Here is a 57,055-nt window from a genome sequence, read left to right as displayed (position 1 = left end):
CAGGCTTATCGGCTACAGTCTCGATGGCATTGTATATCCCAAAAGCAGCCACTGCAGGAGCAGTAGTGTATAAGATAGCAATAAACACTAAGGCATAACCGGCAGAAAGTCGCGCATCCTTCACACGAGGAACGGTGAAAAACCGCACAATCACATGTGGCAAACCAGCAGTCCCCACCATCAAAGCCAAGGTAATCGCAAAGATATCCGCCATACCTTTTCGACCTGAGGTGTACTCAGCAAAGCCCATCTCTCCCAAGACCCCATCTAACCTATCCAAAAGATAAGATCCATCAGCTACGGTGCCTCCGAGTCCCATTTGCGGAACAGGGTTGCCTGTCAACTGCATAGAAACGAAAATTGCCGGCACCATAAACGCAAAAATTAACACACAATATTGGGCTACTTGAGTATAGGTAATCCCTTTCATCCCACCCAATACTGCATAAAAGAAGACTATACACATTCCGATAATCACCCCAGTATTGATATCTACTTCTAAGTATCTAGAAAATACGATACCTACTCCTCGCATCTGACCAGCCACATAGGTGAAGGAGATAAAGAGTGCACAAATCACCGCGACGACTCTGGCCTTATTGGAATAATACCTGTCTCCCACAAAATCGGGAACAGTAAATTTCCCAAACTTTCTGAGATATGGAGCCAGCAATAAGGCCAAAAGGACATAACCTCCTGTCCAGCCCATGAGATAAACCGATCCATCATAGCCTGAGAAAGCAATGATCCCGGCCATAGAGATAAATGACGCTGCAGACATCCAATCCGCCGCAGTGGCCATACCATTAGCAAGAGGAGAAACTCCACCTCCCGCAGTATAAAATTCTTTGGTAGAACCTGCTCTCGTGTAGATCGCGATTCCGATGTAGAGGGCAAAGGACAAGCCCACTAGTATATAGGTCCAAGTTAAAATATCCATTGATTTTTGGGTTTAGAGGGCTTATTCTTCGTTTACATCAAATTCCTTGTCCAGCTTGTTCATACGAAACACATAGACAAAAATCAATAGCACAAAGGCGTAAATGGAGCCTTGCTGAGCAAACCAAAAGCCGAGTTTAAAACCTCCGATCTTAATGGTATTGAGCGGTTCGACGAGTAAGATTCCGAATCCAAAGGATACGGTAAACCAGATGAGGAGAAGAATCCCGAGCAGTCTCAGGTTTTTCTTCCAATAGGCCTCTTTGCTAAATTTGTTTTCTGACATGGTTATTGGGTTTTATAAGAATATTTGCGTTTGTAAAATGAATTCTCCCGCAGAGCCATTCTGTCTGAAATTTTCGAACAGAGGGCGCTGACTATATTGAAGGGTGATCTTAGCCTGATGCGAATTGATATAATAGTTCATTCCCAAATCATATTGCCAAGAACCTTCCTCAAAGTACTCGAAATTTTTATGAGTCAATGCACCGAAGGCCTGAAGCCTTCCCTTTTCTCCTAGCCAGGACTTTGGTAATAAAAGCCCATTCTGGGTGTAGAAAATTTTTCCTGTTCCTATAGTAGGCTGAGCATTTCCTGGTCCATTTTGACTAGATCCCGCTCCAAAACCGACATTCATGACGCCTATATTTCTAAGGTAATTGGGACCAAAATCATAGTGATAATAAACCACATAGCTAGTCAAAGCTGTACCTGACGCCGTATTTAAAGGTAGATCCAAAAACGTGTCTAGCCCAAATAAAGTCATATCATGGGTTTGAATGGCTCCGCTAGCTGTTCTGGAATTGGTGGCTTGAGGGTGATGATGCCAGCCGGCACCTATATTGAATACGTTTTTGGTTCCAAGATAAGACCCCACAAAATAGGGTAGTTTATTGTTTTCCTGATCGAGAAACTGATAATTGATATAGCCCTGCGTAGCCCAATTGTCATTGAGTACATTCCCTGCTACAGGCCTGGAATTAGCCTCATCATAGCGACCACCTGCGCCGATGGCAAAAGGCTTGTTCAGAGCCAAACGATAGTCTATTTTTCCCAGCTTACCCTTGGCATAGAAGCCAAACTGTCTTGCAAACTGATCCGTCAATTCGATCAATGGCCAATTGAAAATGGGCGCATCCACAGCCATAAAATTCAAGGTACTGTGACTAGTCATACGGGAAATACCATTCCAATAGTGCAATCCTGTACCTAAATAGAGCGCATCTGTGACCTTAAACTCCGTCCAGATATCATGAAAAAATAACTGCGGCTTTTTAGCAGAAATCCCATTAGCTGTTCCTACTCCCGTTTCGGGGTCTACAACTACTGGAAGATTTCCGGGATTACCAGTAGCACCACCTCCTGGAACTCCTCCATTAGCAAACGTCTGATTATTGATCCCCCAATGGGAAAGAATCATAAAACGAGGGGAAACTTCCGCATAGGCCAATATCCTAGCCCTTCTGATTCCTATATCTAAAGAAGTTGATTGGGGATTTCCTGCGATATCCAGAGTGCCTGGATTATTTTCGGTGACTCTTGCCCATAGTTGATTCCAAAAAAGGAATCGGATGAATTTGGTGCCGTCATCACTTAACTTAAGGGTTAGTGGCTTGTAATTATGATCAATAAAATCCCCCTTCTGCTTCTTTGAAGGCCTGTTTTGTTCAGGAATGGTATCCTGCGCTTGAAGGTGAAAGGTAATAAAGACCAATCCAAACAAGCTCAAAAGCTTTGCAACATGGATCTTCATGGTTTTTTTGGGTTAGGTTAATACACTTGCCCAAGCCTGTCAGCAAGTGATTCCAATAATGATAAGAGAAAAATGAATTCAAAAAACAGCTATACTTTTTTGTAAAATTGAAATAGCTAACCCAATTATATTTGGTTATCTGTTTCTAAATCGCTCCCACTTAATTACCATAAACTTATCTCCCAATTCGGTGATTACCATTCCCGTATCCATAAGATTCTCTTTCACAGCCATGAATTTGACCAATTCTGTGTGATTGAGCACTTTATACGTGGGTCTATAGTCGTAATTTTCTGGTGCTTTGACTTTGTACTGCTTGACCCAGTTCATGACAGAGACATGGCTGACACCCAATATTCTTTCGATTTCACGATAAGAGATTCCCTCGATATAGAGCTGTAAAGCCTTCACCACGTAATATTTGTCTATGGCTTTCCCCAGTTTCTTCACCGAAAAATGATAGCCGCACTTTTTACAACAAAAGCGCTGTCTCCCATCAATTACTCCACTTTTTATCACCTTTTGGTGGCTACATTTAGGACAGTTAGGTCTTTCCATTTGCTTAAAAATAAGTTTAACTATAGTAATTTAGCTAATCTATATTTATTTAGCAAAAAGTATCATTTGATAAGACGAATAATAGTAAAACAAAATTAAATTCTGTGAAATCTAACTTAATAGCAATTTTTAAGAGTGATTCTCCTCATAGAAAAAACTCGGATACAATGGCCAAGCTAGCCGCTAAAAAACTTACCAAAAGCTTGTTGAGCTGAAGCTTGTGCTGCGGGCTACTTTCAAAAAAGATGGTTGTAGAAATATGCAAAAATCCTCCGGCCACCAGTCCATAGAGTATTCCGATTCCTTCCTTGTCCAATAGCCCTGATTCATAGAAAAAAGCACTTGAAAACATCCCCAAAGGAGAGGCCAAAGCAAATAGCGTAAGTAAAATCAAAGTCCACCTCTTAGACAAAACTGAAGACAAAACCGCCGTCAGAGCGAAAGCTGCAGGTCCTTTGTGCATGATGATACCCAGTAATACCGTCTTGCTGCTATGGACATGGCCAAGGGCTTCTGTTTCCTCCACCAAGCTACCATGTGAGAGTAAAGTCCCTTCCAGAAAAGCATGAATAAAAAGTCCCAACATGACTGTCACTACTCCACTTTTACCCTGCCCATGATGATGTATATGGCCATGCTCGATTCCACTGGATAGATATTCAAGCAATTGCTGAATCAAGAAACCGATCAAAATGTAGAGGCCCATTTTGGACCCGTCTATTCCATTGGTAAATAACTCCGGAATGATATGCAAGATGGTAATCGAAAAGAGGTAAGAACCAGCAAAAACCAAGACCAGTTTGAAATACTTATCTCGGAATTGGGGCGCAAAAAAAACCAATGATCCCGCGATCATGGCGGTAAGAAATAAAAGAAGAAAATTAATGCCCATGCCTGATAGACCTCTCTCGGGATGATTTTAAGAAAGAGATGAAGGTATAACCCGCCCAAAGGTAATAAAATTCAATAATGTTGCATTTAAAATCGCGCCAGAGTTTTAGATCATCGTAAAACCAGTAATTTCAATTGACTGCAAAGGAAACATAAGGTTTTAACCTATCACTTAGATAGGTACCATAGCTACCATCCGGCTCACTATAAATCAGAAAAACATCGATCTCATCTCTTGATTCAGCAAGTGAAATGGCTTTTTCTGTCCCCAATACCATCATTGCAGTAGCAAAGGCATCAGCGGTCATACAATCATTTGCTACCACAGTAGCACTCAGCAAATTATGAACTACGGGATAGCCTGTCTTCGGATCTATGGTATGAGATATTTTAATAGAGTCGCGAACATAAAAATTCCGATAATTCCCAGAAGTAGCCATTCCCCTATTATCCAGAGCAATTATACTATACAGTTCTGAGGCGGAAGCCTCTTCCTCGGGACGATTGACCCCTACCTTCCAGAGCTCTCCTTTGTCATTGACTCCTTTGGCCACCAATTCACCTCCAATCTCCACCAGCAAGTTCTCCACGCCTTTCTCAGTCAAAAACTCAGCAATAACATCTACTCCCTGTCCTTTTGCAATAGCAGAAAAGTCAAGGTATATCTCAGGATTTCGTTTTCTTACTTGATTTGCATCCCACTCAATTTGATCAAAACCTACTAGGCCAAGTAGATTCTGAATTGCTACCGAATCCTTCAGCTCAGGACCTCCCGGACCAAATCCCCACACATTCACCAAGGGTCCGACGGTAGGGTCAAAAGCACCACCCGTCAATTCGTAAATCCCTCTCGCACTCTGGAGTACTTCAGGAAAATAGGGCAGTTCAAAATCCAAAGTATCATTTTGATTAAATCTGCTCAATTCTGAATCGGGGATGTAGGTAGAAAGACTCTGATTAAAAATTTGAAGCAGGGAATCTATGCTTTCCTGAAAGTTTCTTCCCTGCTGATCCAAATAAGTGATTTGATAGGATGTGCCCATGGTCTGACCGGAAAAACTCATTTTCTGATCGACTTGTGTATTTTGAAATACAGGAACTTCGGCTGTTTCTCGATTTCTCCAAGAATAAACCAAAAAGACCATCAGAAGTAATACCAAGGAATAAATGATGTTTTTACGGGCGTTGGATTGCATATCGGATAATATTTGCTGCAAATTTAACCTATATTTCTTCGGGATGTTAAGGATTAACCAGCACATTTTTACCCCTGACTAGCTCCCTTATTTTCCTATATTTGTATGCCATTCGAAAATTATGAGAGAAGATTACCTAAGCGGAGACGATGAAAGTTTAAGTCCAAAAGACCGTGAGTTTGAAAAAGCACTGAGACCCTTAAGTTTTGAGGACTTCACAGGCCAGGCTAAAATCGTAGAAAACCTACGGGTTTTTGTATTGGCCGCCAAAAACCGAAACGAACCGCTTGATCACGTATTACTTCATGGACCTCCAGGTCTAGGCAAGACCACCCTTAGCCATATCATTGCCAATGAGCTCCAAGCCGGCATAAAAATCACCTCGGGCCCGGTCTTGGACAAACCTTCAGATTTAGCAGGGCTACTGACCAATCTGGAAGAAGGCGATGTACTTTTCATTGATGAAATCCACCGCCTTAACCCCATCGTAGAGGAATACTTATACTCGGCCATGGAGGACTTTAGGATAGACATCATGCTGGATTCTGGACCCAATGCCCGCTCCGTGCAGATTTCACTCAGCCCTTTTACCCTGATCGGCGCAACTACTCGCTCTGGCTTATTGACTTCACCTCTTCGTGCCCGGTTTGGTATCAATTCCCGATTGGAATACTATGATGCCAAATTACTCACCGATATTGTCACCCGGTCTGCGGGAATTCTGAATACACCTATCGATGAGATTGCAGCATTTGAAATTGCCCGAAGAAGTCGCGGTACACCAAGAATAGCCAATATGCTACTGCGTAGAACCCGGGATTTTGCAGAAGTGAAAGGTGACGGAACCATCACGCTTGAGATTTCAAAAATAGCCCTCAATGCCCTAGATGTAGATGAAAACGGTCTTGATGAAATGGATAATCGCATTCTGATGACTATCATCGAAAAATTTAAGGGAGGACCAGTAGGACTAAGTACCATCGCTACCGCTTGCGGTGAAGAAGCAGAAACTATAGAGGAGGTTTACGAGCCTTTCTTGATTCAAGAGGGCTATCTGAAGCGCACAGCCAGAGGAAGAATGGCCACAGAAATGGCCTATAAGCATCTTAAAATCAAACCTAATCCAAGTAGTGGGAGTCTTTTTGAAGGAATTTAAAATCTAGTGGGTTTACCAAGGCTCAAATTTACCGCATCGATTCAGCCTAATTTGAGGCGAAGTTCACCTTGTCTCTTGACTACTCGAACTTCAAAAAACTGATTGATGAACGCCTTACAGTGATTCTCAGACCATTCGGCTCTGGATTCGGTATCATAGAGCACTGTCATCCGCAGCATGGTTTTGACATAAGGTTCGTATTGACCCAGATCTTGAACATACTTTACCAAGGCCGCTGACCAGTCTTCCTGAAACTTCTCGAAATGGGTCCGACCATCAAATAGAAACTCCAATTGATTGTCTCCGTGTTTGTAGCGATACACTCCGCACAATTGCCGGTAAATCATTCTGACCCGATCTCGGGGAAACTCTAAGGTATCCAGAATCCTAGCATAAGTCGGCTCCATCAGACGAAGCGGATTATATAAAAATGTATACGAACGCTTCAACTCAAAAACCATTCGGTCGATCATCTCCTCCTCTAGCACGGATTGAGCTTGACGGAGAATGTAGTTTTTGTCTAGTGGGAAAATTTTTTCGATCATTTTACTGGTAATCGGTTGTCAAAAATAATGAAATCCACAATAAATCGTCCAATTTCTCCCTGTCAAATCACCAATCGGCTGGTCTTCTTGCCTGATAGTCGCTCATTTTGTCCAATAACTCCGCAGGATCATCCGAAACCAAAAGCAGCTCTTCCTGCTCAGGATAAAGAAATCCCTCCTGCTTGGCATGGTTTAAAAAACCCAAAAGCTGATTGTAATATCCATTTACATTATACAACGCCAAGGGCTTTTGAATGTAGTGAAGCTGATTAAGTGTCATGATTTCAAATAACTCCTCCAAAGTCCCTATTCCTCCAGGCATGGCAATAAACCCATCTCCCCGCTCAGCCATGAGCCATTTTCGATCACGCATGGTCTCCACGATGATCAATTCGGTACAGCCTTGATGTGCCACCTCCCGATCGACAAGTTTTTGGGGAATAATCCCCAAGACCTTCTTACCTGCAGCTAGCATTTCGTCAGCTATTACTCCCATTAGACCTACTCTTCCTGCCCCATAGACAAGTTCGAGATCCCGCTTCGCCATTTCCTTGGCCAAAGTAATCGCTGCGGCTTCATAATCCGGTTTGTTCCCTTTTTTAGAGCCGCAATAGACTGTTATCTTCTTCATTTTTGTTTTATTCTGACGCCTGAAATTAGGCCTTCCTTTTCAGTCTACAAAGGTATTGGGAGCTCAATTTTTCCAAGCCTAGCTATGCTTCATTCTCAATTTTACCAATAAAAAGGACAAAAATTGTAGCTTTGTGGCTTGATTAAGAGCAATCGCATGTATCAGGAAAAAATTGAAGCTATCAAAGCAGCCATCGCCGCTGCAGACGCCAGTAATCCCCAGGAATTGGAAGCCTTCCGTATGGAATATATCTCCAAAAAAAGCGTCGTAGGGGCACTTTTTGCAGATATGGGTAAGATCCCCAATGAAGAAAAACGAGCCTATGGCCAATTGGTCAATAGTGTGAAGCAACTGGCTGAGGAAAAATTTCAAGAACTGATCGAGAAAGTAAACGATGCCAATAAAAAGACCAAGTCGGCATCCATAGACCTTACCTTACCCCCCTCCAATAGGGAAATTGGAGGAATTCATCCACTTACGGCTACTCGCCAGCGAATTATTGAGATATTTGAGCGCATAGGGTTCAATCTTTCCGAAGGACCAGAAATCGAGGATGACTGGCACAATTTTACGGCACTGAACTTCCCGGAAAATCACCCTGCTCGCGAGATGCAGGATACCTTTTTTATTGAAAAAAATCCTGACATCGCACTGCGGACTCACACCTCCTCTGTGCAAGTACGAGTGATGGAGAATCAAAAACCGCCTATCCGGACACTTTCCCCAGGAAGAGTCTATAGAAATGAAGCCATCTCAGCACGAGCACATTGCATTTTCCATCAGGTCGAAGGGCTTTACGTGGATGAGAATGTAGGGTTTGCAGACCTCAAAAATACCCTCTATCACTTTGCCAAAGAGATGTTTGGCAAAGGCACAAAAGTGAGATTTAGACCTTCCTATTTCCCCTTTACTGAGCCCAGTGCAGAGATTGATATTTCTTGTTTGCTCTGTGGGGGCGATGGCTGCAATGTATGTAAAGGTACCGGCTGGGTAGAGATAGGTGGATCAGGAATGGTGGACCCAAACGTACTTGAAAACTGCGGAATCGACTCAAAAAAATATACCGGATTTGCCTTTGGTATGGGTATCGAGCGTATCGCTATGCTAAAATATCAAATTAAGGATTTACGCTTATTCACGGAAAATGATATCCGCTTTTTAAGGCAGTTTAGACCTTTGCTTTAGCGAATAATTCTACCCTACTAGTATTGAGGCTGTCTAAAATCCTGTATTGGAATTTGAGACAGCCTCTTTATTGACTAAATGCTGTTTAATCTGAACTTTGCATTAGACTTCTTATTTCGAGCCCTGAATGATTAAAAATCATCGGTTCCTGCAACTCTCTTTCGAATTCCTTTTTCAATATACACTATCGTAAAAAGCCCTATTCCCGCTGCGATAATCCGAATCCATGAATCTATCCCAATGGGAGCGGAGTGAAACAGCTTGTTCATAAATGGAGCATGAATGAAGAGCAGCTGAAGGAGTATCATCAATGTTGTACCGACATAGATCCACTTATTTGAAAAGAAACCAATCTCTCTAATGGATCGTCTGAAAGAACGGCAGTTGAACAGATAGAAGATTTCTAAAACCACGAAGACTGTAGTGGCCACAGTTTGGGCTTCTTGGATGGAGGCCCCTATAGATAATTCATACCTAAACATCAGAAAAGCGGCAACCATAATCAATGAGCCCACAAGAAGTGTCCTCATGATCAGGGGAAAGGTCAAAAGGGGCTTGTTTACAGGAATAGGAGGTCTATTCATTATCCCCGGCTCCTTGGGCTCAAAAGTCAGCATTAGGCCTAATAGTACCGCAGTAGTCATGTTGATCCATAGAATCTGCACGGGCCCAAGTGGCAACTGAGTTGAAAAAACAATGCTGGCCAAAATGACTAGTCCCTCACCAAGATTGGTAGGAAGGGTCCATACGATAAATTTGGTGAGGTTATCCAATACCCCTCTGCCCTCTTCCACCGCAGCTTCTATTGAAGCAAAATTATCATCCGTTAAGATCATATCCGCAGCATCTTTTGCGACTTCTGTACCTGTAATCCCCATGGCTACGCCGATATTTGCCTGCTTCAGGGCTGGACCGTCATTGACCCCGTCCCCAGTCATGGCTACCACATGACCCATAGCCTGGAGTGCTTTTACCAATCTCAATTTTTGATCAGGGCTCACCCTGGCAAAAACCGATACTTCTTCCACCACTTCTTGAAGTTCTTGATCCGATAATTTTTTAAGCTCAAGACCATTTAAGGCTTTTAATTTTCCATTTTCAATCTTTCCCACTATGCCCAGTTGAGTAGCAATCGTGGCTGCAGTCAAAGCGTGATCTCCTGTGATCATTTTTACATTGATTCCTGCCCCCTGACATAGTTCGATAGCCTTAATTGCCTCTTTTCTGGGAGGATCAATCATTCCCTGAAGCCCTGTGAAGACCATTCCCTCAACCACATCGGAGTGGTCAATAGTAATTTTAGAAGAATCAAAGGTTTTAAAAGCAAAAGCTAAAACCCGGAGTCCTTCAGAGGCTAACTTTTCAGCAGTATTCTCGATGTATGCTTTATCGATGGGCACGCGCTCTCCTGAATGATCCAACATTGACTCGCAAGTCCGAAGAACGGCCTCAAGTGAGCCTTTTAAAAAAACGAGATTTTCGTCATATTGGTGCAAGGTGGCCATGTACTGGTATTCCGACTGAAATGGTATCTCATCAATTCGGGGAAAATATTGATCAGTATAATGATCCTTGATTCCGGCCTTTTCGGCAGCACTAATCAATGCCCCCTCCGTGGGGTCTCCTTCCACAATCCAGCGGTCTTCTTCCTCTTTTATTCGGCTGTCATTACAAAGCACACTTCCTCTCAATAAAATTTGAAGCGAGGGTTTTCTATTCAGCACTATTTCTTCACCTTCATACAATACTTTTCCCTCAGGCTTGTAGCCAATTCCTGTCACGTCAAATAATTCGCCACCTGCGATAATCTTTTGGACTGTCATCTGATTTTCGGTGAGTGTCCCAGTCTTGTCTGAGCAAATGATATTGGTACTTCCGAGGGTCTCCACTGCCACTAGTTTTCTGATGATAGCTCTTCTATTGGCCATTTTAGATACTCCTATGGCCAGCATAATCGTCACTGCTGCAGGCAATCCCTCCGGGATGGCACCTACCATCAAGGCAACAGCAACCATAAATGCATCTGCCAAACTTTCTCCTCTTGCCCATGCTATGAGCAGAATGAGTACTGAAAAACTTAAAATCACCCAGAGTAAAATGTGGCTAAACTGCTTAATCTTCAGCGTCAAAGGGGTGTCGAGCTCCTCAGCAGATACTATGGACTGATTGATTTTACCCATCTCGGTGTGGTCCCCTGTACGGACTACTACTCCCTTAGCCGTTCCATAGGTGACGACAGTCGAGGCAAATCCCAGATTCTTTTTATCCCCAATCATCACATCGCCATCGATAGGGACGGGGTTTTTTTCTGTAGAGATAGACTCTCCAGTGAGGGCAGACTCATCTACCTGCAAGTCCTTCACCGCCACTATTCGAAGGTCGGCCGTCATTTTATCACCAGGCTGGACTAACACCACATCACCCGGAACCAAAAAGACGCTATTGATTACCGCCTTCTTTCCATCCCTCAAGACTGTAGCACTTGTACTCATCCCTTTGGATAGGCCGTCGATCGCCTTCAGTGCTTTTGTCTCTTGAATGTAGCCTATGATCGAATTGATTAAAATGACAGCAAAGATAACGGCAGAATCAGGGTACTCTCCAAGAAACAGGGTCACTACCGTGGCCGCCAAAAGAATGTAGATCAAAGGTTGATGAAACTGTAAAAGAAAGCGCACAAGACTACTCTGTCGCTTCTTGGTTTGAATACGGTTTTCACCAAAAGATTTTAATCTAAGATTCACCTCCGCAGTAGAGAGTCCCTTTTCGAGGTCGGTGTCCAACTCTCGTGTTACTTCCTCCACATGCAATGCATGCCAATCTGTAGCGTTATTCTTCATAGGTTTCTACTTTTAAAAATTATTACTCAATGTGCCAAAATGATCTTCACAAAACTCTAGCGCTACTATTCTTCTAAAGGAATCGAATACTATTCGACTATGCTATTTTTTTTCTTTGCTCAACCACTCTTTAATTTAAAATTCAAGACAAAAAAATAAAAAGTCAAATTCTCAAAACTTAACTTGAGCTTTTAACCTTTTGCCTTCTCGCTCAAAGGCTACTTGCGTCTCATCTCCTTTTTTGAAACTGCCTAAGGCTCGCATATAGCTCATCATGTCCACTATGGTCGAATCTCCCATCTGCAGAATAATGTCACCCTTGGCAAGACCCGCTAGCTGGGCAGGTTTGTCCTCTGACACTCCATCTATGCGCATACCTTGACCATCATACAAATAATCCGGAACCACCCCCAAAGAGACTGTAAATCTCGGTGAGTCTCCGGTACTATCTTTGGTTTTGGTAAATGTCAGCTTGGGCTGTCTATCCAACTGAGTAATCAAGCGATCAATGTATCGAACTATCTGGACTAAGCCTTCGAAGTTAATTTTATCTGCATCGTCGGAAGGCCGGTGGTAGTCTTCATGCTGACCAGTAAAAAAATGAAGCACGGGTAAATCCTGTAGATAAAAAGAAGTATGGTCCGAAGGCCCTACACCAGACTCGGAGGTTACCAATTTTAAACTATCCGCATTGGCAAGATCAAGAGCGGGGACAAAAGCAGGACTGGTACCTACACCATTGATTGCTAGGGTTCCCTCTACATTTAATCGGCCTACCATATCCATATTGATCATATAATTGGTCGTCTCCAAATCAAGCGTGGGGTTTTTTACAAAATAATTGGAGCCCCAAAGGCCATTTTCCTCACCGGAAAAAGCAATGAAAAGAAAATTAGACAGGTATTCTTTTGCCTTTAAAATTTCTGCTAAAGCTACCAAAGCCGCAGTGCCAGACGCATTGTCATCAGCTCCATTATGAATCGCCGAATCCCCTCTATGTAGAGAACTTGTACCACCATAGCCCAAGTGATCAAAATGTGCTCCTATCACCACTGTCTTTTGGGATTGATTGTCGAGGAAACCCAGCACATTTCTACCGGTGATCCCTTCCCCATCGACACCGATGATGGCTTCTTCGTGGGGATTGCTCGGTTTAGAAACGGTAAACTCCTGATAAAAACCATCCGTACCCATTGGCTGCAGACCGATCTCAGAAAATCTGGCGGCTAAGTATTCGGCTGCCTTCTCCTCACCTGCAGTACCAATAGCCCGACCCTCAAGTTGATCTGCCGCCAAGTAATTGACATCCGACTGGAGGCTTTTAAGTAGGGCCTCATCAGAGAGCTGGCTCTGGCAGGATGCTCCTAAGAGGAGAAAAGAAAAAAGCATGAAAATCCGAAAGTTGATCATAGAGATAGTAGTTGATCATCAAATATAATAATTGGTATCTTGGTGCTGCAAAAAATTCAAACTCAAATCACTATGCGATTTCAACTTCTTGCTTTAATAGCCCTGAGCTTTGCTTGCAGCCAACCCAAAGAGAATGACGAGGAACTTCAATCGACTGTCGCAACCTCACAGGATTCGCTTTTGCTATCAGAAAATGAAATGAAATATCTGAGGAATATCAAGCAGCTGACTTTCGGAGGAAACAACGCTGAAGCCTATTGGTCGTTTGATGATGAGATGCTGGTATTTCAGTCCGATTATGCAGCGTGGGGAGCGAAGTGTGATCAGATTTTTTATACCCACTGGAAAACAGACAATCTAAAAAACAATCCTCCCAAACGGCTGTCCACAGGCCTAGGAAGAACAACCTGCGCTTATTTTCTTCCGGGAAACGAAAGTATTGTCTATGCCTCTACTCATTTGGGTGGGGAAAATTGCCCCCCTGTCCCTGAGCGGAGAGCGGATGGCAAATATGTTTGGCCAATTTATGATAGCTACGATATATTTACAGCGGATATTAATGGCAATTTGATCACTCAGTTGACCGATGAACCAGGGTATGATGGGGAGGCTACGCTTTCGCCACAAGGTGATAAAATAGTCTTTACCTCCATGCGAACCGGAGACTTAGAACTGTACACCATGAATACTGATGGGAGCGGAGTCCGACAAATCACCACAGATTTAGGTTATGACGGAGGGGCATTTTTCTCTCCGGACGGAAATAAATTGATATGGCGAGCCTCTCGCCCTGAGACGGAGGCAGAGATTTTAGAGTACAAAGAGCTACTCGCTGAAGGCTTGGTCAAACCTACAGAAATGGAACTCTATGTGGCCAATGTAGATGGTACGGAAATGAAAAAAATTACCGATTTGGGACAAGCAAACTGGGCCCCTTTCTTCCATCCCTCAGGAGAAAAAATCATTTTCGCATCCAATCACCACACAGAGCGAGGCTTCCCATTCAACTTGTACATGATCAACTTAGACGGCACAGGACTGGTGAGAATTACCGAAAATGACACTTTTGACGCCTTTCCTGTTTTTTCCAACGATGGAAAATACCTGGTCTTTTCCTCCAATAGAAATAATGGAGGCACTCGGGATACCAATCTTTTCGTGGCAGAATGGATAGGAGACTGAGCCTAAAATCACAAGCATCCAAGAAAATCAGCGAAAGAGATCGTTCTTTCGCTTTTTGTTTAGATGGAATCCTTTATTAATTTAAATGTTCTTCAAACCCTTTTTTAATGAAAATCTACCGCAGACTGATTATTCCGCTGATTGTCACACTGGTTTTGGTCTTTTCCAAAATTTACTTTCAAGATAACTCCTCCAGCTGGGAAGGCATATTAGGATGGATCCCCCATGTCAATACCATTTTGATTATAACAGGATTCACTTGGGTTCTCTTGGTCTTGACAGGGATTTTCAAGCAACTTTTCCTAAAGCAATTTGACCTGAACAAAGAAGATAATCTCCGAGCCAGAAAGGTCTACACTCAACTGAATATTCTACAGAAAATCATCAACTTCATCATCATCGTACTGGGGGTCGGATTGATTTTAATCTCTTTTGAGCCCATCAGGAAAATTGGCGTAGGTGTTTTCGCTTCAGCGGGAGTCGCAGGTATTATTATTGGTTTTTCTGCACAAAAAGCGATTGGAACCCTGATTGCCGGAATTCAGATAGCATTTGCACAGCCCTTTCGCCTGGATGATGCCGTAGTGGTCGAAGGAGAATGGGGCTGGATCGAAGAGATCAATCTTACCTATGTGGTGGTCAGAATTTGGGATCAACGGCGCCTGGTGCTTCCCTCCACTTATTTCTTAGAAAAACCCTTCCAAAACTGGACTCGAACCTCTGCTGACATCATCGGATCGGTATTTATCTACACAGATTACACCGTACCATTTGATGCGATGCGGAAGGAACTGGATCGAATTTTAGAAAATACCAGTCTTTGGGATAAAAAAGTAAAAGTCCTGCAAGTCACCGATGCAAAGGAACGGACAGTTGAAAGCAGGATTTTGGTCTCTGCCAGAAACTCCCCCACCGCATGGGACCTTCGGGTACATGTGCGGGAAAAAATGATTGAATTTCTTCAAAAGAACTATCCCGATGCACTGCCGCGTACTCGAGTCGTTTTGGAGGAAAACAAAAAGGCATGAGAAAATCACTCCTGATATTCCTTCTTGTGTTTTCATCGCCTGCTTTTGCACAGGAGAGCTCAAATAATTCCCTCCAATTTGACGTCTCAGCCTTTTTGGATGTATACTATGGATATGATTTTGTAGATCAAATGGGTCTGGAAAACAGGCTCCCATTTTTATATAATCATACCAAACAAAACCGACTGGGTATCAATTTGGCCTTGGTAACCTTGAGCGCAAAAACTGAATACCTTCGAGCTAATTTGGGAATTCAGCAGGGAACCTATGCCCGGGATAATTATGCCGATGAACCGGAGCTCTTTCAATGGATTCATCAGGCGAATGTGGGAGTAGCCCTAGACAACAATCGAAAATTATGGATAGATGCCGGAGTATTGCCTTCTCATATCGGCTTTGAAAATGCGGTCTCCACAGAAAACCTGACCCTTTCCCGCTCGATCATCGCAGAAAATAGTCCCTATTTTGAAACAGGAGTACAATTAAGCTGGCAAAAGGATGAACGTTGGTACTTTGCCTTTCTTTATCTGAACGGCTGGCAGCGTATCCGGGCTATTCCCGGTAGAAATAGACCTTCTTTTGGTACGCAAGCTACATTTACTCCCAAGGAAAGCATCAAACTAAACTGGAGTACTTTTCTCGGAACGGATCAACCTTTAGAAGCTGAAACCATGCTCTATTTCATGAATTTCTATGGGGATTTTAACCTGGATGATGGTTGGCGATTCATCGCCGGACTGGATGGAGGTAGGAGGACTTTGGCCTTTGATTTTGATCGTAACTGGTGGGGGATGTCCGCCATTCTTCAAAGACGTTTCTCCGAAAAGTTTGCTACTGCTTTTCGATTTGAATATTACAATGATCCCTTTCAGGCTATCGCCACAAGCGAAATCGATGCAGGAATCCAGACAAGTGGTATTTCACTGAATGGAGACTGGAAATTGGGTAAGCTTGCCACCTTCAGGTTAGAGGGGCGTTGGCTCACTGGACCAGTATTGGGAATTGATAGCGGTAATTCGGATAATTATTTTCTCTTGGGGTCTTTTGCTTTTCAGCTAGATTAGAGATTCTCTATTTCATTCAAATACTTCTCTGCCTGATCTAAAATTTCCTTTTTGTTTTTCAATTTGTCCAATGTTCGGTAGGCCATTCCAATTCTAGGATTTTTCTCTAGCTTTTCCCGATTTCGCTCATAAAAATGCCAGTACAAACTATTGAAAGGACAGGCCTTTTCCCCTAGCTTTTCCTTATGTCTGTAGGCGCAATGGTCGCAATAGTTTCCTTGTTTCTTGATGTAATTTGCCGAAGAAACATAGGGTTTGGTGCCCACTATACCCCCATCAGCAAATTGGGACATGCCACGCGTATTGGTAATCTCCACCCACTCTATCGCATCGATATAGATACCCAGGTACCACTGATCCACCTCATCGGGATGAACGCCCGCTAGCAGCGCAAAATTTCCCGTCACCATCAGCCGCTGAATATGATGCGCGTAGGCCAAATCCAATGACTGAGTGATAGATTCGGATAAACATTTCATTTTGGTCTTGCCAGTCCAAAACCAATCGGGAAGTTTGCGCTCATGAGCGAAGAAATTGAGCTCACTATATTCCGGCATTTTTGCCCAGTAAATACCCCGCATATATTCCCTCCAGCCAATGATCTGTCTGATAAAGCCCTCCACTTGGGAAATAGAAATTGTGTTTTGATGTTCCTCCCAATACCTTTCTACTCGCTCTACCACTTCGATAGGGGATAGCATTTTGCTATTCATTGCAAAGCTCAATCGAGAATGGAATAAATACGGATCCCAAGTAGTCAATGCATCTTGATAATCTCCAAAATGAACGAGCAGGCTTTCGCAGAAGTAATCTAAAACCTCTAAGGCCTCCTTTCTACTTGTTGGCCATAAAAATTCATCTTTATCGATCTTACCAATGGTTTTAACTCCCGCCTTTTCTATCGTTTTTAGCAACTCTTTGACATCCTTGGGATGGGTTTTTGGCTTTTTGAGTAAGCGCTTATCTTTTAAAGCGGAGCGATTTTCATGATCAAAATTCCATTTGCCTTGGACCGGTTCTTTACCATCCATGAGGATGTTGTATTTCTTTCGCATATCCCGATAGAAAGATTCCATCAAAAAAGTCTTTTTACCCTTGAAAAACTCTTTTAACTCATTCCTTTGGGTCAAAAAATGCTCCGTATCAAAAGCCTCATGCTCAATGGACAAATTTTCGGAGATCTGATTTAATTGCTGATCCAAGCGGAATTCATCGGGAAGCTGGTATTCAAATTTCTTTACGCCCTCCTTTTCTACTTCCTGACGGATCAGTTTTTCAAGTTGTTGGGGATTATCAGAATGGTCTATTTCGAAGTATTTTAGGGTATGACCCTCTTTCTGAAGTTGCTTCGCAAAACTTCTCATCGATAAAAAAAACGCAAGCACTTTTTGGATATGATGTGTCACATAATCTGTCTCCTGTCGCATTTCTGCCATGAGATAGATGACATCATCATTTTTTTCTTTAAACCAAGAATGGTTTAAATTAAGCTGATCCCCAAGGATTAATCGTAACGTAGTAGGCATAAAAAAAGAGCTTTATTTTCATAAAGCCCTTTCTTCAACCTTTGTTTATGAGAAATTAATATTTAAAGCAAGGCATGGAAGTTTTTCTTCCTCCTCCCGCACTATCTCCTGCCAAGAAGCTATATCGGATACTGATCTCATGAGCACCACCCACATTGGCAGAGGCTAAAGAGGAAACTACATAATCGTAGCTATATCCGACACTTAGACCACCACCTAAACTGATCCCAACCAAGGAAACTATGGACTCGTGATTGGTTCCCATCTCGTCTGAGATAGGAAGACCTCTGTACCATAGTCCTAAAACCAAAGGTTGGATATTCAACTGAGCACCCAAATCCAATTGCTGGAAAGGTCCCTGATTTTTATAATTGAAAGCGAGGGCAAGTTCACGAACTCCAGAGTTTTGATTGTAGTAAGAGCGAAAAGCTCCTCCTGATAGGTCAAATTTCACTCCTCCATGAGCGGATAATTTCATGGGCAACTCGCTGAATTCTCCTTCCAAAAAGGAAATGTTTGGCTGAGTAATGTGATGTGCAGATATGCCAAACCAAGCATGCTCATTATTGTACAACACGCCAAAACTGTAGTCGGCAAACTGATGTCTCATATCTTGGCCGAGATTTTCACCGCTGAAGTCTCCGATAGATCCAGAGGCGTCATCAATCTGGCTACCAAAGATCATATTGCCAAAGTAGGCATCACGATCCATGTAGCTGACCTGTCCGCCAAATCTTAAAAAAGAACGGAAGCCCAATCGAGCTCTATATGAATAAGCCAAGCCTATCTCTGAGACGCTGAGGTTAGCCATGCTTTGTTCTGATCGATTAAAAATCAAGCCTATGCCACTATTGGCACTAAAAATGTAATGATCTGCAAAAGCAGAATAGGAAGTGATGGACTGATCAAGACCAGGCCATTGGTTTCGGTAGTTGACTCCGATCTGAGTCATTTCAGTAGAACCCGCCATCGCTGGATTGAGATAGAGAGGAGCTGCATAAAACTGAGAATACTGGGCGTCCTGAGCAAACCCTTGGATTCCCAAGAGTACTAAAACCAATATGATGACGACCTTCTTCATGACTTTATATTTGTAGATTTTGGAGTCTATTTATGACTCATAAATCTGATCCTTATATAGTATATTTTGCATTTCGTGTTTTGAAATATAATTTTATGTATCACGTCAATAGCAAAATGATCTTCTTATAGATCTATGTTATACAGTTAAATAACAACTATTATTTGGAAAAACAAGTGACAAAAATCACCTATAAAGCTGCTGAAAATGAGGCTTTTCATCAAAAATCATCATCCCTGTGAGGTAAAACAAAAAATAAATTAGGACTTACAAATTCTATGATTTAAAAAGTAAATCTTATAAACCTGTTTTTTGAAAAAATTTTAAAATATTTTTCTTTTTTTTATAATAAAAAAACTCTTACCACTGACTTTATATTAGATAGTAAAATAGAGTAAAAAAGAAATGTTATTTTATGCATATAAAAGACAATTCTAACTACATAAAATTATGTCAAACTTAGGAGGTTTGCTCGGAAAAGGACCGCAATACCCGTTTTTTATGACGTTTAACTTTAGAGTTGCTGATAATAAACTGCCTGTTGAGCTTACAGGAGGAGTATTTAGATTTCCCCTAAGCTTCAAGCTCGGAAGGCAGTGTACTTACCTTTCCTGCGGCAGATACTCCTCCATCGGCTATTTAGGCTAAGTCTTATCACCGTTTGCACTGACTTGGACACTTTGCAAATCCTAAATTCCAAGAGCATGAGGATCAAAAAAAGACCGCCAAGGAGACGGTCTTTAAAGGGGTGACTGAAATTAAGGCTTAGCGAACCAAAGTAAGTCCTCCCGAAACGGAAAACTCTTGTCCCTTGAGGTCCTTATAGTAAATTCGATAGATGTAGTTTCCTGGCTGTGCAAACTTTCCTTGGTAGGTCCCGTCCCAGCCTTTGCTTTCAATATCAGCAGTGACAAACATTTTCTCTCCCCAGACATTAAATATCTCGAGGGTAAATTCAGCTACTGCGTTCATTTTTGGAATGAAAGTATCATTGAGTCCATCCCCATTTGGGGTAAAGGCATTGGGCACAACCATCATCGCTTCTTCGCTTGTGACCACTACAGTATTGGTCTCTGAGATAGGACATCCCAAGGGATCATAGGCAGTCAAGGTCACTTGATACGCTCCTTCTTTTTCGAAAATATGCACAGGGTCTTTTTCATCAGAAGACAATCCGTCTCCGAAATCCCAAAACCAATCACGCAGGTCATCCGATATTTCCGATATAAACTCCAATTCTTCACCGACCAATACTTCTGGCTCATTGGAGAACTCCACCTTGCGGTACTGAAAGTCCAAGACTCGAGCTCGGTTTGTCATCTGAGCAGGCATGTCTAGGTCTACGGAAGTTTCCGCTTGACACCCAAGAGCATCAGTTATAGTTACTTGAATAAAACCAGACTGGTAAACAGGAATTTCCTCTTTATCCTGCTCTCCAGAATTCCATTTGATTTTGAAAGGTGCTGTTCCTCCAGAAATGGAAAGTACTGCTTTTCCTACTACTCTTCCCGCTTCACAGTCAGTTTCGAATAAGGTACTGATTCTAGCCTGGATAGGGTCAGGATTTTCGATGGCCACATTCTGATTAACTCCACAATTGTTCTCATCTAACACCTGAATAGAGTAAGATCCGGCAGTCAAGTCAGAACGCTTCAAAGGACCTTCCACCCCATCTGACCAAAGTACCTTGACTGCTCCAAAAGCTCCAGATACAGCCACTTCAATCTCTCCATCAGCAGCACCACTACAGCTTGGATCCTTTTGATTTACAAGACTTACCTGGAGTGTATTTTTTGACTTTACAGTATAACTCTCAGAGATTTGACAGCCATTAGCGTCCTCTACAATGAGCTCATAAGCTCCTGGCTGGAGATCTTCAAGGTTTGGACTAGTAGGTCCATGAGACCAAGTATAAGTATAAGGCGCAGCTCCACCGGCTACCGAAACGCTGATGGAGCCATCTTGAACCAATTCACAGGAAGCATCCAAGATAGTGGACTGAAGGTCAAGAGTAGTTGCATCTGATAGAGTAAAGGAACTGTTTATACTACAACCATTGGCATCTTTTACGATCACAGAGTAAGTTCCTGAGGACAAATTATCCAATTGGGCAGAAGTCTGACCGGTATTCCAAGAGTAAGTATAAGGAGATGCACCCCCAGAAACATTGAGAACAATAGAACCATCATCGGAATTACATAGGGGCTGATAGACTTCTCCAGATAAATCTAAAGGAGAGGAACCTTTTACAGTGTATGCACCAAAGAAAGAACAGCCCTTGGAATCAGTTACAGTTACTTCATAATTGCCAGCTTCCAAGTTGGAAATATCTTTAGAAGAAGCACCGGTATTCCACTGATAGGTATAGGGTCCCTCTCCGCCAGTAATACTCAGGGATATTTTACCGTCTTTCTGACCAGAACAGCTCTCATCTTCAATTGACTCTGTCACAGCTACACCTCCTGCGGGAGCCTTTATCTCAAATGAAATGGAGGCATCACAATTATACATATCATAGACAATTGCGGTATAAGTACCCGGACGCAAATCGGAAAGCTCCCAGACATCTTTAGGTCCATGACTCCAAACAACACGATAAGGATCACCTCTACCTATCTTTACTCCGATTTTGGCATAGCCATCAGGAGCTGATCCGCAGGAAGCGTCCTTGGTCTGAACAGGCTCTAAAATCAATGGAAATGGTGGCTGCACGACAATCCGCTCTACATGGACTGTTCCTTCAGCATCAGTAATTTGAACGGTGTAGGTTCCGGCGTTAAGGTTATATCGGTTTTGAGTGGTTTCGTTGGTGTTCCATTTAAAAGTGTAGGGCCCTTTACCTCCGGTGACGTTGAGAATAAGAAAACCTTTTTCAGAATGGGAGCAAAGTGCCAATTTTCCTGTGACTTCTACTTGAATTCCTCCATAGCTGCCTTCTCTATGATTAGAGCCCAAAGGAAAGTCTAAAATTTGTCCATGGGCTTGAATGGCCACTATCGATAAAATCATTAGTGCCCAAATCTTAAGCTGTCCGATAAAATCCAAGTTTTTCATCTTCTTTGATACCTTATGCTTTCTTTTGAAAGGTCAAATATTGTGTTTTGTATACAGTATTTTGTCACAGCAAAACAGAATATAAAACTTTAAAAGTAGCCTTCAGCCTTATTTAATAGCAAAATAACAGTATTTTATTTCATATAACAAAATTTTATACTGTGACAAATGTCATATATGAAACTGATTGCATGAGGTTTTTGCAGAAATAAACACCATTGTCAAAAACCTGATAAGAAGCTACTTTTTTTTAGGGATAAAAGACACGAAAACTATAATTAATAGAAGAAAAAAATTAAAAAAAAGAAAACTCAATACCTGAAACAAGGGATTACCCTAGCCTTTTGGTTCCTTTTATTGGGATCTCCTCCCCATAAAAATGAATAGGTCACCGAAACTTCATGAGCACCGCCGGAATTTCGCTGATTAAGCTTGGAGACTGTCACATCATAAGAATATCCAATGTCAAGCCCTGTAGGCAAAGATACCCCCACTAGGGCAATTACAGATTCATTGTTTGGCAATTCATTCTTGGTAGGCAAGCCTCGGTACCATAGTCCAAGAACCAAGGGGTCCAAATAGATCTGTGTTCCTATATCCAATTGATTGAAAGGATCTTGCTGCTTGTAGTTAAACGCAAAGGAAATCGCCCGTTCTTGAAAAGCATGTGTGAAATAATCCCTGCGACCTCCTGTCAGGTCAAATTTAATTCCTCCCTGAAGGGAAAGCTTCATAGGAAGTCTAGAAACCTGACCCTCTACAAAAGACACATTAGGCTCAGTAAGGTGATGGGCAGAAGCTCCAAGCCAGATATTTTTGGTATAAAACATTCCCCCAAAGGCAAAATCAAAAAAGCTATATCGGCTATCAATCGGCACTCCATCCAACTCATCCGTGATGCCATTTACTCCGCCATTTATAATATCGATTTGTGACCCAAAAACCAGATCAGAAAAGAAGGCGTCCCGCTGCATATAACTCACCTGACCTCCCAGTCTGAAGTATGTATCTTCACTGATACGAAGCCGATAGGCATGTGAAAGCCCAATTTCATTAGTCGACAGATTGGCCAACCCTTCTCTGTTGGCATTGAAAATCAATCCTATCCCGGAGTTGTAATCAAAAATGTAATGATCTATATAGGCCGAAAAAGAATTGAAGCTATAATCCAAGCCGGGCCATTGGTTCCGATAGTTGACTCCTATTCGAGTAAGCTCTGAAGCTCCTGTCAAAGCAGGGTTTAGATATAAAGGTGCTGCGTAAAATTGAGAATACTGTACATCCTGGGCCTTGGATATCAATCCAATGCCTACCAAAAGTAGCATACCGAGTATTTTCCTCAACATAGCTTTTCCCCTCTTCCTCTAGCGAAGGTATCGTTTTAATCCCTCTTTAGAGGAAATTTAACATGAATTAAAGGTTTTGAAACTACTAGGGCTTAAGATTGGGGAGACAATCGGTTGGGTTTCAGACCTGGCGATAAAGCACAGCATTTTACCGCGCATTTATGGCTTTGCCTACAAAATCAATAATTATACCAAAGGCAGTTTTATCGATTATAAATCGATTATTATTTGATTTTTTATCAAGTCCTCAAATTTTTCTCTTTCACGTATCAGATAAGCCTTCCCATCTAGAATCAAAACCTCCGCAGGTCTCACCCTTGAGTTATAATTAGACGCCATGCTAAACCCATAGGCACCTGCATTTTTAATCACCAACAAATCACCTGATTTTATTTTAGAAAGCGATCTATTAGCCGCTATCGTATCAGTCTCACAAATGTACCCCACTACAGAATAGCGACCCTCTTCGGCATCAGGATTACTGAGATTGTAGACATCGTGATAGGCATCGTAGAGCATGGGTCTGAGCAAATGGTTTAGACCAGAATCCACACCAACAAAAGTAACCGAAGGAGTTTCCTTGACCACATTAGTCTGCACAATCAAATACCCACTCTCACTCACCAAAAACTTACCGGGCTCTAGCCAAAGTTCGAGTTGACGTCCATAATTTTTGCAAAACTCCTGAAAAGCACTAGACACTTTTTCCCCCACCTCAGCGATATCGGTCTCTGGATCTCCTTCCTTATAAGCTACTTTAAACCCTCCTCCACAGTCGATAAACTGCAGATCCGGGAAATTTTTAGCCGCGTCAAAAAGTACATTAGCCCCTTTCAGAAATACCTCTGCATCCAGTATATCAGAACCCGTATGCACGTGGAGTCCGACAATTTTTACCCCTGATTTTTTTACAGCGGTAAGTATTTCATCGAGCTGCTCGATAGATATACCAAACTTACTCGTCTTATGTCCAACTGATATTTTAAGATTACCGCCCGCCATAATATGGGGATTGATCCGAATACAGGCCGGCACTTTATCCCCAAAAGCTTCTCCGTATTGATAAATAAGTGGAATACTATCCAAATTGACCATGACTCCCAGTTCAACAGCTTCACGGATTTCTTCAAAACTCACCCCACTTGGGGTGTACATTATTTCTTTAGCTGAAAAACCTGCCAGCATTCCTAGACGAACCTCTTCAATCGATACAGCATCTATACCAGCACCACCCTTTTTGATCAGTTTCAATATACTGACATTGGAAAGCGCTTTGGTCGCGTATTTAATTTTCAAAGGAACTCCACTGAATGCTTTCTGAAGGGCATGGATTTGATCCAGGATTTTTTGTCCATCATACACATATAATGGTGTCCCAAAATCTTGAGCTATTTTTTCTAGAAATACTCCCTGAATACTTGTAGGTCTTGATAGGTCTGACATGGTCTGAAATTTGCCCTCAAAGATAGGTAAATAGGCCCGAAAGGAAGAAAAAGGGAGCCTTTTATGCGGACTTTAAGACCTAAAACTTGTCCAAAAAACCATCCTCAGGATTAAACTGGATCAATTCCCTTGACATCAGGCCGTTAAATATTGTTAACTAACCCATTCTCCCTAACAAAGCCACTAAATTTGTACTATGTCCAAAAATAAAATCACCCTAATCATTGTGTTGATGTCCGTTGCAAGCTTGGGCTTGATGGGCTTTCAATACTATTGGGTGAAAAATGCTATTCGGATAAATCAAGAGCGCTTTGACCAAGACGTCTATCAAGCATTAGCAAGCACGGTGGACCAGCTGGAAAAAGGAGAAACCAGTGATGTCTTACTCAGTCAACTGATGAGGGACCCGATTCTTCAGGAGTCCTTGTTCGAAAAAATAGATCCTATCGATTTTGAGGTTCGGCAAAGACCCAAATACCGCTCTGGACCTTCTATCGTGGACACGCTTAAAATCACTCCTTTTCCGGAGGTGAGCAATACTTTTCGTCGCATCTTGGAATCAAGAGGTATTGACCTATCCATCTTGGGAGAATTAGAAACTTTTTTTGCCAGAATGACTCCAGAAGTGGCTTCTTCCATTTTTACACCTGATGAAATGGCGGTGCTTTTGGAGGAAAAGGAGCGTCAATTGCAGTTTTTAAGTCAAGTCGACGTCTACCAATTCCGAAGTGCACCGACCCTGATCCCGGAATCCGAATTTGAAAATGAAATAAAAATCTCCGATGATGCCCTTGAGAAAATCCGTCGGGCCAATTTAAAAATTGACCTGATGAATAAAGCATGGGATGAAATCGCTGCGGGTCAGATGGCAATTTTGGATCGACTGGACACTGCGCAGGTCCGTAAACTCGTGAAAAATTACCTACTCGAGAGAGGTATCCTTGAGGATTTCGAGTTGGGTATTCTCAAAGACGATGGATTGCTCATGGCTGTGGGAAATGTCAGCGAACCTTTTCGACTGGTGCAATATGGTGTTCAAGCTAAGCTTTTCCCCAACGATGTCTTTGGAAAAGAAAATTACCTCTACATCTTCTTTCCACAAAAAGCCAATCATGTCCTACGCCAAGTTTGGCTCCCCATTTCTTCTTCTTTGGTATTTATAGGAGTTATCATCTGGTGTTTTGTCTATGCAATCCGCGTAATTCTCAGGCAAAAAGCACTCTCAGATACCAAAAATGACTTTATTAACAATATGACCCATGAATTCAAAACACCGCTGGCAACGGTGAGTTTGGCAGTGGAAGCACTTCAGGACCCAGAACTTTCTACTCAGGAACGATTTAGAGACCGGTATCTGGGAATCATCAAAGACGAAAATAAAAGACTGGTCTCTCAAGTAGAAAACGTCTTGCAGGCTGCTGCGTTAGATAAGAAGGATTTCAAACTCAAATTAGAAAAAATCAATCTTTCGGAGCTTTTAGAAGATACCGCCAATCATATCAGTTTACAAATCGAAAAGCGCCAAGGGGCCATTCAATTTGAAAATCAAATGACTTCCGGTATCGTGGAAGGGGATCTTTTCCACCTGACACATATCTTCAACAATCTGTTGGACAATGCTAATAAGTATTCCAAAGAACAGCCTGAAATAGAAATTAAAGCCTGGGAAGACGAAAATCAGGCTTATGTGAGTATCAAAGATCATGGCATAGGAATGAGCAAAGAAGCTCAACGTAAAATATTTGATAAATTCTATCGGGTTCCTACCGGTAATATTCATGACGTCAAAGGGTTTGGCTTAGGCTTGTCCTACGTCAAAACAATGCTGGAGGCACATAAAGGAAGTATTTCTGTCCAAAGCGAACTCGGAAAAGGTAGTATATTCACCATTCAACTCCCCAAAACACAATGAGCAAGGCCAAACTATTAGTAGTGGAAGATGACCCAAACTTGGGCGATATCCTAAAAGAATACCTCGAGATGAAGGGCTACGAACCCACACTCTGTAGGGATGGAGAAGAGGGCTGGAACAAATTCAAAAAAGATAAATACGACCTTTGCCTTTTGGATATTATGATGCCAAAAAAGGACGGTTTTACCCTAGCTAAAGAGATCAAAAAAGTACAAGAAGATCTCCCTATCCTGTTTCTGACAGCCAAAAATCAGAAAGATGATATTATCGAAGGGCTTAAAATCGGTGCTGACGATTATCTAACAAAGCCATTCAGCATGGAAGAATTGCTACTCCGTGTCAATGCAATCCTGCGACGTACACAAAAATCCAATGAAGTCAGCCAACTGAAAGTATATGAATTTGGGGGCTTTAAGCTCCATTACGATGAGCAGATCCTGGAAGGTCCTGAAGGAAAGCACAAGCTAACCTCAAAAGAAAATGAACTTCTTCGACTATTAGCTGCAGAAATGAACAAACTTGTCAATCGAAGCCATGCGCTAAAGCAAATCTGGGGAGACGATAGTTATTTCAATGCGCGAAGTATGGATGTCTACTTGAGTAAAATCAGAAAACTACTTAAAGATGATCCCACAGTTCAAATCATCACAGTCCATGGTGAAGGATTTAAATTGATCGTTAGCGATAATTGATTTCAAAAAGACAGCCCAAAAGCTGTCTTTTTTTACTATATCATTTCAGCACCGATTCCCGGTCCGTCGGGAAAGCTGACTTTTTCCGGTGTAATCTGAACTCCCTTTGCGGGATCTTTTGCCAAAAGCATGGCTCCATCCATATCCACATAATCAAGAAGTGGCGCGATATGGGCTATGGCCGAAATGCCCACCGAAGACTCAGTCATACAGCCTACCATAGTTTTCATGCCTAAAGATTTTGCTTCATGAATCATTCTAATTCCTGGCGTAATCCCCCCTGCTTTGACTAGCTTTACATTGATGGCGTGAAAAAGTCCCTGGCACTTTTTCACATCGCTCTCCACTATACAACTTTCATCAGCCATCACAGGGAGTTTTGAGTGGAGAAATACCTCTTTCATTCCTTCCAAATCATCCTTTCCGAGGGGTTGCTCCATAAACTCTACCCCGAGCTGGGCCAAAACTTCAGAATTTCGAATAGCCTGCTCAGCAGTCCAAGCGCAATTGGCATCTATCCTGAAAATCGCATCAGAATGCTTCCGCAGTTCCCGCACAATTTCCAAATCATTATCGGTCCCCAATTTGATTTTATAGATCGGCCAATCCACCTCTTTCATTTTGGAGACCATTTTATCCAAGCTATCGATTCCAATAGTAAAATTGGTCAAGGGAATATCCTTGGGACTCAGCCCCAAATATTCATAAAGTTTTTTTCCTTGTTTTTTGGTGTAGAGGTCCCAAGCAGCCATATCCAAGGCACATTGCGCAAAAGGATTTTCAGCAAAAATTTCTTTAGTCATTTCCCAAAGTCGCTCAGGATGATCCCAGCTTCCTCTTTCCACTATTGCTCTTGCTGCTTCCAGGCGTTCGGTCATATTCTCAATCGTCATCCCGTAAAATGGATTGGTAGTGGACTCTCCCAAACCGTAAAAACCTGCATCTTCGAGTTTGACTATCAGGGTATCTTGGATATCCCGACTTTGATGGGCGATGGTAAAAGTGTGCTTAAGAGGAAGATCTATGACCTGATAGGAGAGTTTCATTTTAGCGTTTTGATCAAATGATTGAATCTACCTGAAATTTAGCCTAAAGATGCTTAGCTTTACTTTCTTTCACCTTGCCAAAAATCAGAACATGAAAATAATCAACAGAAATCAAATTAGCCTGTTTTTGCTGTTTTTGTTTTTCAGTATTGGATGTAAAACAGCAAATGAATCAGAAAACAATTCTTTTTCTGTGGATATGCTGGAAAATGCACATGAGCAATTTTTAGAACCAGCCATCACCCACAGGAGATTTACCCATTCGGACCTTCAGCCGCTGATCGAAAAGCACCAATCCAGTTTTGAGCTAAGAACACTTGGATCATCTATCGAAGGGCGGAGTATCACTGCTCTTTATTGGGGAGAGGGACAGACCAAAGTTATGCTATGGTCACAGATGCATGGAAATGAAAGTACAGCGACTATGGCCCTTTTTGATCTGTTTAACTTTTTGGAAGGGAGTGGAGACGAGTACGATGAGCTCAGAAGCACTTTGAAAAACCAGCTTTCGATCAAATTTATCCCGATGATCAATCCCGATGGCGCAGAAGCTTTCAAACGCAGAAATGCACTGGACATTGACCTCAATCGAGATGCGATTTCTCAGATTTCTCCAGAAGCGGTTATTCTTAAAAACGCCCGTGACGAGTTTGAACCAGATTTTGGCTTTAACCTTCATGATCAGCAGATTTATTATAATGTAGTCAACACCCCAAAGCAGGCGACTATTTCGGTTTTGGCACCAGGCTACAATTACGAACGGGATGTCAATGATGTCCGTGAGCGTGCCATGCAGACTATAGTGGGAATGAATGAAATTCTCCAGCAGATGATCCCTGGCCAAGTGGGCAAATACGATGACGGTTTTGAGCCGAGGGCCTTTGGAGATAATATCCAAAAATGGGGCACCAGCACCATTCTAATTGAATCCGGTGGCTACATGGGAGACCCTGAAAAACAATACATCCGCAAGCTCAACTTTATGATTATTCTAAATGCGCTCCACCAAATCGCTACTAAAAGCTATGAAACTTACACTACCGAGCAGTATTTTTCTATCCCTGACAATGGCATACAGCTTATGGATCTCATTCTAAATGAAGTGGAGGTCGAAGTGAATGGAAAGCTGTACCCGATTGATATAGCCATACGAAGACGTGAATCCAATGCAGGCGAAACGTATTTTGTCAATGGAAATATCGAAGATGTGGGAGATATGCAAGTGTACTTTGGTTTTGAAGAATTGGATGCTACTGGCCATCGATGGGTTGAGGGTAAGGTTTTTGAGGAGGAATGTGAAAACCTCGATGCAATAGACGAGGCCGAAGCTTTGGAGCTTTTGAAACAAGGATACCTGGCAGTGAAAGTGAAAAGTGCCAAGGAAAACCAATTGCATCACTTACCGATCATGGTTCTCCATTCACGGGAAACTTTCTCTTCCGGGTGGATGACTGGGGCAAGTCCCAATTTCTTTTTGGAAAAAGGGGGAGAGTTGACCCATGCAGTCGTCAACGGATACCTGATAGATTTGAAAAACCCAAAAGATCAAGATCTTATGCAAAGGATATATTGAAAGCCTGTTTTACCAAAAGAGACTTAACCTGCCAATTGGCAGGTTTTTTTATGGAAAAATTCGATAACTTAATGCTTTGAATCTATTCTTATGAAAACAAACGCAATCATTTTTGGCTAGGCCATTGTTATCTCTTCTATCATTTTTGGCTATGCAGTCATCAATCGAAATCGTCCACAAGGAAATGTGAATGTCACGGGACTTGGAGAGCAGAATTTCACCTCAGACCTGATCGTCTGGGAGGGGAATTTCTCTCGTGAAAGCAACAATATTCAAACTGCCTATGCCAATCTCGAAAAAGACCGTGAAGCAGTAACTCAATACTTGGTGTCTAAAGGTATTCCCGAATCCCAACTCGTTTTCAACGCTGTCGCCACCAATCCTCAATATCAGCAAAACTACTCCAATGACGGACGCTATATGGGACAGACATTTACTGGCTATCAGCTAAACCAATCGCTAGTCATCGAGTCCAAGGAAGTAGAAAAAGTGGAGAAAATCAGCCGCGAAATTACTGAACTCCTCAATCAAGGGATCGCTTTTTATTCTCAACAGCCTCGGTATTACTACACTGACTTGGAGTCTTTAAAACTTGAAATGATTGCCAAAGCTACCGAAGATGCGCGAATCCGAGCAGAGCGAATTGCAGAAAACTCTAATGCTAGTTTGGGAAATCTAATCTCAGCCAACATGGGCGTCTTTCAAATTACAGGACAAAACTCCGGGGAGGATTATTCCTGGGGAGGAGCCTTCAATACAAGCTCGAAAAACAAAACCGCTTCCATCACGATGAAATTGGTCTTCGAAGTAGATTAGAACTTTAGGCTAAGGAAAGAGAAAGTGGAATAAGCACCGCATAAGCAAGTAGCCCGATGGTCCATCCCAGTACTTTCTTCATGCCGGAAGATTGGCGAAGACCTACCGTGTTTTTGAAAATAATTCCGGAAATCCCGGCGGCAATAGGCGTAAAGGTAAAATACAAAGAAAGCGCCTTGAGATTTTGACTCGAAAACATCCCTTCTAAATTAAAAATTACCAGTAAAATCAAAACAGCAAAAATTGCGTTTTTCGCAAAAATCATGCGATTGGAATCAAAAGTCAATCGCCTTTCGGAAATAGTATTCATTGGTCCAGAAATAGTTGGTTTAGTACTCGTAGCAAATTGCTAACGGAATTGTCGTCCATTAGGTTCTAACAAAAAAAGATCCCGAAGGATCTTTTCTATGTTAAATTTTCTTTATGCTCAATTGAGTGTATACTCTACCGAAATCTCAGTATTCAAAACCTTAGAGATCGGGCAATTTTCCTCAGCATCTTTGACGAGTTCGGCGAATTTATCTTCGCTGATTCCCTCCACTTTGGCTTTCAGCACCAAGTGAGATTTTTTGAGTGTTCCATCCTCAAAAGTAATATTGCAGGTGACCTCCAATTCCTCAGGGGCATGATCTTCTGCACTTAAATTGAAACTGAGCTTCATCGCAAAGCATCCAGCATGGGCTGCTGCAATTAGTTCTTCAGGATTGGTTCCCACTCCATCCTCAAAACGTGATTTGAAGGAATATTGGGTTTTGTCTAAAACATTGCTAGGCGTACTTACATGTCCTTTGCCTTCTTTTCCACTGCCGGTCCAGACAGCTGTTGCTTTTCTAATCATGGTTTAAAGATTTTCGTTTAAAAATTAATTTCACTACTAGAAGGAATTTAAACAGTCTTTGGTTCTCGATATCAGGATTTTTTCTTAGAGAATATTCCGATAATCCTCCTCATAATTTGTTTTTCTTTTTCCCAAAAAAACCGAAACTGACCAAAAATAAACCCATAGATCAAAAGGAATATTTGATACAGCGGAAGTACAAGTAGCAAGTACAAAAGGGTATTTACAAAACCCCCTTTCTCCACTCCAAAGAAATCCAAAATAGGATTTTTTATAAATAGAATGGTAAATCCTGTACAAGCAAAAACGATCAAAACCATGACCACCTGAAACAGACTGTCCAGCTTCCATTTGGTCTGAAGTCGTTTAAGAAATCCTGGTTTTTGAGGTGAGGTTGACATGAAGCAAAATTAAATCGAAATGGTCTAAATGAAGGAATTTCCTCAATTCGAAGTACAAAGCAGCCTATTGATAACTCCTATGTGGAATCGCTTTGCCATTACTTTCTTTGATGAACTTATTACTCTTTAAGACTTAATTCCAATTAAAAACCCCATCATTTAGTTTCTGAAGGGCTTCATTTTTGAATTTAGAATCAATCAGCAGGGATACATTGTGTCGGCTACCACCATAAGATACCATACGAATCGGAATATCGACAAGACTATCCATCACAGACTTCACCGCTCCCCTAGTTTCAGATACCATATTTCCTACGATGCAGACGATGCTCTGATTAGCGTCCACTTCGACTATTCCCAATACCTCGAGCTCTTTGGTAATAAGGTCCAAATGGCTAATGTCATCAATAGTCACAGATACAGCCACCTCTGATGTGGTGATCATATCGATGGGAGTCTTATATTTTTCAAAGATCTCAAAGACCCTCCTCAAAAATCCATACGCCAAAAGCATTCGGCTGGACTTGATTTTGATTGCAGTGATTCCATCTTTGGCTGCAATGGCTTTGACTCCTTTTGTTTCCACATCTGCTTTGATCAGCGTTCCGTGGGCATTGGGATCCATGGTATTGAGCAACCTCACCGGTACATTGTATTGCTGCGCCGGCCATATTGATGCAGGATGGAGAATCTTTGCCCCAAAGTAAGCCAACTCAGCCGCCTCATCAAAAGATAACTCTGCAATAGGGCGGGTACGGTTGACGATTCGTGGGTCATTATTGTGCATCCCATCGATATCAGTCCAAATCTCGCAAACAGAAGCATTAATAGCCGCTGCGATCAAAGAGGCCGTGTAATCACTTCCTCCACGCTTAAGATTATCGACCTCATTTCGGTGATTTTTACAAATATAGCCTTGGGTTACAAAAAGCTTTTGACCGGGATGTTGGCTGATAATAGCTTTCAGTTTTTCTGAAATTTTACCCAATTCTGGCTCTGAGTTTTCGTCAATACTCATAAAGTCCAAGGCGATCAAAAAGACAGCAGGGATCTCCAATTCTTCCAATAGGGTGTAAAACAACTTGGTCGAAAGCAATTCGCCTTGAGCAAGAATATCCCGGTTAATGGCCTCATTGAATGAAATCTTGAGAATAATATTTAAAAATTCGAAGTGCTCCTTGATAATGGCTTCTGCTTTGGCTCGAGTTTTCTCTGCTTTCAAGAGCTGTGGATAGAAGTCCAGGTAGTGGGCATGAAGCTCATCAATTCGCTCCTTGGCTAGGATTCGGTCTGCAGCAGCCAGCGCTTCCCCAATACCTACAAGGGCATTGGTAGTGCCAGAGAGGGCGGATAGTACCACGATGGTGGGTTCATCTCCTGAAGATACCAGGTCCTTGACCTGATGCATGCGCTCGGGTTTGCCTACGGAGGTCCCCCCGAATTTCATTACTTTCATAATTAATTAATAGGTTTGATAAGTGTGATTGAGTGTTCAAAAATCACGCTTAGGTCTCTTATTTATAAGTTCTTGACTTTTTTAAAAACACAGGTTCAGAACCCAAGCATCTTCAATGCAGTGATCGCTGCTTCATCTCCCTTGTTTCCGTGCTTTCCTCCTGCTCGGTCCAAGGCCTGCTGCTGATTTTCAGGAGTCAAAACTCCAAAAATCACGGGTTTATTAAATTTCAGTCCAACTAGGGTAATTCCTTGTGCTACGGCATCACAGATAAAATCAAAGTGACGCGTTTCCCCCTGAATCACACAACCCAAACAGATTACAGCATCGATATTTTCGTCCTGTGCACACCATTGAGCACCCAGTGAAAGCTCAAATGATCCCGGCACATTTTTACGGATGATATTTTCTTTTTTTGCGCCGTGCTGAATCAGTGTCTGATAGGCCCCGGAATAGAGCGCTTCAGTCACGTCCTCATTCCACTCGGATACGACGATGGCAAATTTTTTGGAACTGATATCAGTAATATTTTTGGAGCTGTATTCGCTCAGGCTTTTGTTAGAAGTAGCCATGGATTATTGTTTTGAGGTTTTTAAACGAAAAAAGAGTAAGATTCTATCGAACCTTACTCTTCTAAAAGATGCTTATAGCAAAGCATTACTTAGCGGCAAGGCCTTCCAAGCGTGCTTTGTGTTTTCGTGCGCCAGTGTATTCGAATGACTCGTAGTATTTCTCTTCGATCTCACCGAAGGCTTTGATAGCTTCCTGTAAATTACCAGCCTCTTCTTGGGCAACAGCCAACTTGTACAAATATTTGGGAGTAAAGTAATCATTAGGCTTATGGCCTACTGCCTTTTTATAAAAGGAAATTGCCTCATTCACATTTCCAGAATCCAAGTAAGCATCACCTAATAGCGCATAAGCTTTAGCCTGCACCAAATAGTCATCAGAACTGAATTTCTCTAAATACTCGATCGCATCCGAGAAGTTCTTTTGAGAGAGGTAGATGGATCCAATGTAGAAATTAGCCAAGTTGGCAGCATCGGTACGCGGATACTCATCCACAATCTGAAGGAATCCCGGATTGATCCCGTCTCCATTCAGCGCAAACTCTACACTGTCCTGCTCATAGAAATAGACGGCTTGAAACATCTCTTCTTGAGCATTCTGATTTTGATTCTGATTATTGATCTGGAAAAACAAAATCCCCCCAATCAAAAGGATGGCAGCGATCAGCACTCCGCCTAATATCTTGCTATTCTTCTTCAAAAAAGCCTCACCGCGTCCGAGCGATTCTGCAAGAACTTCCGGATTTTCCAGTAGTTCATTTTGTTCTTGTTGTGCTTTTTTGGATAGTTTCTTTGCCATGTTACTCGATTTTCAGGCGCAAATATACGTTTTTTATAATTTCCACAAAGCCCAATAAAAAAGCCATGAATCCATCTTGTTTTCATGGCTTTTTTTTAGACTTAGCAGTTTGATTTATTCCATTACAAATGGATAATCTTCTTGGATGTAAACATCCTTGAAGGCATCCTGACCATCGGGCCATGGAGATTCTTCTGCAAACTTGACCGCGTCGGCCACTTGCTTTTTCACCTTTGCGATGATTTTTTCAATTTCCTCCTCGCTCAAGATCTTGTTGTCTTTGATTGTTTTCAATACTTGCTCAATGGGATCCTTCATCTTGTATTCCTCTACCTCTTCCTTGGTGCGGTATTTCTGAGGATCAGACATAGAGTGACCTTTATATCGATACGTTCTGAATTCCAAAAGCGTAGGTCCATCACCCTTTCTAGCACGTTCGGCAGCTTCTGCTACAGATTCGTGTATAGCTTCCACATTCATACCGTCTACTGCAAAAGCAGGCATATCGTAAGATTCGCCGATTTGATAGAGTTCAGTGACATTGGAAGTACGGGCGACAGAAGTTCCCATGGCATAGCCATTGTTTTCGATGACAAAAATTACCGGAGTCTTGTAAAGCATGGCCAAATTGAATGCCTCATGTACAGCACCCTGTCTAACTGCTCCATCACCCATGTGACAAATGCAAAGGTTTTTAGTGCCCTTGTATTTTTCGGCAAAGCCAATACCCAAACCCATAGGAACTTGAGCTCCCACGATCCCGTGGCCTCCCATGAAGTTTCGCTCTTTGTCGAAAATATGCATAGAACCACCTTTACCTTTGGTAGTTCCGGTAGCTTTACCATACAATTCAGCCATCACAGCACCAGGATCTGTCCCCAAACCCAGTGGATGCGCATGATCTCGGTAAGCCGTGATCCATTTGTCGTCTTTTTCTAAAGCGGTAATGGCACCAGCTGCACAAGCCTCTTGGCCAATGTACAAGTGACAAAATCCTCGTATTTTTTGCTGACCGTAAAGTTGCCCTGCTTTTTCTTCGAAGCGTCTCATCAAGAGCATGCTCTCATACCAAAAAGCGTAGGTTTCTTTCGAATAGTTTACTTTTGACTTGGTCGCTGTTGTCTTCTTTGCCATATCGTAATGATCAAAATATGCTAATTTAGGCCCCAAATATAACCAACTGCTATTAAAAATCAGGCTGCCGCCCAAATAATTCACGCATCAGATGTATCTAAAGTCCCTGGAACTCTTACAATTTAAAAACCATGAGAAAACCCGGATGGACTTTTCCCCACAGATTAATTGCTTTACTGGTCTGAACGGCAGTGGGAAGACCAATATTTTGGATGGCATCCACTATCTATCTCTTACCAAAAGTTCGGTCCAGTCAAGCGATTCGCTGAATGTGCAGCATGAGCAGGACTTCTTTGCGATCAAAGGACAATTTGAAATTCAAGAGAAGCCGCTGGAGATTCGATGTACTTTCGAGCTCGGAAAAAAGAAACAGATTTGGCAAAATGGAAAAACCTTGGATAAGACCTCCGAGCATGTAGGATTAATTCCTTTGGTCTTAATAGCACCCGATGACACGGAGCTGATCAAAGGAGGGAGTGAAGGACGCAGAAAGTTTTTTGATGGATTACTTTCCCAACTCGATCGGCAGTACCTGAATAGACTCATTCGCTATCATCATTTTCTGAAGCAGCGAAATGCTCTTTTGAAGCAATTTGCCGAGACCGGCAGAAGAGATATGACGCTTTTGGGGAGCTATGACGAGGAAATGATCCGGCTGAGTCAGGAGCTGGCCCAACGAAGGTCCGAACTGATGGAAGAAGTGGCACCCATGCTTCAGGCGCATTATGAAGAAATCTCCCAAGGACAGGAGAAGGTGACCATTCAGTATCAGACTGAGGCCCTTCGGGAGGATTTTGGAGATTATTTTATGAGTCTTCGAAAAAAAGATCAGATCACTAAAAACTCCAACGCTGGGATTCACAAAGACGACTATGTGTTTTTGATTGGAGATCACCCCATCCGCAAGATTGGTAGTCAGGGACAGCAGAAGTCTTTTATTATTGCTTTGAAGCTGGCTCAGTTTCAGATTTTTGAAAAAGATAGGGGCGAGAAGCCGCTACTACTTCTGGATGATATTTTTGACAAGTTGGATGATATTCGTATCGCCCAACTCATGCAGTTGATCTCCAAGCATACCTTCGGGCAGATCTTTCTGACAGATGCCAGACCGGAGCGATCGCATGCTATCCTAGCCCAACTCGACTCGGAGGTCTTTTTCTTTGAAGTGGAGATTGGGAAGGTGAAGAGGGAGTAAAATGAGGCTGGAATTTTTTAAAAATTAATACTCTCTGATCAACACCTCTGCGGGAATTTTTAATTTCTCATTAAGTTTCCGAATCATAGCAAGGCTTAATTTTCTCTTTCCAGATAGGATCTCAGATTTTCTAGATCGGGCACCCAAAATTTCAGAAAGCTCGGATTCGGAGATTCCCATTTGATCCAACCGGAACTTTATCGCTTCAATTGGGTGAGGTTTTGGAATTGGGAAATGAACGTTTTCATATTCTTTGATAAGAATAGAAAGAACCTCCAACTCATCGGAAGCTTCTGACTCCGGTGCTAAATCTTGTTGCATTAAATCGTAAGTACGCTCCAAAGCATTTTCGTATTCGCTGTTATTTTTTATTGGCTTTACCATAGCTGATGATTTTTGCGTCTATTTTGTCGTATTGCTGATGGGTTCCAAACCAAACAATAAAGACTATTTTCAATCGATATTCGATATCCACAATTAAGCGAAATGAATTTCCATGAATATTGAATATCACTCTTTTGTCTGAGATGATCGAAGCATTGTGAAATTGCGACTTTAATTCATTTGGGCTATTCCATTCTGCGGAAAGGGCCTCTTCATGCCAAGCCAAAAGACTTTGCTTTGCTTTTGGATAAGCAATACACCATTCCTTTAGGGTTTTTACTGCAATGATGCGCATTTCCAAATATACAAAAATGTTACCAATTTGGTTACGTTATTTTTTAAATTAAAAAGAGACCGAAGCCTCTTTCCTTATTTCCACAAGTCCTCAGGGTATTCCCCAGTTTCGTGTAGCTTTTTCAATGCCTCGATGACCACCGGCTTATCTTCGGTGTAGGTCACGCCAAACCAGGTTTTTCCACCGGGAAGGATCTCAAAGGCTGCCTTTCCTGATTGAATCAGGTTATTGGCTACCGTTGGGATGTAAAATTCCGATTTGAGGTTTTCAAGATTGGCTGGAAGAAATTCATTCCACATTTGCTCCACATCCGCAAAAACATCAGGATGAAAGCCCCAAAAATTCATGCTAACAGGAGTGTTTTCTGCGATTTCAATTACCTCTCCTTCACCCCTGCTGAGGATCTTTTCTCCTTCTCTAGCGATGGATGTACGCTCGGTCATGCCGATCAATTGCCCTTTCTCATTCGTTTCGCAAACTCCCCGACTTACCGTTCCATTTTCTGAAAGCACATTTTGAATGGCATAGCCTACCATGGCATGTAAATCAGGACGGGCATCTTTTGACAAAAACTTTCCGATCTCTTCAAAAGCTTCCTTCCCGTAAAAATCATCCGCATTGATCACAGCAAAGGGCTCCTTGACAGCATCCTTAGCGCAAAGTACTGCATGAGCGGTGCCAAATGGCTTGACTCGATCTGCCTGCTTAAATTCCGCAGGCACAAAGCTCTCCAAGGATTGGATTACCCAATCCACCTCAATTTTACCTTGAAGCTTTGGGAGGAATTTTTCTTTGGCTACATCCAGAATCTCTTGCCTAACAATAAATACTACTTTTCCGAACCCTGCCCGGATGGCATCAAAAATGGAATATTCTAGAATCGTTTCTCCATTGGGTCCAAAGCCGTCAATCTGCTTGTTTCCGCCATACCTGCTGCCCATTCCTGCTGCTAATACTACTAAAGTTGGTTTTTGAGTCATCTTGCTTTCAGTCTTTTATAAAACGCATCAAAATTAATGGAAATGACTCGGGGTACAAGATATCGACTTATTCCTTTTTTAAACATTAGATTAATTTTTAACCCACTCTTTCCTAAAAAAATTATAAAAATCAATTTTATGGCCTAAATAGACACCATAAATTTAATTTTTTACATTTTTTCTGTTTTTAGAGGACATTTTTTCATCTATATTTTGATTTAATCACAATTTTTAAATTACTTTCATGCCAAATTCTCAACAAACCTCAAACCTGATTGAAAAAATGAAAAAAATAGAAGCGATCATCCGTACATCGCGCTTTGAGCAGATCCATGCTTGCATTTCTGGGCTAGGGGTCAAATTCCTATCCTTTTATGAAATCAAAGGGATGGGTTTTGAACATGCACGACAGGAAATGTATCGAGGGGTGGCATACGAACCGGCTTACATTCCCCGGACCAAATTAGAAATTATCATCCCGGATGAATTGAAAGACAGCGTCATCCAGTGCATTCTCAAAGAAGGCAAAACAGGCGAAATCGGAGATGGAAAAATCTTCGTCTTTGATGTCTTGGAAGCTTACCGCATCCGAAATAGTGACACCGGAGAAAAAGCCCTTTAATCGCTCAAACCATCAAACCTATGCAAGAACTATTTACTGTCAATAATCTCTGGATGATGATGGCCACTATTTTGGTCTTTATCATGCATTTGGGTTTCGCCAGTCTGGAGGCTGGTCTCACCCGGGCCAAAAACACGGTCAACATTCTCTTTAAAAACACGATTATCCCAGCTATAGGAATTTTGACCTATGCTCTAGTCGGCTTCAATATCATGTATCCAGGATCTGGATTTGAGGGATCCTTTGTCGGATTTGGAGGCTTTGGGCTGAGTTTGCCCGAAGGTTGGGATACATCCAACTATAATGAAGGATATACTTACTTCACGGACTTTATCTTTCAGGCCATGTTTGCCGCTACCGCTGCGACTATCGTATCTGGTGCAGTAGCAGAGCGAATAAAGTTAGGGCCCTTTATCTTTTTCTCTATTCTCTATGTAGCCATTTGCTACCCTATTGTAGGCATGTGGAAATGGGGAGGTGGATTTTTGGATACCTTGGATACCTCATTTTATGATTTCGCAGGCTCTACCATCGTGCACTCTGTAGGAGGCTGGGGAGCGCTTGTTGGCGCCTACCTACTTGGTCCAAGAATCGGAAAATACACAGAAAGAGGCATGAATGCCATCCCGGGACACAATTTACCTTTGGCCACCTTTGGAGTGTTTCTGCTATGGTTTGGCTGGTTTGGTTTCAATGGAGGCTCCGTTCTCAGTGCCGATCCGGGAGCAGTTTCCCGCGTATTTGTGACCACTTCCATTGCCGCATCAGCAGGAGCTTTTGGAGCTTTATTGGTTTCCTTTATCAAATTCAAATCCTATGATATCACCATGGTCCTCAATGGAATTTTGGCCGGCTTAGTAGGAATCACTGCAGGTGCAGATCAAATGAACATTTTAGACTCCGCCATCATCGGTTTTATCGGTGGGGGATTGATTGTATTTGGCGTAGTTTTATTCGATAAAATCAAAATTGATGACCCTGTAGGAGCAATTTCTGTGCACTTAATCGGCGGTATATGGGGTACATTGGCTGTGGGGATTTTTGGTGAACTGGCAGGTTGGAATCAGTTTCTCTCTCAGTTAATCGGTGTAGGAAGTGTGGCCGTTTTCTGCTTTTTGTTTGCTGGAATTATCTTTTTCACCTTGAAAAAAACTATCGGTATCCGTGTAGATGAAAAAGAAGAGGTCGAAGGGCTTGACATCAATGAACACGGAATGCGGGCTTATCCGGATTTTGCGACCAAAGATTAAACCGCCAGCCAAAACAGTGGAAATGAGAGTTTCCGCTGTTTTTTTGATTAGCAACAGCCTACCCTAATACTAGCACAGCCCAAAGAACACTTATTATTATCTGTTTTTTGGGCTGTTTTAGGTTTTTGGGGAAAACTTAAAAAAACCCTGCTCGATCGTGGCAGGGTTGGTTCTTCTAAATTGCCGGCTGAAAGTACCGGTTGAGAATACTTTGGTGTATTTTTCCAAACATCTGGTAACACCAATCTCTAAATTCCTCGACCTCAGCTGGTAAAATAAGTCTTAGGCCTTTTCGCAACTCCCGCTCAAATAAATATTTGGAGAAGCTAACTTTCTGCAAAATGGTCTTCACATATTCTATCATAGTCTAAAGAGTTTAGGGTTTATTAACTGAATTTAAGTTTCCATACGAAGGCTTTTCCTTCAATGTTACGTAAAATTAGGGTTCCCAAATTGGAATTATCCTTAATTTCGCACCATGTGTAAAACGCTGCTATCTTCTTTCTTGGTATTCGCGCTCTTCTTTTTTTCCTCAGAGCTACTCGCACAAGAGGTGAGTGTGGAGTTAGGCCCTGATCAAATCGGGCTGAATGAAACTTTCACCATTAAGATAAATGTGGCGAATGAAAAAATCAAGTCCTACGATCAATTCCCCGATATCCCCGGCTTCCAAAAGCAGGGCATCTCTCAATCCTCTTCCATGAATGTGATTAATGGACAGGTCACGAGTTCGAATAGCATTATCCAGTATTATAAACCCAGCCGTAAAGGCGAGTTTAAATTGCCTAGCTTTAGTATTGATATCAATGGAAATACCTTTGATTTTGATGGCAAAACCATCTCAGTGACAGATCCTGTTAGCGGGCGAAGTGGAGGGTCCACCAACAGTGATCCTTTTGCAGATTTCTTTGGAAGAGCACAGGAAGAGCCAGAATATGTAGAACTCGACGACGAGGCATTTTTTTCTGTCACTGTAGACAAAGACAGTGTATTTGCCGGAGAGGGTTTTTCGATGGTGTTGGCCTTTTATATGTCTGAGCAAAACCAAGCACCATTTAATTTTTACAAGCCTGGTGAGCAGCTTGATGCCGTCCTGAAAAAAATCAAACCTACCAATGCCTGGGAGGAAAACTATAATATTTCGAACATTGACCCTGAGCAAGTCATGATCAATGGTAAGCGATGGACTCGCTATAAGGTATATGAGGCGACTTTCTTTCCCTTTTCAGATGGAAAAATCGAAATACCAAGCATTCCATGGGAAATGATCAAATACCGGGTAGCCAAAAATCCTACTTTCTTCGGATCAAATAGACAGGAAGACTTCAAGACCTTCTATTCTGCTCCCAAAACGATCACAATAAAGAGATTGCCCTCTCATCCGCTGAGAAATGAAGTAGCTGTCGGAGAATATCAGCTCAGAGAAAACATCACTGAGTTAGAGGTAGGTACTGGGGAGGGGTTCAATTATAGCTTTGGCGTCTCTGGAGTGGGTAATATCAATGCTATTTCTAATCCAAAAGTGATCGGGGGAGGTAATTTAAATACTTTTGACCCCAATGTGAGGCAGCAAATCAACCGGGGATACGGACGTGTATCGGGAATCAAGGAGTTTAATTATTTCATCACCATCAATGAGGCTGCCGAGGTGGATCTAGGAAACCACTTTGAGTGGATTTATTTTGATCCCAAAAGAGCTGTATACGATACCCTTCGCCCTACAGCAAGGATCAATGTAGTAGGCGAGAGCAAAGTAAATCAAGCAATCTCCAATCGAAGACTGGGAGGAGTCTATGACCGAATCAGCAGCGAGGACAACAGGTTTTTAAACGAGCAATATAAATACTATTTTACGGTCGCAATTAACCTGCTATTACTGGCCTCGGTGGTCTTTATAGCGGTTATCATCATACGAAGAAAATAATGGGGAATACATTTGGGAAGCTTTTCAGGATCACCACCTTTGGCGAATCCCACGGGGTCGCTTTAGGAGTCACGATAGAAGGCTGTCCGGCAGGTTTGACTATAGACGAAAACTTCATCAAAACAGAAATGCAGCGGCGTAAGCCCGGTCAATCCAAAATCACTACGCAGCGAAAAGAGGAAGATGAGATAGAAATTCTATCAGGAGTTTTCGAAGGGAAAAGTACGGGAACGCCAATAGGAATCATCATCCGTAATGCGGATCAAAAGAGTAAAGATTACTCTCATATCGCTGATAAATTTCGACCTTCTCATGCAGATTACACCTATTTTGAGAAATATGGAATCCGCGATTATCGCGGTGGAGGCCGCAGTTCGGCTCGAGAGACAGCCGCTCGAGTAGCAGCTGGCGCTATTGCAAAAATGCTTCTCGCCCAAAAAGGAATTAAGATTACGGCCTATGTCTCTCAGGTGGGAGAGTTGAGCCTTAATAAAAATTACCGAGACCTTGATTTTTCAGAAATTGAAAATAATATCGTCCGATGTCCTGATCCCCAAGCTGCCGATCAAATGATCCAATTAATCGACTCGGTTCGAAAGGACCGTGATACTATCGGAGGAGTGGTCAGTTGTGTGATTGAAAACACTCCTTTAGGCCTGGGAGAGCCTGTTTTTGACCGACTACATGCCGAACTGGGTAAAGCCATGCTAAGTATCAACGCAGTGAAAGGCTTCGAATTTGGAAGTGGATTCGAGGGGGTAAAAATGAGAGGGTCCCAGCATAATGACGCCATTGTCAAAGATGGAGATCAGATAAAAACCAAAACTAATCACTCTGGCGGCATCCAAGGAGGGATTTCCAATGGTGAGGATATTTATTTTCGGGTAGCATTTAAACCTGTCGCTACCATCATGCAAGATCAAGAGTCCATCAATGAGGCAGGAGATTCGGTCACGGTCAGTGGCAAGGGTCGTCATGATCCTTGTGTAGTACCCCGAGCGGTACCAATCGTGGAAGCAATGGCTGCTTTGGTCATTGCAGATTATCTTTTGTTGGCAAAAAGCAATAAACTTCGAGATATTATATAAACCCAGGCTTCATGCTGAAGAAAATTCCTTTACATACACAGATTATAATTGGCCTGATTCTCGGTCTTGTATTTGGTTTGGTCGTGATCAAAACTTCTCTACCTAATTCCTTTACCTTAGACTATATCAAGCCCATCGGCACGATTTTCATCAATTCACTGAAAATGATAGCCGTACCCCTAGTATTGGCTTCATTAGTAGTAGGCGTTTCCAATCTAGGTGATATCTCCAAGCTCAGCCGAATCGGAGGAAAAACAATAGGGACGTATCTGGTGACGACCGTATTGGCTATTTCTATAGGGCTGATTCTGGTCAATGTATTCAAGCCTGGAAAAAGCCTTCCGATCGAAACCCGAGAAAACCTCATGAAACTATACGAGGGTGACGCGGGATCAAGAGTGGGTCAAGCCGCTGAGCTACAGGAGCAAAGCCCCTTGCAACCCTTAGTAGATATTGTTCCTGAAAACGTATTCTTGGCAGCTTCCAATAATGGAGCTATGCTTCAGGTCGTGTTTTTTGCCATTCTGATTGGGATAGCTTTACTTCAAATTCCTAAGGAAAAAGGAACTCCAGTAATTGCTTTCTTCGATGGACTGAATGACGTGATTATCCAAATTGTCAATTATATCATGTTGATTGCTCCCTATGGCGTATTTGCTTTAATGGCTTCGTTGATTGTAGAGATTGCGGGAGAAAACCCTGATTCTGCGGTAGAGTTACTTTTGGCCTTGCTGAAATATAGCGCCGTAGTGGTTGGAGGCTTGTTTACCATGATTCTTCTTGTCTACCCCTTGATATTAAAGGCTTTCACCAAAGTACCCTATTTGGACTTTTTTAAAGCGATTCGCCCAGCCCAATTGTTGGCATTTTCTACCAGCTCTAGCTCTGCTACACTTCCAGTGACCATGAAGCAGGTCGAAGAAGAGCTAGGAGTCTCAGAAGAAGTTTCCAGTTTTGTTTTACCATTGGGTGCGACGGTAAATATGGATGGTACGAGTCTTTACCAGGGAGTTGCGGCAGTTTTCATTGCACAGGCTTTGGGAATGGATTTGTCCCTGACTCAGCAGCTGATGATCGTGCTGACGGCTACCTTGGCTTCCATTGGGTCAGCGGGAGTGCCCGGAGCAGGATTGATCATGCTGATCATCGTATTAGAGTCTATTGGGGTGCCGGCAGCCGGCATTGCCCTTATTATCGCTCCGGACCGGATATTGGATATGTTCCGAACCGTCGTCAATGTCACAGGAGATGCTACAGTTTGTACTATTGTGGCTAGCACAGAAGGGGAATTACCCGATGGGTTGATTCGAAAAAGCAATCCTCTTACTCCAAACGAGTAAGTAACTATTTTTCAAAATCAACAAAGGCCAGATTGTAAACGATCTGGCCTTTATCTTTTGTAAGAAAAAGCACCGGATTCAGGAACTTATAGCTTATTTTTGCAATTGAAAAAGCAAAAATTACCCTATGCGCCAATCCTGGTGGAAAATTCTTGCAATCGCACTGCTGCTGTACACCATCTTCGCAGGCCTGCTGATGGATGCCCCTCGTCTTCCGATTTTAAATGAAACCATCCGGGCATTACATTTTCATGTGACCATGTGGTTTGGGATGATACTGATGCTTTTGGTATCGGTCTACTACAGTATTCGATATTTACGAAGCAATGACCTCAAACATGATGACTTCGCCATAGAATTCACCAATGCGGCCATTTTATTCGGAGTCTTGGGAATCGCTACAGGCATGCTTTGGGCAAAATTTACCTGGGGAGACTATTGGAGTGGGGATCCGAAGCAAAATGCTTCCGCTATTGGCCTCTTGATGTATTTTGCTTACCTAATCTTGCGAAATTCACTGACTGATGCGCAGCAGCGTGGCAGAATAGGAGCTATTTATAATATTTTTGCTTTCGCAGCCTTTATTCCCTTAATCTTTGTATTGCCTCGCTTGACAGACAGTTTGCATCCTGGCAATGGAGGTAATCCTGGATTCAATGCCTATGATTTGGACTCCAAGCTTAGAATGGTATTCTACCCTGCTATTTTGGGTTGGACACTTTTTGGTGCATGGATAGCAACTGTACGGGTCAAAATGCGTAGAGTGGAAAGGACGATTGAGGACAAATTGATTAATTCCTAAAGATGAAAAAACTAGCAATACTATTCCTACTTGTCTTCAGCCTTCAGGCTTTTGCCCAAGAGAAAATCGAGGTGACCGATTCGGATTATACCAACAATCGGGTAGAAATGGCCGATAAGATGCGTGAAGAGGGGAAAATTTATGTTTTGGTGGGAATTATAGGTATCATATTCATCGGTATCACCGGCTACTTAATCTATACTGATCGGAAAATAAGTAGAATTGAAAAAAACCTTCCGGTCAATTAATCGAAACAACTATGAAAAAAGGACATCTCGTAGGAATAGGCATCATCGCCATCGCTATTGTCATCATCATGACCTCAATCGGCGACGCAAGTAGCTATGAATCATTTGACACGGCTATGGAAATGAAGAAAAACGGAAATGATAAATCCATCCATGTAGTCGGTCAATTGAAAAAAGATGACACCGGAGAGGTGGTAGGCATCAATGTCCGAGAGGACAAAACTTCATTTACCTTCGTTTTGGTAGATAATGAAGGCACAGAGCAAGAGGTATTTTACAATGAACCAGTGCCGGCGGATTTCACCCGATCTGAGTCGGTAGTAGTAATAGGTCAATTTAAGACAGAGGAAATCTTCATTGCAGATAAAATCCTGATGAAGTGCCCTTCCAAATATCAGGAAACTGATGTGCAGGCGGCGGGAATGTGAAGTAGAAGCTTTAACAAACAATCATGATCAATACCTTTATCGGTAACCTAGGCCATGTGATGAGCATAGTGGCTTTTGTCAGTGCATTGGTATCAGCCTATGCCTATTACCAGTATTACAAAGCTAACGAGATAGAAAAAAATAGCTGGAAGCGCTTTAGCAGGGCGAGCTTTTATGTTCATGCTGTTTCCAGTGTGATGATTGCATTTTCACTTTTTGAGATCATTTACAACCATCGATTTGAATACTTTTATGCCTATTCGCATTCAAGCAAAGCACTCCCCGTCCACTACATGATTTCCAGCTTCTGGGAGGGTCAGGAAGGAGCCTTCATCCTTTGGATTTTCTGGAATGTGATCCTAGGAGTTACGCTGATCAAAACCAATAAAGCATGGGAAGCTCCTGTAATGATTGTCTTTGCTCTCGTGCAGGCTTTCTTGGTGTCTATGATCATGGGCGTGGTCATAGGTGATTTGAAAATTGGTAGCTCCCCATTCATTCTTCTTCGAGATGCCACACAGGCTCCGATTTTTCAGATGAATCCGGACTTTATACCGGAGGATGGGACAGGACTAAACCCACTTTTACAAAATATTTGGATGGTGATTCACCCTCCTACGCTTTTCCTAGGCTATGCTTCCACGCTTGTTCCCTTTGCCTTCCTGATCGGTGGCCTGGCCACGCGTCGGTACTCTGAGTGGGTAAGACCTGCGCTTCCTTGGGCTATTTTTTCGACCATGATTCTCGGTATGGGAATATTAATGGGAGCCTACTGGGCCTATGTCACGCTGAACTTTGGAGGATATTGGAACTGGGATCCTGTAGAAAATGCAGTCTATGTTCCTTGGCTGATTTTGGTAGCCTCAGTGCATACCATGATCACATACAAAAAGAGCAGTACTGCGCTAAAAACTTCGATTATCTTAGTCATTCTTTCCTTTATCCTTGTTTTATACGCCACCTTCTTGGTCCGCTCGGGTGTATTAGGAGATGCATCGGTACACTCTTTCACAGATTTGGGCCTCTCGGGCCAACTCCTGATCTACATGCTCTTCTTTTTAGCAGTAGCTTTGTTTTTTACCATCAAAGCATGGAAACACATCCCTAGCTCAGAGCGTGAAGCCTCTGTTTATTCTCGAGAGTTTTGGATATTCATCGGGGCCACTACACTTGGTCTGATGGGCTTTCAGGTGATCCTTCCGACTTCTATCCCAGCTTGGAATGCTCTGGTGGAAAGCTTCGGTGGGATTTCTAATATGGCACCTCCAGCTGATCAAGTGGAGTTTTACACCAAATTTCAGCTTTGGTTTGGTATCGCTCTGGCTTTGCTGACTTCAGTAGGTCAGTTTTTCTGGTGGCAAAAGATGGACAAAAAAGCATTGAAAGATGCACTTTTGACCCCTTATATCATCTCTGTACTCTTATCCGCAGCCATAATAGTATTAGCCAAGGTCTACGATTGGAAATACATGATCATCATTTTGGCGGGGACTTTTACTATCGTCGCAAACTCAGTGATTCTTTCCAAGTTGTTGAAAAAATCAACCTTCAAATTAGCCGGAGGTTCTCTGGCTCATATTGGATTAGGGATGATCCTTATTGGGATCATGTTTAGCTCAGGTTATTCCGACACAATTTCCATCAACATGTCCGGTCTGACCTATAGCAATAGCTGGGAAGATGAATTGAATAAGGAGCACGTATTACTCTGGATCAATAAGCCCACTCAAATGAAAGACTACACGGTCATCTATAGAGGAAGACAAAAGAAAGTAGTGGGAATCAAAGAGCTCGTGCCGGCGAAAATTCTCGAATCTACAGGTAAAGTCAATGAGGCCATTGCTCTGGAAGATTATAAAGATGTCTTTAAGAAGGGTGATAATGTCAATTTGGTTTTGGAGGAAAATGACTACTTCCAGATCGATTATTTTCAAAATGAGGTCTTGAAGTTTTCTCTGAATCCAATGTCTCAATTCAATGAGGGAATGGGCGGCTTGATCTCTTCGCCGGATTCTAAAATCTACCTCGACAGGGATCTTTATACCTATGTAGCGGCCATGAATGATTACGAAGATCCCGATTGGAAAGACGATGAGTTTTATGAAGTATCGCCCGGAGAGCAGTTTCATATCGCTGACTTTGTGACCTACTTTGACGGTGCAGAAGTTCTAAGCGAAATCGAAGATTATGTACTCCAAGAGGGAGACGTGGCAGTGAAAGCCAAACTTCGGATTTTGGATTATGATGTAGAAAAAACACTCGAGCCTACCTTCATCATTAGAAACAACCAAGTCGGGAAGCTTCCTGTAGTAGATAATGAACTGGGTATTAAAGTCACTTTAGACAATATCGTTCCGGAGCAAAATAAATTTGTATTCAAAGTCAATCAGTACCAGAAAGACTATGTTGTGATGAAGGCGATCGTCAAGCCCTATATCAACGTGCTTTGGGTAGGCTCTATTCTGATGCTTATCGGATTTACAGTAGCCATCTTCAGAAGATTTGATGAGTTCAAAAAAATGAGAGACAAGGGTTTGGAGTAGTTCTCACCCATTTAGAGACCAAAAGGGGCACATGCCCCTTTTTTTGTTTTCACTACACCTGAAAAAGGCTATATTCAGGGGATTATTAGAAATAGCCCTAAAATTCAACCCTATTCCCCTATTTATATGAAAATTAGTAAGAAGGATTTTGAGCAAATGAAACTAAAATACGATCAGGAAGTACGTAAAGGTAAGCCTGCTCGAGGTCCCAAACAGGATGTGGAAAACCAGACTGAATGGATATTTTTTGATCGGGAAACACTTGAGGAAATTTTGAAAAAGTCAAGTAATGATCCCAAAAAAGGGGGTATCAAATTTTATTTCACGGAATATACAGAGGAAACAGCAAGGGAGTTTTATCCAGAAAATCCAGAGGAATATATCGGAAGGATGACTTTAGTAATGACGCCTATGACGTCTGCCAAAGGAGACATCGAGGAGGAGGAAGAAGATTATTATAACCGGGGAGATGCCTGTCCTCCTAAATGTGAATAAAAGGGGCTGGCTGTGTTAGAAGATTTTATTGCTCGAATAGAGGACAACTATTATTTTCACCTTGTCCAAATCAATGGAATTTTGGCAATCATATTTTATGGAAAGCTGGTGGGAAAAAAGAAAATCTCTCCTAGATTTTATCTTCCATTTATGATCATCTTATTGGTTTGTTTTTATGAGATTTTGGCCTCGTATATGATAGTCAATAAAGGACTTAATGAAAAGTTTCACTTCCTTTTTACCAATCAACCCTTTGAGGGTTGGAACTTATGGGTATATAATATTTTCAATTATCAGCTATCCAAGCTATTACTACTTTGCTTAATAGCCAGTAATATTTATAGCAGGACAAAGAAAAAAATAGTAATCTTATTTAGCCTATTGTTCGTAAGCATTTGTGTATTCTTTTATTCCCCTTGGTCAGGTACGCCTATCACTGATTTTCAGCCCTATCTCTATTTTCTCGGAAATGCACTGATTATCATATCGAGCGGTTTATTCTTTGTGGATTTGGTCACCGAAGAATCGTATTTAGCCATCAATCCTTTGATTTATTGGCCATTTTGGTATATTACTTTTCTACTGTTTCAGTCTGTTCTCTTATTTTTAGCGGATGTGGCTTATGAGTACATCAGCTTCCAGAATACGGGGGTCTATGACATATTCAATACTGTCTCGATGATTTTGTACCTATTGCTATTGACCGTATTTACGATTATTCTGGCCACTGGAAGGAATTTTATTACACCTCAAACCATAAAAGATGGAAGAACAAGGTAGCCAAATTGTATTTATACTTTTTTCAGGAGCCTTTTTGGCTGCGGTAATGGCAATATTTGTAGTTTCTATGGTTATTCTACATCGTCAGCGACAGGTCCAAAACAAGCAAAAAATGGAGCAGATCAAAGTAGAGTACGAGAAGACGCTACTTAATATCGAAAATGAAATCCAACAAGACACCTTGGCTCATATTGGCAGGGAACTTCACGATAATATTGGACAGCTTTTATCTTTATCAAAATTGTATCTAGGCTCTTCAAAACCAGAAAAACAGCAGGAAGGAAGACAACTCATCAATCAGATCATCACAGAAGTACGAGGCCTATCCAAAACCCTCAATCTGGACTGGGTAGAGTCCATCACACTAAGGGAATTTATAGAACAGCAACTTGAAAAAATACAAGCAACAGGATTCTGCGACACGAGCATTGATTTATCTGGAAATGAAACCAATCTTCCCAAGGATAAAAAACTCGTCCTGATCCGAGTGGTACAGGAATGTCTGAATAATGCCATCAAGCATGCCTCCCCAAGTAGACTGACAGTCAAGCTGGATTATTTGGGTTCGGACCTTAAGCTTCAAATCCGAGACGACGGAAAGGGATTTGATATGAGTATCCCCTCAAAAGGCAGCGGTATGACTAATCTTCAGAAACGGATGGAAACAATAGGCGGCTCTTTCCATATCAGCTCATCACCGGGGAAAGGCACTGAAATAAATCTTTCTTTGTCAATCTAAGTTTTAGCCTTAAATTAGATTTCACCCAAAAAATTTATGATCCGAATCGCAATTGCTGATGACCATACCCTCTTTGCAAAAGGTATAGAAGGTCTTCTTGAAGAACAGGATGATTTTGAAGTTTGTGGGGTATTTGCCAACGGCAAAGAGTTGATTGATTATGTCAAAGATGCTACAGTAGATGTCGTTTTGACAGATTTAAACATGCCCGTTTTGGATGGGTTTGGTGTACTTCAGCATATCAAGAAGCATCAGAACTCGATCAAAGTGGTTGTGCTTTCTATGTATGATGAAGAGAAAATTTTCAAGGAATCCATCAAAAAAGGGGCTGACGGCTTTATCCTAAAAGATGCCGACCCGGACGAGCTGATATTCACCATACATGAGGTCTTTGAAGGCAGACACATGATTAATTTTGACCGGGTTATCGAGCAGGCGAGACCCAATGCCTTTTATGATTCCTTTAGAGACAAATACAAGCTCTCGAGGAGAGAAGTACAGATTATCTCTTTAATCAAAGATGGCTTAACTAATAAAGAAATCGCCCAAAAGCTGGGCTTAAGTCAAAATACGATTGAAACACACCGGAAAAATATACATCAAAAATTAGGTGTCAGTACTCGGGTGGAACTAGTCAATAAGGCCCACGAAATGAATCTATGATGAAACTCTTTGCTCCCATAAGGACCGCTATTATAGGCTTTGGCGCAGTAGCTGAAAAAATGCATGCTCCTCTAATCGACGTATGTCCTGACCTAGCACTTCAGGCAGTAGTAGAGCGACACGAAAACAAATGTGAAAAACGCTACCCAAATGTGCAAACCTACAGGAGCCTTGAGTCTCTCTTAGAAGAAGATGCCGCAGACCTGATCGTAATCACTACACCCAATGAATTTCATTTCCCTATGGCCAAAATGGCACTGGAAGTAGGGAAGCACGTGGTAGTAGACAAGCCTGTCACGATCTTTTCCAAAGAGGCAGAAGAGCTTCAAGAATTGGCTAGCAATAAGGGCTTGCTTTGCACTGTATTTCAAAATCGGCGCTTTGATGGAGATTTTAAGACGATCCAATCCTTACTTCAGCAAGAAACCCTTGGACGGATTATTTCTTTGGAATCACATTTTGATCGTTTTCGCCCGCAACTAGGTGAAAATTGGCGAGAAAAAAATGTCCCCGGCAATGGGGTGACCTATGACCTAGGCACGCACCTGATCGATCAGCTAGTTTTAGCTTTCGGGTCCCCTTTATCCGTATGGGCAGACATCAGAATGCAACGCACCCATGCCGTAGCAGATGATTATTTTGATATTGTACTAGACTACGGTTCACTTAAGGCAAAAGCCACTGCAGGCGTGATGGTCAATGCACCCACTCCTAAATTTCTACTTTTAGGCGAAAAAGGATCCTATCAAAAGTTTGGACTAGATGTACAAGAGGCTGCTTTCAAAGCTGGCCAAAGACCGGAAGGCGAAAGTTGGGGAGTAGAGGAACCTAAAAAATGGGGGACACTTTACCTCGAAAATGAAACCAAGCAATGGCCTACCTTAGCAGGAGATTACCGGGTTTTTTACCAAAACATCGCAGCCCATTTATTGAGAAATGAGGAACTACTAGTAACTCTACAAGAGGCTATCACCGTCCTAAAAATTATAGAAGCGGCCTTTCAAAGTGCGCATGAAGGAAGAAAAATTCTTAAAAAAGAAGGCGGGTGGTAAGCTTTGGTGCTGCTTTGGGATAATAGTAGGTCCAAGGATTTTTATGTAGGTATTCCTTTCGGCCTTTTGGTCAAACCTTTTGGGGGAAGTAAAAACCTAGGCTTAGTCCTTGAGGCTACACCTATCTTTCCAAGCGATAGCCGAAGCTATTTTAGTTCAGGCTTTGGTTTTAAATATACCTTTCGCTAATCTCAGAAAGGAAGCTTTTCCAAGTCCACATTTCCTCCGGAAAGGATAATTCCGACCTTTTTGCCTGCAAACCGCTCCTTATTGGCAAGTAAAGCGGCCAAAGGCACGGCACAGGAGGGCTCGATGACGATTTTCATTCTTTCGTAGATCCATCTCATAGCTTCAATGATCTGATCATCATTAGCCAAAAGGATATCATCTACGTAACGTTGGATGAGTTCAAAATTTAATTTTCCCAAAGAAGTCAAAAGTCCATCTGCAATGGTGTTGGGATGAGTTTGGGGAATTAATTTACCCGCATGAAAAGAGCGATAAGCATCATCCGCACCTGAGGGTTCCCCTGCGATAATTTCGATCTCAGGGTCCCAATAATGTGCAAGCAAAGCTGTGCCGCCGAGAAGTCCTCCTCCTCCTACCGGGGCCATTAGTATTTCTAGATCCGGCTGATCTTCCAAAAATTCCAAGGCACAAGTAGCCTGTCCTTCTATCACATCGAGATGATCATAGGGTGGGATAAATGTAGCACCCGTTTCTTTTACAACCTTATTTAGAGTAGTCTCTCTAGCCTGTAGATTGGGTTCACATTCGATGATTTCGCCTCCATAACCTTTGACTGCTTTTTTCTTAATCAAAGGAGCATTGGAAGGCATCACAATATAGGCTGGAATCCCGGCTACTTTTGCAGCTCTTGCCAAAGCGGCGGCATGATTTCCACTACTGTGCGTCGCCACCCCTTTTTCTTTTTGATCATCACTGAGCTTCATGACGGCATTTGCTGCTCCTCTCGCCTTGAAAGCACCCACCTTTTGAAAATTTTCACATTTAAAATAAATCTCACATCCTGCCCATTGATTGATTGCTTCACTTTTTAAAATCGGTGTTCGGTGAGTAAAGGGCTTGATCCGAATTGAAGCAAAACGAATATCATTTAGGGAAGGAAATGTAACTTGATTCATAGCTGAAAATTAGCCATGAATCAGAAATTTCCATTCCTTACTTCAATATTTTTTTTCAGTCTTTTTACTACTGACAAAATCTATTTAATTCGGGAATGAATTGGAAAGAGATGGACTTTTTCCCAGTAATGGGAGAGAATTTGACCGTAGAGAATACACACAAGCTAGATTTTAGCCCAGCCAATAAATCCCTGGAAAAGATTGACCTGAATGATACAACTAGCTTTAATGAGTACGTTTTCGGTCAATTGAAGCTAGCGAGTAAAAAATACGGGTTTGGTGGCTATTTGGAGAAAAGGGCGATATACAGAAGGTCGGAGGTTTTTGCAACCAATGAATCTGACTTTAGAAATATTCATTTAGGAATAGATCTCTGGTGCGAAGCGGGAAGTCCTGTCTATTGCCCATGGGAAGGAAGAGTACATAGTTTTCAAGATAATTGTGGTTTTGGCAACTATGGACCCACGATTATCTTGGAGCATAATATAGAAGGAGAGAAATTATTCAGCCTCTATGGACATCTTTTTCGGTCGGATCTCGAAAACCTGACTCCTGGACAGGCTATTAAAAAGGGAGAGATCCTCTGTCATGTAGGCCCCTTTCCTGAGAATGGCGACTGGCCCCCCCATCTTCATTTTCAGCTAATGCGCGATTTACTGGGCAATAGTGGAGATTTTCCTGGGGTTGCCTCTGAACGGGATTTAGACAGTTTAAGTAAAATTTGCCCGGACCCTAACTTGATTTTACGATTTGGCCATCATTGATCGGTATTGATTTTGGTGATCAACCTCAGACCTTCGAGGGTAAGATTAGGATCTATCTCATCAAAATCCTGCTGCAAAGAAGTCAAAATTGCAGATAGTCCTCCGGTGGCAACGACTTTGAAATCTTGATTAACCTCCTCTCGGATGGTTTGCAACATCCCCTTTACCAATCCTGTATAGCCATAGAGCACACCCGCTTGAATAGCATGGATAGTGTCCTTCCCGATAGCAGAATCCGGAAGCCTCAAATCCACATCGGGAAGCTTTGAGGTATTCATAAAAAGTGCCTTAATTGCCGTCCTTAAGCCTGGAACAATATTTACCCCGAGTACTTGACCTTCCCCATCGACAACAGTAAAAGTCAATGCCGTCCCAAAATCTACCACAATCACTGGGGCCTTATATTTTGTCCATGCGGCCATTACATTGCATAGGAGATCTGTCCCTATTTCATCTGGCCGCTGAGTTTTGACAGAGAGCTTAGGATAGCTTTTGGGTGAAATGACATAAGGAAGTAAGCCAAAATAACTTTGGCAAAAATCAATCAGTATGGAATTGACCTCAGGAACTACCGAACTCAAACCAATGGCTGTAATGTCCTTGGGCGTCAAGGTATGTTCTAAAAAATAGACGGGTACTTTTTTCCCCAGTTGAGAAATTAACTTGGGAGTTTTCGTCTCAAGACGAAAATGATTGGTCCATTTGCCCGACTTTTCATCAAAAAGTGCAAATACAACATTTGAGTTACCAGCATCTATTGCTAAAAACATACTTTCTGGAGGTTTTGACTAATTTAGGCTTTCTGGAAAGGAAATTCCAAATAAACCTAATTTATCAACTCATGTATACCATCAGAGAAGGAAAAATAGAAGACCTCCCGAGAGTCCTCGAACTCATCAAAGAACTCGCTCTCTATGAAAACGCTCCTGAGCAGGTCAGCAACACAGTAGAGAAAATGGAAAAAGACGGATTCAGTAAGGATCCGGTCTTTGGGCTTTTTGTCTGTGTGAAAAAGGAAACCCAGGATATCATCGGTATCGCCATCTACTACTATCGCTACAGTACTTGGAAAGGAAAAAGGATGTACCTCGAGGATATCGTAGTCACCGAATCTGAAAGGGGAAATGGCGCAGGAAAATTACTTTTCGATCGAATAATGGAAAAATCACTGGAAGATGACTGTACCGGTATGATGTGGCAGGTTTTAGATTGGAATGAACCTGCTATTAACTTTTACAAAAAATATGGAGCTGAGCTGGAGGCCGGATGGCTCAATGCCCACTTGCAGGATTATGAAATCAAAAAACTTCTGAACTGAACCTTGTCACAATGAATTTGATTTTTCTTTAGTAAAAAAGGCTAGCCGGATTGATTACCGACTAGCCTTTTTTTCATTATCCTTTCAAGCTGTAATTGGGTGCCTCTCTTGTCACACTCACGTCATGTGGATGTGATTCTTTGACACCGGCAGCGGTAATTTTTACAAATTTCCCATTTTTCTGAAGATCTTCCACAGTCTTTGTTCCGCAATAGCCCATGCCTGCCTGAAGACCACCTACGAGTTGATACAAAACTTCGGCAACAAGACCCTTGTAAGGCACTCTACCCACAATCCCCTCTGGCACTAGTTTTTTGATATTGTCTTCAGCATCTTGAAAATAACGGTCCTTAGATCCTGATTCCATTGCTTCCAGAGAACCCATTCCGCGGTAAGATTTGAATTTTCTGCCTTCGAAAATGATCATTTCTCCCGGTGCCTCTTCGGTACCGGCTAAAAGTGACCCGATCATGATCGAGCTTGCTCCCGCAGCAACTGCCTTTACTAAGTCTCCTGAGTACCGAATTCCTCCATCTGCAATGACAGGAACATCCTTTCCTTTGAGTGCTTCTGCACACTCAAAAACTGCAGACAACTGTGGCACACCTACACCGGCAATGATTCTAGTCGTACAAATAGACCCAGGTCCTACTCCTACTTTGACAGCATCTGCTCCAGCCTCGGCTAGGGCTATGGCTGCTTCGGGTGTAGCAATATTTCCTACGATTACTTCCAATTCTGGAAAAGCTGTCTTGATCTTTTTACAAGTTTCTATCACGCCTCTAGAATGACCATGAGCGGTATCGATAGAAACTACATCCACTCCGGCATTTTTTAATGCTTCTACACGCTCTACTATGTCGGCAGTGACACCAACAGCGGCACCCACCCTAAGACGACCATACTCATCCTTACAGGCGTGAGGCTTATCTTTTC

The 57,055-nt window shown here is 42.2% G+C and carries 57 protein-coding genes (2 of these 57 only partly in view); 27 read left to right on the top strand and 30 right to left on the bottom strand.

Going from position 1 to position 57,055, the window contains the following annotated elements:
* The 6 genes from BLQ57_RS07320 to BLQ57_RS07295 form a co-directional block, all read right to left on the bottom strand.
* On the bottom strand, positions 1-940 hold the 5' portion of the coding sequence (locus tag BLQ57_RS07320; RefSeq protein WP_087938602.1) for a sodium:solute symporter family protein. Its footprint begins 764 nt before the window's first position; the window shows 940 of its 1,704 coding nt (coding positions 1-940); it begins with the start codon at positions 938-940; its stop codon lies off the left edge, out of view.
* 21 nt (positions 941-961) lie between these two features.
* Positions 962-1,225 (bottom strand): DUF4212 domain-containing protein, encoded by a 264-nt coding sequence (locus BLQ57_RS07315; RefSeq protein ID WP_087938603.1) that lies wholly within the window; start codon positions 1,223-1,225, stop codon positions 962-964.
* A 12-nt stretch (positions 1,226-1,237) separates the two neighbouring features.
* Positions 1,238-2,692 carry a porin gene (locus BLQ57_RS07310; protein WP_087938604.1) on the bottom strand — a complete coding sequence of 485 codons (1,455 nt, stop codon included), beginning with the start codon at positions 2,690-2,692 and terminating at the stop codon, positions 1,238-1,240.
* Positions 2,693-2,827: 135 nt separating this feature from the next.
* On the bottom strand, positions 2,828-3,250 hold the full coding sequence (locus tag BLQ57_RS07305) for an IS1/IS1595 family N-terminal zinc-binding domain-containing protein (protein ID WP_087938605.1): 423 nt from the start codon (positions 3,248-3,250) through the stop codon (positions 2,828-2,830).
* Between the two features lie 145 nt (positions 3,251-3,395).
* Positions 3,396-4,142 carry a ZIP family metal transporter gene (locus BLQ57_RS07300; RefSeq protein WP_087938606.1) on the bottom strand — a complete coding sequence of 249 codons (747 nt, stop codon included), beginning with the start codon at positions 4,140-4,142 and terminating at the stop codon, positions 3,396-3,398.
* A gap of 130 nt (positions 4,143-4,272) precedes the next feature.
* Positions 4,273-5,337, bottom strand: a complete 1,065-nt coding sequence (locus tag BLQ57_RS07295) for an FAD:protein FMN transferase (protein ID WP_087938607.1) — start codon at positions 5,335-5,337, stop codon at positions 4,273-4,275.
* Between the two features lie 121 nt (positions 5,338-5,458).
* Between BLQ57_RS07295 and ruvB the strand changes: the two genes are divergently transcribed.
* The gene (gene ruvB, locus BLQ57_RS07290; protein ID WP_087938608.1) at positions 5,459-6,493 is read left to right on the top strand and encodes a Holliday junction branch migration DNA helicase RuvB; all 1,035 of its coding nucleotides are present in this window, start codon (positions 5,459-5,461) and stop codon (positions 6,491-6,493) included.
* Between the two features lie 41 nt (positions 6,494-6,534).
* On the opposite strand, the gene BLQ57_RS07285 is transcribed toward ruvB, so the two are convergent.
* Both BLQ57_RS07285 and BLQ57_RS07280 read right to left on the bottom strand, forming a co-directional pair.
* Positions 6,535-7,038, bottom strand: coding sequence for a hypothetical protein (locus BLQ57_RS07285; protein WP_087938609.1), 504 nt, complete (start codon positions 7,036-7,038; stop codon positions 6,535-6,537).
* Positions 7,039-7,105: 67 nt separating this feature from the next.
* Complete coding sequence (locus BLQ57_RS07280; protein ID WP_087938610.1) at positions 7,106-7,669, bottom strand: LOG family protein; 564 nt, start codon at positions 7,667-7,669, stop codon at positions 7,106-7,108.
* A gap of 156 nt (positions 7,670-7,825) precedes the next feature.
* On the opposite strand from BLQ57_RS07280, the gene pheS reads away from it, so the two are divergent.
* Positions 7,826-8,854, top strand: coding sequence for a phenylalanine--tRNA ligase subunit alpha (gene pheS, locus BLQ57_RS07275; protein ID WP_087938611.1), 1,029 nt, complete (start codon positions 7,826-7,828; stop codon positions 8,852-8,854).
* Positions 8,855-8,985: 131 nt separating this feature from the next.
* Here pheS and BLQ57_RS07270 read toward each other — a convergent pair whose 3' ends face one another.
* Together BLQ57_RS07270 and BLQ57_RS07265 are read right to left on the bottom strand one after the other, a co-directional pair.
* Positions 8,986-11,694, bottom strand: coding sequence for a cation-transporting P-type ATPase (locus BLQ57_RS07270; protein ID WP_087938612.1), 2,709 nt, complete (start codon positions 11,692-11,694; stop codon positions 8,986-8,988).
* A 171-nt stretch (positions 11,695-11,865) separates the two neighbouring features.
* Positions 11,866-13,104 carry a M28 family peptidase gene (locus BLQ57_RS07265; RefSeq protein WP_087938613.1) on the bottom strand — a complete coding sequence of 413 codons (1,239 nt, stop codon included), beginning with the start codon at positions 13,102-13,104 and terminating at the stop codon, positions 11,866-11,868.
* A gap of 72 nt (positions 13,105-13,176) precedes the next feature.
* On the opposite strand from BLQ57_RS07265, the gene BLQ57_RS07260 reads away from it, so the two are divergent.
* From BLQ57_RS07260 to BLQ57_RS07250, 3 genes are all read left to right on the top strand, one after another.
* Positions 13,177-14,286 (top strand): TolB-like translocation protein, encoded by a 1,110-nt coding sequence (locus BLQ57_RS07260; RefSeq protein ID WP_087938614.1) that lies wholly within the window; start codon positions 13,177-13,179, stop codon positions 14,284-14,286.
* A gap of 107 nt (positions 14,287-14,393) precedes the next feature.
* Positions 14,394-15,314 carry a mechanosensitive ion channel family protein gene (locus BLQ57_RS07255; RefSeq protein ID WP_087938615.1) on the top strand — a complete coding sequence of 307 codons (921 nt, stop codon included), beginning with the start codon at positions 14,394-14,396 and terminating at the stop codon, positions 15,312-15,314.
* Positions 15,311-16,378 (top strand): porin, encoded by a 1,068-nt coding sequence (locus tag BLQ57_RS07250; protein ID WP_087938616.1) that lies wholly within the window; start codon positions 15,311-15,313, stop codon positions 16,376-16,378. Before BLQ57_RS07255 ends, BLQ57_RS07250 begins: the two co-directional genes overlap by 4 nt.
* Here the strand turns inward: BLQ57_RS07250 and BLQ57_RS07245 are convergent.
* Together BLQ57_RS07245 and BLQ57_RS07240 are read right to left on the bottom strand one after the other, a co-directional pair.
* Positions 16,375-17,904 (bottom strand): cryptochrome/photolyase family protein, encoded by a 1,530-nt coding sequence (locus BLQ57_RS07245; protein WP_087938617.1) that lies wholly within the window; start codon positions 17,902-17,904, stop codon positions 16,375-16,377. The two genes, BLQ57_RS07250 and BLQ57_RS07245, sit on opposite strands and share 4 nt — an antisense overlap.
* Positions 17,905-17,959: 55 nt before the next feature.
* The gene (locus BLQ57_RS07240; RefSeq protein ID WP_087938618.1) at positions 17,960-18,985 is read right to left on the bottom strand and encodes a PorP/SprF family type IX secretion system membrane protein; all 1,026 of its coding nucleotides are present in this window, start codon (positions 18,983-18,985) and stop codon (positions 17,960-17,962) included.
* A 450-nt stretch (positions 18,986-19,435) separates the two neighbouring features.
* Between BLQ57_RS07240 and BLQ57_RS20885 the strand changes: the two genes are divergently transcribed.
* Positions 19,436-19,633 carry a hypothetical protein gene (locus BLQ57_RS20885; RefSeq protein ID WP_139162687.1) on the top strand — a complete coding sequence of 66 codons (198 nt, stop codon included), beginning with the start codon at positions 19,436-19,438 and terminating at the stop codon, positions 19,631-19,633.
* Between the two features lie 117 nt (positions 19,634-19,750).
* Here the strand turns inward: BLQ57_RS20885 and BLQ57_RS07235 are convergent, their stop codons facing one another.
* The 3 genes from BLQ57_RS07235 to lysA all read right to left on the bottom strand — a co-directional run bounded on the left by BLQ57_RS07235 (position 19,751) and on the right by lysA (position 24,828).
* Positions 19,751-22,039 carry a T9SS type B sorting domain-containing protein gene (locus tag BLQ57_RS07235; RefSeq protein ID WP_087938619.1) on the bottom strand — a complete coding sequence of 763 codons (2,289 nt, stop codon included), beginning with the start codon at positions 22,037-22,039 and terminating at the stop codon, positions 19,751-19,753.
* A gap of 311 nt (positions 22,040-22,350) precedes the next feature.
* Complete coding sequence (locus tag BLQ57_RS07230; protein ID WP_087938620.1) at positions 22,351-23,385, bottom strand: PorP/SprF family type IX secretion system membrane protein; 1,035 nt, start codon at positions 23,383-23,385, stop codon at positions 22,351-22,353.
* A gap of 210 nt (positions 23,386-23,595) precedes the next feature.
* Positions 23,596-24,828, bottom strand: coding sequence for a diaminopimelate decarboxylase (gene lysA / locus BLQ57_RS07225; protein ID WP_087938621.1), 1,233 nt, complete (start codon positions 24,826-24,828; stop codon positions 23,596-23,598).
* A 196-nt stretch (positions 24,829-25,024) separates the two neighbouring features.
* On the opposite strand from lysA, the gene BLQ57_RS07220 reads away from it, so the two are divergent.
* Positions 25,025-26,740, top strand: a complete 1,716-nt coding sequence (locus tag BLQ57_RS07220; protein ID WP_087938622.1) for a sensor histidine kinase — start codon at positions 25,025-25,027, stop codon at positions 26,738-26,740.
* Positions 26,737-27,432, top strand: coding sequence for a response regulator transcription factor (locus BLQ57_RS07215; RefSeq protein WP_087938623.1), 696 nt, complete (start codon positions 26,737-26,739; stop codon positions 27,430-27,432). The genes BLQ57_RS07220 and BLQ57_RS07215 overlap by 4 nt, the downstream gene beginning before the upstream one ends.
* 35 nt (positions 27,433-27,467) lie before the next feature.
* Here BLQ57_RS07215 and BLQ57_RS07210 read toward each other — a convergent pair whose 3' ends face one another.
* Positions 27,468-28,478, bottom strand: a complete 1,011-nt coding sequence (locus BLQ57_RS07210; protein ID WP_087938624.1) for a dipeptide epimerase — start codon at positions 28,476-28,478, stop codon at positions 27,468-27,470.
* Between the two features lie 91 nt (positions 28,479-28,569).
* Between BLQ57_RS07210 and BLQ57_RS07205 the strand changes: the two genes are divergently transcribed.
* Together BLQ57_RS07205 and BLQ57_RS07200 are read left to right on the top strand one after the other, a co-directional pair.
* Positions 28,570-30,051, top strand: a complete 1,482-nt coding sequence (locus BLQ57_RS07205) for a M14 family zinc carboxypeptidase (RefSeq protein ID WP_087938700.1) — start codon at positions 28,570-28,572, stop codon at positions 30,049-30,051.
* Positions 30,052-30,237: 186 nt separating this feature from the next.
* Positions 30,238-30,867 carry an SIMPL domain-containing protein gene (locus BLQ57_RS07200; protein WP_317042217.1) on the top strand — a complete coding sequence of 210 codons (630 nt, stop codon included), beginning with the start codon at positions 30,238-30,240 and terminating at the stop codon, positions 30,865-30,867.
* Between the two features lie 4 nt (positions 30,868-30,871).
* On the opposite strand, the gene BLQ57_RS07195 is transcribed toward BLQ57_RS07200, so the two are convergent.
* The 7 genes from BLQ57_RS07195 to pdhA all read right to left on the bottom strand — a co-directional run bounded on the left by BLQ57_RS07195 (position 30,872) and on the right by pdhA (position 36,064).
* A complete protein-coding gene (locus tag BLQ57_RS07195) occupies positions 30,872-31,177 on the bottom strand; it encodes a hypothetical protein (RefSeq protein WP_087938625.1) in 306 nt (101 codons plus the stop codon).
* Between the two features lie 117 nt (positions 31,178-31,294).
* Positions 31,295-31,705 carry an OsmC family protein gene (locus tag BLQ57_RS07190; protein ID WP_087938626.1) on the bottom strand — a complete coding sequence of 137 codons (411 nt, stop codon included), beginning with the start codon at positions 31,703-31,705 and terminating at the stop codon, positions 31,295-31,297.
* Between the two features lie 71 nt (positions 31,706-31,776).
* A complete protein-coding gene (locus tag BLQ57_RS07185; protein ID WP_087938627.1) occupies positions 31,777-32,106 on the bottom strand; it encodes a DUF6787 family protein in 330 nt (109 codons plus the stop codon).
* A gap of 133 nt (positions 32,107-32,239) precedes the next feature.
* Entirely contained in the window at positions 32,240-33,562 is a 1,323-nt protein-coding gene (locus BLQ57_RS07180) for an aspartate kinase (RefSeq protein WP_087938628.1), read from the bottom strand.
* 95 nt (positions 33,563-33,657) lie between these two features.
* Positions 33,658-34,134, bottom strand: coding sequence for a 6,7-dimethyl-8-ribityllumazine synthase (gene ribH, locus BLQ57_RS07175; RefSeq protein ID WP_087938629.1), 477 nt, complete (start codon positions 34,132-34,134; stop codon positions 33,658-33,660).
* An 85-nt stretch (positions 34,135-34,219) separates the two neighbouring features.
* On the bottom strand, positions 34,220-34,930 hold the full coding sequence (locus BLQ57_RS07170) for a tetratricopeptide repeat protein (protein ID WP_087938630.1): 711 nt from the start codon (positions 34,928-34,930) through the stop codon (positions 34,220-34,222).
* Between the two features lie 114 nt (positions 34,931-35,044).
* Positions 35,045-36,064 carry a pyruvate dehydrogenase (acetyl-transferring) E1 component subunit alpha gene (pdhA, locus tag BLQ57_RS07165; protein ID WP_087938631.1) on the bottom strand — a complete coding sequence of 340 codons (1,020 nt, stop codon included), beginning with the start codon at positions 36,062-36,064 and terminating at the stop codon, positions 35,045-35,047.
* A 91-nt stretch (positions 36,065-36,155) separates the two neighbouring features.
* On the opposite strand from pdhA, the gene recF reads away from it, so the two are divergent.
* Complete coding sequence (recF, locus tag BLQ57_RS07160) at positions 36,156-37,259, top strand: DNA replication/repair protein RecF (protein WP_087938632.1); 1,104 nt, start codon at positions 36,156-36,158, stop codon at positions 37,257-37,259.
* A gap of 24 nt (positions 37,260-37,283) precedes the next feature.
* Here the strand turns inward: recF and BLQ57_RS07155 are convergent, their stop codons facing one another.
* The 3 genes from BLQ57_RS07155 to BLQ57_RS07145 all read right to left on the bottom strand — a co-directional run bounded on the left by BLQ57_RS07155 (position 37,284) and on the right by BLQ57_RS07145 (position 38,918).
* Positions 37,284-37,643, bottom strand: coding sequence for a helix-turn-helix domain-containing protein (locus BLQ57_RS07155; protein WP_087938633.1), 360 nt, complete (start codon positions 37,641-37,643; stop codon positions 37,284-37,286).
* Positions 37,621-37,938: a type II toxin-antitoxin system HigB family toxin gene (locus tag BLQ57_RS07150; RefSeq protein ID WP_087938634.1), complete on the bottom strand. Its 318-nt coding sequence runs from the start codon at positions 37,936-37,938 to the stop codon at positions 37,621-37,623. Before BLQ57_RS07150 ends, BLQ57_RS07155 begins: the two co-directional genes overlap by 23 nt.
* 74 nt (positions 37,939-38,012) lie before the next feature.
* Positions 38,013-38,918 carry a nucleotidyltransferase family protein gene (locus BLQ57_RS07145; protein ID WP_087938635.1) on the bottom strand — a complete coding sequence of 302 codons (906 nt, stop codon included), beginning with the start codon at positions 38,916-38,918 and terminating at the stop codon, positions 38,013-38,015.
* A 283-nt stretch (positions 38,919-39,201) separates the two neighbouring features.
* Here BLQ57_RS07145 and BLQ57_RS07140 point away from each other — a divergent pair, with 283 nt between their 5' ends.
* Both BLQ57_RS07140 and BLQ57_RS07135 read left to right on the top strand, forming a co-directional pair.
* On the top strand, positions 39,202-39,540 hold the full coding sequence (locus BLQ57_RS07140; protein WP_087938701.1) for a P-II family nitrogen regulator: 339 nt from the start codon (positions 39,202-39,204) through the stop codon (positions 39,538-39,540).
* 20 nt (positions 39,541-39,560) lie between these two features.
* The gene (locus tag BLQ57_RS07135) at positions 39,561-40,790 is read left to right on the top strand and encodes an ammonium transporter (RefSeq protein ID WP_087938636.1); all 1,230 of its coding nucleotides are present in this window, start codon (positions 39,561-39,563) and stop codon (positions 40,788-40,790) included.
* 175 nt (positions 40,791-40,965) lie between these two features.
* Here the strand turns inward: BLQ57_RS07135 and BLQ57_RS21655 are convergent, their stop codons facing one another.
* On the bottom strand, positions 40,966-41,154 hold the full coding sequence (locus tag BLQ57_RS21655) for a hypothetical protein (RefSeq protein ID WP_087938637.1): 189 nt from the start codon (positions 41,152-41,154) through the stop codon (positions 40,966-40,968).
* A gap of 114 nt (positions 41,155-41,268) precedes the next feature.
* On the opposite strand from BLQ57_RS21655, the gene BLQ57_RS07125 reads away from it, so the two are divergent.
* The 12 genes from BLQ57_RS07125 (at position 41,269) to BLQ57_RS07070 (ending at position 52,892) form a co-directional block, all read left to right on the top strand.
* Positions 41,269-42,714: a BatD family protein gene (locus tag BLQ57_RS07125; RefSeq protein ID WP_087938638.1), complete on the top strand. Its 1,446-nt coding sequence runs from the start codon at positions 41,269-41,271 to the stop codon at positions 42,712-42,714.
* The gene (gene aroC / locus BLQ57_RS07120) at positions 42,714-43,802 is read left to right on the top strand and encodes a chorismate synthase (RefSeq protein ID WP_087938639.1); all 1,089 of its coding nucleotides are present in this window, start codon (positions 42,714-42,716) and stop codon (positions 43,800-43,802) included. Before BLQ57_RS07125 ends, aroC begins: the two co-directional genes overlap by 1 nt.
* Before the next feature lie 11 nt (positions 43,803-43,813).
* Positions 43,814-45,142 carry a dicarboxylate/amino acid:cation symporter gene (locus tag BLQ57_RS07115; protein WP_087938640.1) on the top strand — a complete coding sequence of 443 codons (1,329 nt, stop codon included), beginning with the start codon at positions 43,814-43,816 and terminating at the stop codon, positions 45,140-45,142.
* 127 nt (positions 45,143-45,269) lie between these two features.
* Positions 45,270-45,944 (top strand): cytochrome c biogenesis protein CcsA, encoded by a 675-nt coding sequence (gene ccsA, locus BLQ57_RS07110; RefSeq protein ID WP_087938641.1) that lies wholly within the window; start codon positions 45,270-45,272, stop codon positions 45,942-45,944.
* A gap of 2 nt (positions 45,945-45,946) precedes the next feature.
* Positions 45,947-46,192 carry a CcmD family protein gene (locus BLQ57_RS07105; protein WP_087938642.1) on the top strand — a complete coding sequence of 82 codons (246 nt, stop codon included), beginning with the start codon at positions 45,947-45,949 and terminating at the stop codon, positions 46,190-46,192.
* A gap of 11 nt (positions 46,193-46,203) precedes the next feature.
* Positions 46,204-46,620, top strand: coding sequence for a cytochrome c maturation protein CcmE domain-containing protein (locus BLQ57_RS07100; protein ID WP_087938643.1), 417 nt, complete (start codon positions 46,204-46,206; stop codon positions 46,618-46,620).
* 23 nt (positions 46,621-46,643) lie between these two features.
* On the top strand, positions 46,644-49,163 hold the full coding sequence (gene ccsA, locus BLQ57_RS07095) for a cytochrome c biogenesis protein CcsA (protein ID WP_087938644.1): 2,520 nt from the start codon (positions 46,644-46,646) through the stop codon (positions 49,161-49,163).
* A 126-nt stretch (positions 49,164-49,289) separates the two neighbouring features.
* Positions 49,290-49,658, top strand: coding sequence for a hypothetical protein (locus BLQ57_RS07090; protein ID WP_087938645.1), 369 nt, complete (start codon positions 49,290-49,292; stop codon positions 49,656-49,658).
* A gap of 81 nt (positions 49,659-49,739) precedes the next feature.
* On the top strand, positions 49,740-50,438 hold the full coding sequence (locus tag BLQ57_RS07085; protein WP_139162686.1) for a hypothetical protein: 699 nt from the start codon (positions 49,740-49,742) through the stop codon (positions 50,436-50,438).
* The gene (locus tag BLQ57_RS07080; protein WP_087938647.1) at positions 50,422-51,177 is read left to right on the top strand and encodes a sensor histidine kinase; all 756 of its coding nucleotides are present in this window, start codon (positions 50,422-50,424) and stop codon (positions 51,175-51,177) included. Before BLQ57_RS07085 ends, BLQ57_RS07080 begins: the two co-directional genes overlap by 17 nt.
* A 36-nt stretch (positions 51,178-51,213) precedes the next feature.
* A complete protein-coding gene (locus tag BLQ57_RS07075) occupies positions 51,214-51,840 on the top strand; it encodes a response regulator transcription factor (protein ID WP_087938648.1) in 627 nt (208 codons plus the stop codon).
* Positions 51,837-52,892: a Gfo/Idh/MocA family oxidoreductase gene (locus BLQ57_RS07070; RefSeq protein ID WP_240507762.1), complete on the top strand. Its 1,056-nt coding sequence runs from the start codon at positions 51,837-51,839 to the stop codon at positions 52,890-52,892. The genes BLQ57_RS07075 and BLQ57_RS07070 overlap by 4 nt, the downstream gene beginning before the upstream one ends.
* 191 nt (positions 52,893-53,083) lie before the next feature.
* Here BLQ57_RS07070 and BLQ57_RS07060 read toward each other — a convergent pair whose 3' ends face one another.
* Entirely contained in the window at positions 53,084-54,037 is a 954-nt protein-coding gene (locus tag BLQ57_RS07060; RefSeq protein ID WP_087938651.1) for a pyridoxal-phosphate dependent enzyme, read from the bottom strand.
* A gap of 95 nt (positions 54,038-54,132) precedes the next feature.
* Between BLQ57_RS07060 and BLQ57_RS07055 the strand changes: the two genes are divergently transcribed.
* Positions 54,133-54,801, top strand: coding sequence for a peptidoglycan DD-metalloendopeptidase family protein (locus BLQ57_RS07055; RefSeq protein WP_087938652.1), 669 nt, complete (start codon positions 54,133-54,135; stop codon positions 54,799-54,801).
* Here BLQ57_RS07055 and BLQ57_RS07050 read toward each other — a convergent pair.
* The gene (locus tag BLQ57_RS07050; RefSeq protein ID WP_087938653.1) at positions 54,795-55,571 is read right to left on the bottom strand and encodes a type III pantothenate kinase; all 777 of its coding nucleotides are present in this window, start codon (positions 55,569-55,571) and stop codon (positions 54,795-54,797) included. The two genes, BLQ57_RS07055 and BLQ57_RS07050, sit on opposite strands and share 7 nt — an antisense overlap.
* Before the next feature lie 71 nt (positions 55,572-55,642).
* Between BLQ57_RS07050 and BLQ57_RS07045 the strand changes: the two genes are divergently transcribed.
* Positions 55,643-56,119 (top strand): GNAT family N-acetyltransferase, encoded by a 477-nt coding sequence (locus tag BLQ57_RS07045; protein ID WP_087938654.1) that lies wholly within the window; start codon positions 55,643-55,645, stop codon positions 56,117-56,119.
* Between the two features lie 76 nt (positions 56,120-56,195).
* Here the strand turns inward: BLQ57_RS07045 and guaB are convergent, their stop codons facing one another.
* Positions 56,196-57,055 carry the 3' portion of an IMP dehydrogenase gene (gene guaB, locus BLQ57_RS07040; RefSeq protein WP_087938655.1) on the bottom strand. It continues 619 nt past the right edge of the window, so the window shows 860 of its 1,479 coding nt (coding positions 620-1,479); its start codon lies beyond the right edge, outside the window; the stop codon is at positions 56,196-56,198.

Origin of the sequence: Algoriphagus faecimaris (assembly GCF_900101705.1) — a bacterium.
GTDB classification, from domain to species: domain Bacteria; phylum Bacteroidota; class Bacteroidia; order Cytophagales; family Cyclobacteriaceae; genus Algoriphagus; species Algoriphagus faecimaris.
This window is presented reverse-complemented; position numbering and strand designations above follow the sequence as displayed.

Excerpts from the sequence above, each read along its gene's own strand:
- BLQ57_RS07315 (WP_087938603.1), bottom strand. The coding sequence starts at position 1,225 with ATGTCAGAAAACAAATTTAGCAAAGAGGCCTATTGGAAGAAAAACCTG.
- BLQ57_RS07310 (WP_087938604.1), bottom strand. The coding sequence starts at position 2,692 with ATGAAGATCCATGTTGCAAAGCTTTTGAGCTTGTTTGGATTGGTCTTT.
- BLQ57_RS07305 (WP_087938605.1), bottom strand. The coding sequence starts at position 3,250 with ATGGAAAGACCTAACTGTCCTAAATGTAGCCACCAAAAGGTGATAAAA.
- BLQ57_RS07300 (WP_087938606.1), bottom strand. The coding sequence starts at position 4,142 with ATGGGCATTAATTTTCTTCTTTTATTTCTTACCGCCATGATCGCGGGA.
- BLQ57_RS07295 (WP_087938607.1), bottom strand. The coding sequence starts at position 5,337 with ATGCAATCCAACGCCCGTAAAAACATCATTTATTCCTTGGTATTACTT.
- ruvB (WP_087938608.1), top strand. The coding sequence starts at position 5,459 with ATGAGAGAAGATTACCTAAGCGGAGACGATGAAAGTTTAAGTCCAAAA.
- BLQ57_RS07285 (WP_087938609.1), bottom strand. The coding sequence starts at position 7,038 with ATGATCGAAAAAATTTTCCCACTAGACAAAAACTACATTCTCCGTCAA.
- BLQ57_RS07280 (WP_087938610.1), bottom strand. The coding sequence starts at position 7,669 with ATGAAGAAGATAACAGTCTATTGCGGCTCTAAAAAAGGGAACAAACCG.
- pheS (WP_087938611.1), top strand. The coding sequence starts at position 7,826 with ATGTATCAGGAAAAAATTGAAGCTATCAAAGCAGCCATCGCCGCTGCA.
- BLQ57_RS07270 (WP_087938612.1), bottom strand. The coding sequence starts at position 11,694 with ATGAAGAATAACGCTACAGATTGGCATGCATTGCATGTGGAGGAAGTA.
- BLQ57_RS07265 (WP_087938613.1), bottom strand. The coding sequence starts at position 13,104 with ATGATCAACTTTCGGATTTTCATGCTTTTTTCTTTTCTCCTCTTAGGA.
- BLQ57_RS07260 (WP_087938614.1), top strand. The coding sequence starts at position 13,177 with ATGCGATTTCAACTTCTTGCTTTAATAGCCCTGAGCTTTGCTTGCAGC.
- BLQ57_RS07255 (WP_087938615.1), top strand. The coding sequence starts at position 14,394 with ATGAAAATCTACCGCAGACTGATTATTCCGCTGATTGTCACACTGGTT.
- BLQ57_RS07250 (WP_087938616.1), top strand. The coding sequence starts at position 15,311 with ATGAGAAAATCACTCCTGATATTCCTTCTTGTGTTTTCATCGCCTGCT.
- BLQ57_RS07245 (WP_087938617.1), bottom strand. The coding sequence starts at position 17,904 with ATGCCTACTACGTTACGATTAATCCTTGGGGATCAGCTTAATTTAAAC.
- BLQ57_RS07240 (WP_087938618.1), bottom strand. The coding sequence starts at position 18,985 with ATGAAGAAGGTCGTCATCATATTGGTTTTAGTACTCTTGGGAATCCAA.
- BLQ57_RS20885 (WP_139162687.1), top strand. The coding sequence starts at position 19,436 with ATGTCAAACTTAGGAGGTTTGCTCGGAAAAGGACCGCAATACCCGTTT.
- BLQ57_RS07235 (WP_087938619.1), bottom strand. The coding sequence starts at position 22,039 with ATGAAAAACTTGGATTTTATCGGACAGCTTAAGATTTGGGCACTAATG.
- BLQ57_RS07230 (WP_087938620.1), bottom strand. The coding sequence starts at position 23,385 with ATGTTGAGGAAAATACTCGGTATGCTACTTTTGGTAGGCATTGGATTG.
- lysA (WP_087938621.1), bottom strand. The coding sequence starts at position 24,828 with ATGTCAGACCTATCAAGACCTACAAGTATTCAGGGAGTATTTCTAGAA.
- BLQ57_RS07220 (WP_087938622.1), top strand. The coding sequence starts at position 25,025 with ATGTCCAAAAATAAAATCACCCTAATCATTGTGTTGATGTCCGTTGCA.
- BLQ57_RS07215 (WP_087938623.1), top strand. The coding sequence starts at position 26,737 with ATGAGCAAGGCCAAACTATTAGTAGTGGAAGATGACCCAAACTTGGGC.
- BLQ57_RS07210 (WP_087938624.1), bottom strand. The coding sequence starts at position 28,478 with ATGAAACTCTCCTATCAGGTCATAGATCTTCCTCTTAAGCACACTTTT.
- BLQ57_RS07205 (WP_087938700.1), top strand. The coding sequence starts at position 28,570 with ATGAAAATAATCAACAGAAATCAAATTAGCCTGTTTTTGCTGTTTTTG.
- BLQ57_RS07195 (WP_087938625.1), bottom strand. The coding sequence starts at position 31,177 with ATGAATACTATTTCCGAAAGGCGATTGACTTTTGATTCCAATCGCATG.
- BLQ57_RS07190 (WP_087938626.1), bottom strand. The coding sequence starts at position 31,705 with ATGATTAGAAAAGCAACAGCTGTCTGGACCGGCAGTGGAAAAGAAGGC.
- BLQ57_RS07185 (WP_087938627.1), bottom strand. The coding sequence starts at position 32,106 with ATGTCAACCTCACCTCAAAAACCAGGATTTCTTAAACGACTTCAGACC.
- BLQ57_RS07180 (WP_087938628.1), bottom strand. The coding sequence starts at position 33,562 with ATGAAAGTAATGAAATTCGGGGGGACCTCCGTAGGCAAACCCGAGCGC.
- ribH (WP_087938629.1), bottom strand. The coding sequence starts at position 34,134 with ATGGCTACTTCTAACAAAAGCCTGAGCGAATACAGCTCCAAAAATATT.
- BLQ57_RS07170 (WP_087938630.1), bottom strand. The coding sequence starts at position 34,930 with ATGGCAAAGAAACTATCCAAAAAAGCACAACAAGAACAAAATGAACTA.
- pdhA (WP_087938631.1), bottom strand. The coding sequence starts at position 36,064 with ATGGCAAAGAAGACAACAGCGACCAAGTCAAAAGTAAACTATTCGAAA.
- recF (WP_087938632.1), top strand. The coding sequence starts at position 36,156 with ATGTATCTAAAGTCCCTGGAACTCTTACAATTTAAAAACCATGAGAAA.
- BLQ57_RS07155 (WP_087938633.1), bottom strand. The coding sequence starts at position 37,643 with ATGGTAAAGCCAATAAAAAATAACAGCGAATACGAAAATGCTTTGGAG.
- BLQ57_RS07150 (WP_087938634.1), bottom strand. The coding sequence starts at position 37,938 with ATGCGCATCATTGCAGTAAAAACCCTAAAGGAATGGTGTATTGCTTAT.
- BLQ57_RS07145 (WP_087938635.1), bottom strand. The coding sequence starts at position 38,918 with ATGACTCAAAAACCAACTTTAGTAGTATTAGCAGCAGGAATGGGCAGC.
- BLQ57_RS07140 (WP_087938701.1), top strand. The coding sequence starts at position 39,202 with ATGAAAAAAATAGAAGCGATCATCCGTACATCGCGCTTTGAGCAGATC.
- BLQ57_RS07135 (WP_087938636.1), top strand. The coding sequence starts at position 39,561 with ATGCAAGAACTATTTACTGTCAATAATCTCTGGATGATGATGGCCACT.
- BLQ57_RS21655 (WP_087938637.1), bottom strand. The coding sequence starts at position 41,154 with ATGATAGAATATGTGAAGACCATTTTGCAGAAAGTTAGCTTCTCCAAA.
- BLQ57_RS07125 (WP_087938638.1), top strand. The coding sequence starts at position 41,269 with ATGTGTAAAACGCTGCTATCTTCTTTCTTGGTATTCGCGCTCTTCTTT.
- aroC (WP_087938639.1), top strand. The coding sequence starts at position 42,714 with ATGGGGAATACATTTGGGAAGCTTTTCAGGATCACCACCTTTGGCGAA.
- BLQ57_RS07115 (WP_087938640.1), top strand. The coding sequence starts at position 43,814 with ATGCTGAAGAAAATTCCTTTACATACACAGATTATAATTGGCCTGATT.
- ccsA (WP_087938641.1), top strand. The coding sequence starts at position 45,270 with ATGCGCCAATCCTGGTGGAAAATTCTTGCAATCGCACTGCTGCTGTAC.
- BLQ57_RS07105 (WP_087938642.1), top strand. The coding sequence starts at position 45,947 with ATGAAAAAACTAGCAATACTATTCCTACTTGTCTTCAGCCTTCAGGCT.
- BLQ57_RS07100 (WP_087938643.1), top strand. The coding sequence starts at position 46,204 with ATGAAAAAAGGACATCTCGTAGGAATAGGCATCATCGCCATCGCTATT.
- ccsA (WP_087938644.1), top strand. The coding sequence starts at position 46,644 with ATGATCAATACCTTTATCGGTAACCTAGGCCATGTGATGAGCATAGTG.
- BLQ57_RS07090 (WP_087938645.1), top strand. The coding sequence starts at position 49,290 with ATGAAAATTAGTAAGAAGGATTTTGAGCAAATGAAACTAAAATACGAT.
- BLQ57_RS07080 (WP_087938647.1), top strand. The coding sequence starts at position 50,422 with ATGGAAGAACAAGGTAGCCAAATTGTATTTATACTTTTTTCAGGAGCC.
- BLQ57_RS07075 (WP_087938648.1), top strand. The coding sequence starts at position 51,214 with ATGATCCGAATCGCAATTGCTGATGACCATACCCTCTTTGCAAAAGGT.
- BLQ57_RS07070 (WP_240507762.1), top strand. The coding sequence starts at position 51,837 with ATGATGAAACTCTTTGCTCCCATAAGGACCGCTATTATAGGCTTTGGC.
- BLQ57_RS07060 (WP_087938651.1), bottom strand. The coding sequence starts at position 54,037 with ATGAATCAAGTTACATTTCCTTCCCTAAATGATATTCGTTTTGCTTCA.
- BLQ57_RS07055 (WP_087938652.1), top strand. The coding sequence starts at position 54,133 with ATGAATTGGAAAGAGATGGACTTTTTCCCAGTAATGGGAGAGAATTTG.
- BLQ57_RS07050 (WP_087938653.1), bottom strand. The coding sequence starts at position 55,571 with ATGTTTTTAGCAATAGATGCTGGTAACTCAAATGTTGTATTTGCACTT.
- BLQ57_RS07045 (WP_087938654.1), top strand. The coding sequence starts at position 55,643 with ATGTATACCATCAGAGAAGGAAAAATAGAAGACCTCCCGAGAGTCCTC.